The sequence below is a fragment of the Gracilimonas sp. genome, assembly GCF_031581265.1.
Classification (GTDB): Bacteria; Bacteroidota; Rhodothermia; order Balneolales; family Balneolaceae; genus Gracilimonas.
Genome location: NZ_JAVLBQ010000012.1, coordinates 1 through 57,671 on the forward strand (window position 1 = coordinate 1; position 57,671 = coordinate 57,671).

The following is a 57,671-nucleotide window of genomic DNA, read 5'->3' on the forward strand; positions in this document are numbered from 1 at the left end:
TTACACACATAACAATAATTATTAATGCTATATATAGCAATAGCATTACATTTTTTTTCGACTTTTCACACAGGCTGGGGAGGTTGGGAACGAGATTGAACAACGCGCTGTTTGCCGTTTCAAAATTTGTCTGCTAAAAGAAATTCTGAGATTTAAAACCATTACCAGCCAATAAGGCCAAGCCAGTTAAACGCTGGGCCGTTAACCCCTTTTCCTTTGATTACCGAATTGGGTTAGCAGTACTCCCAAAAATACAATAGCAAGGCCCACAATATCCATCAATAAAAGAGTATCGCCGAAAGCCATCCAAGCCATTAACATGGTTACCGGGGGACCAAAATAGAACAAACTGGCCACTCTTGTCGCTAGTATGCGTTCTATCAACAGCCACATCAAAGCATATGCTCCCAGGGATACCGCAAGAATAAGCCAAATCATAGTGTAGATAAATACCGGGGTCCACTCCGTATATAGTTGCTCTGCGTAGATAGCAGGTAGTGCCAGTACTGCCGTTGTTGCCAAACTTTGGTAGAACAGGGTAAGGTCGATTGGCAGTTTCTTTGTTTCAGATTTTAATTCCATGCGCCGCTGTATCAGGCTCGCTATGGTGATTGCAACCACCGATAGCAGGGGAATCAGGTAACCAAAAATAGATTGGTAACTGGTAAAATCGATTCGAAAAATTACGGTCACCAGTACTCCTAAAAAGCCCAACAACAAACCCATCCACTGATAGGTATTCGTTTGTTCTCCGGTTATGAGTCCTGAAAGTGCTCCCGTAGCTAACGGCTGTAGCGCAACGATCAAGGCTACAATACCTGCCGGTACTTTATTATCCAGTGCAAACAATACACAAGTGAGCCAAACACCGTGAGCCAGTACTCCTATAATCATATTGGAAACTGCTGTTTTCCAACCCACCCAAAGAAAACGTTTTCTCAGCAGCAAGTAACCGGCAAGGAGCAATGTTAAAGCCAAATATCGCCAAAATACCAATGTAAAAGGACCGGTAAAGGGAAGACCATATTCTGCTCCAATGAATCCCGAATTCCAAAGGAGAACAAATCCCACTGCTAAAGCAAGCGTGTATTTATTGCTCATTTCTGTTGAAGCACTGTTAATCTTATTAAGTCATTGCCATATGATTACTTTTTCAACACAGGATTGGCATTATTTGTTCTGACCTGGAAATTTATGTTGGAACCAGGTCACTTTCAGGGCTTCTAAGTAGCCGGCATCACAAAAACACAAAGTAGATTATAACAGATAGTATGATTAAAAGGCTGACCCAGATGAAAATAGCGTAGCGACTTAATTCTTCACCTTCTCTTTGTTCAATGAAACTGTGCGGTTTTATTCCCTGAAGTAAAAATGTAAGCACACCTGCCAGGTTGATACAGATAATATAAGTTAGTGTTAATAATCCGGCGCCAAAAGCCAATTCAAACATGCCACTTCCCAGGAGTAAACCGGTAGCCACCATCGGCGGGAGCAAGGCAACTGCTACCATCACCCCAATAACAGCAGCAGAAATGCCCCTGGTAAATGATAAACATCCTGCCACACCGGCTGCGAGTCCCAATGCAATATCTGCATAACTGACTACGGTCCGTGAACTGATTTGTGTGACCTCAGGATTAATATCAATGATAAGTCCCATTAAAATAGAAAGGCTTATACCAAGGGAAAAACCATATAAAATCGATTTTAGAGATCTTTTAAGGAGTGCTTTATCACCAAGGGTAGTTGCAAGGGCCAGCCCAACATTGGGGCCCAAAATAGGGGCAATCACCATGGCGCCTATGACCATGGCTGCGTTATCCCGAATTAAACCATTGGCTGCTACCACACACGAAAGAGCAATTAGCACCAGGTAAACCCAGGAAAAATCAACCACTTTTTTTATCTCTTCATATAGTTCCTCTCTTGAAATTCGATGGACCCGCTCATCGTCTTCTTCCTCATCTTTTGATTGGCTTTTACTCTCTTCGGTTTCTTCATCATCATTTTTGGAAGGAAGGGTAGCTGATATGGGAAGAAGGACTATTCTAAAATCATCTTTTCCTGTAAATTTTGTTTCCAGGTCATTAAGAATTTTTTCGGTGAGTTCTACTTCCGCCAAAAGATTAACGACCGTTTTATTTCCCTCAGATTTATCAACCCAGGAGTCAAGAATATCGTCTTCATTAATGAGGCTTTTAATATCCTCAAAATCTTTGGGAGGTAATATTTTTATAAGTCGTAATGCCATTTGTTTATTTGCTTTATTTGACTCAATAATAATAACATATAATACTCTGCCATTGAAAAAATAAATACGGTGATTGAATTTATTTCCAGTGAGGGCTGCCGTGGTTAGCTCAAGAATTCATTAGAGGAGATTTGGACATTTCATAAAAATGACAATTTTTGGGTCGTCCCGCCGGGACTTTCTTTGTATACGATTATTAACCACGGGCTGAAGCCGCGTGGCTATATTCGCTCATCCCTCCGGGATTTGGATTTTTTGCAATGAGTCCGGATTTGATTGAGTTGAACGTTTATTGTTTACTGCCCAGGGATTAGAACCCTGCACTTTCAGTGCAGAGTAGTTTAGTTGATTTGATGACATGAACCGGTCTCGTAGAGACCACTGAATGTAGCCCCGGATTTTAATCCGGGGTGAATGTTGGGAGAGGATCTAAATCCCGCAGGGATGGCCCGACTTTTTAAATAGTGATGATACCGGAAGTGAAAAATAAATGTAACAACCGAATGATGTTGCCGTAGTTGATTTGGAATAATAACCAAGTCCTTACATCCCAAACATGCAGCAATCTACTTTTCTATCTCAAGTTATAAAAGTTTCATTCCTGGCCTTATTTGCACTTCTTTTAACGGAGAAGGAAACTCTGGCGCAAGTCGATACATCAAGCGAGTTATACCGATCCCTTGCGCAAAAGGACAGCCTGCTATTTGTGGAGGGATTCAACAAGTGCCACATAGAAAAATTTGAGGGATTATTAGCCCCTGATTTGGAGTTTTATCATAATACCGGGGGAATGCAAAATCGTGAAGAATTCTTTGAAGCGTTCTCCAATAATATCTGTTCCGGTTCACCCATAAAGCCGATCAGGACATTGGTGCCGGGAACCCTTGAAGTTTTCCCACTCAATAAAAACGGAGAGTTGTACGGTGCTATTCAAAAAGGAGAGCATGAATTTTATATCCGCAGAGATGAAGTAGAATTGGAAAAGACGGGTGTCGCAAAGTTTACCCATATTTGGCTGTTGGAAGATGAAAAGTGGGTGATAAAGCGGGTGCTAAGTTATGATCATCAGGGAGTGGACTAGACATTTATATTGTGGGGGAACGGAGTATTTGAAATAATACTATAAGCAGGGAAAAATTTTCAAGAAATAGATTGATACAATTATTATTTAGGGTAGGTACTATTTAAAACTTAAACTAAAATGAGTATCAATTATGAAAATTTTGGCATTTGCCGGAAGCCTAAGAACCGGTTCTTTCAATAAATCATTATTAAGAGCATCAAAAGAGCTTGCTCCCGAAGAAATGGAAATACATATTTTTGATCTGGAGGGAATCCCTTTATTTAATGCCGATGTGGAAGAGGAAGGAGATCCGGAGAGAGTTACTGCTTTCAAAGAGTCAATCCGAACTGCGGATGGAATATTAATTGCTTCACCTGAATACAATCATGGAATGACGGGCGTCACTAAAAATGCAATCGATTGGGCTTCAAGATCCGCAAAGGATGCTCCGATTTCAGGAAAACCTGCAGCAGTTTTTGGAGCTTCACCAAGTGTAACGGGTACCGCGAGAAGTCAGGATCAGCTTCGTCAATCACTCAAATCTGTAAATGTGAGGTGTATGCCTCAGCCGGAGTTTCTGCTTTTTCGTGCTCATGAAAAATTTGACAGTCAGGGGAACTTAGAAGATCTTTCGAGTCAAAAATTTCTTAAAAAATTTCTACAAGCTTGTTCCAACTGGGTCAAAAGTTTTGAATAAGGAGGTTCGGTTATGATAAAGACAGTGTTAATAATTCTACTGGGGATCTTTTTCCTCGTTAATGGTATTAACCATTTCTATAACTCGCATTTCGTGCAGGAATATGCTGAAAAACGAGGGCTTTTCGAGCCAAAGGTTATGGTATTTCTTAGTGGATTGCTTTTGGTTTTTGGAGGACTGAGTATGATTACCGGCTATTTTATAATTGAAGGCATGATCGGCCTATGTGTATTTATGGCTATTGCTGCATTCTCCATTCACTCGTTTTGGAAAGAGGACGACCGCGAAGATAAAATGATGGAATTCATGAATTTTGTGAAGAACTGGGCTATTATTTTTGAACTTATTTATTTGACTACTACCGTGGAAAGTAAGTTGGGTTTGTTTTAATGCATATGATGACGAATAGAAAGAAATATTATGCCTGAAAGTAATCAGAGTACATTCCGGGTATTTTCTAATTTCTTGGTGAAAAGAAAATATGAGTTACTGCTACTGGGGTTAGTCCAGCATCTATTCGTTGGGATTTTTGTACTGGATTTTGATTTTTACGTTCGTACCCTTTGGCCGGTAAACATGGTAATTCTGGCAGTGCTCGCCAGCGGTTTATTTCTTGATACGAAACATTGGGTTAATCGATTAAAAATTCCTCTATTTGCATCGGTGATCTTATTTCCAATTGGGTTGCCATTTTTTGGTGAAATTCCGGGTTATTTCATTGCTTTGAGTGTCACCTATATACTGTTTTACCTGGTGCTATTTATACAAGTTTTTCGATATATGATTCGCCCGTCCTATATCAATATAGACCTGATAACGTCGGCTATTTGTGGATTTCTGTTGTTAGTCGAGATCTTTGTATTTGTGGCCTACTTTCTCATCCACCTGGAACCGCAATCATTTGCGAATGTAGATTTAACGAATCCTCCATCTACCTATACTGATTTGGTATATTATTGCTCAATAACCTTAACAACCATTGGATATGGTGATATTAGTCCGATAACCCATCAGGCAAAATTAATCACCTCATTTTTCGGAATTACCGGTCAGTTCTATCAAGTGCTATTAGTGGGAGTTTTAATCAGTAAGTTTACAAATCGCAGTGGGTCAGACGGTTAACCATTTGTCTGCAACAAGTGAGAACGTTGTGTCGTAACGGCTCTATCTTAGAATAAATTATCGGCCCAACAATTGGACTCCACAAATAAAACGATTAGCAAGAAAAAGCAGCTAACAGTCTTTATAGCCACCGTAATTTTTGGGTTTATATTATTTGCCCTTCCAAATGTATTCTTTGGTGTAACGAAAATTAATGGCGGTCTGATTGGGGTGAATTTATTATTTATTGCCGTTTTTCAGCTGATCACGGTTTGTTGGCTGTTATATTTTTCACTTAGATTTTTGGGCAAGGATTTCAAGTATATCGGCTGGTCTTTCGAGTACTGGAAAGCAGATGGATTATTGGGAATTATCATTGGCTTAACCTGGACGGTGTTGCAATTCGGGGTAATCATACCAAACACAGGCGGTGCAGAAAGGACTGATATATCTCAAATGGTTACTATGTTCGATGGTTCCGTAATAGGGACTTTCTCATTTGTTGCCTTAGGAGTGATTGGGGGAGGCATTACGGAAGAGATTTATAACCGGGGATATTTTATAAATGTTTTGAAAGATATGTTCAGCAATCCGAAAGTGGGAATTTGGATAGCGGCCATCTTATCCATTCTCTTTTTTGCCGCAGGACACCTACCGTCCGATGCTTTAGGCTGGTTTGATATTTTAGTTCCGACCATCGCATACACTCTACTATTCTTATACACAAAACGATTAACTGCCTCTATGGTGGCGCATGGGGTTTATAATATGACCGCTATTTTATTTACGTATTATATGTTTTACTAACAGATCATAAATCAGCTATTGATTGAAGAACTTTTTTTGCCCTTTATATTGTTGAAGAACCAAGTTGGTACTATTAATAAAAATGCAATAGTTTGTCTAAGAAGAAAAAAATTTTAGTAACCGGGGTGACGGGTTATGTAGGCGGTAGACTTGTACCGGAACTGCTTAAAAAAGAATATGAGGTTCGTGTGCTTACCCGTGATGCCGAACGTCTTGACGGCCGCAAATGGATTAATGAAGTAGAGGTGGTTGAGGGCGATGTTTTGAAGCCTGAAACTTTGCCCGGAGTACTTGAAAACATTGATGTAGCTTACTACTTAATCCATAGCATGAGCGGAAAAAGCAATGATGATTTTCATAAGCGTGATATGCAGGCTGCACGAAATTTTAGAGAGTCCGCTGAACAGTTTGGAGTTAAGCGCATCATTTATTTAGGCGGACTTGGTAATCAGAGTGATAATCTATCTGAGCATCTTGCCTCCAGGCAAAAAACAGGAGAGGTATTGAGGGAGTCAGATATAGGGGTTACAGAATTCCGTGCAGCTATTGTGGTAGGCTCCGGCAGTAAATCCTTTGAGATGATCCGGTACCTGACGGAAAGAGTGCCCATTATGATTAGCCCAAAGTGGGTGTATAGTAAGGTTCAGCCTATTGCAATTCGGAATGTGTTGCAATACCTGGTTTTAGCAATTGAAAAGCCTGAAACGAAGAATAAGATTATTGAGATCGGGGGAAGCAGCGTCATCACTTATGCAGATATGATGAAAATGTATGCTGAGATTAAAGGACTCAAAAGAATTTTGATTCCGGTTCCGATACTTTCACCTGCGCTCTCCTCACATTGGGTCCATTGGATGACTCCCGTTCCAGCTTCTTTGGCCCGCCCGCTCATCGAAGGACTTAAAAACGATGTATTGGTCCAAAATGATAAAGCGAGGAATTTATTTCCCGAAGTTAACCCCATATCATACAAAAAAGCAGTAGAACTGGCTCTTGCCCGAATTGATACAGATGAAGTTGAGACCACCTGGAATGATGCCCTCATCAGCAGCAAAGGAGATGAGCGTCCGGTGATACTGGAAACCAAGGAAGGCCTAAATATCGAAAGACGTATTCGCAAAGTTGAAGTAGATCAGGAAAAAATTTTTGATGTATTTACGAGTTTGGGCGGTGAAAAGGGGTGGCTTACTTTCAACTGGGCTTGGAAGTTGCGTGGGATTTTAGATCGATTGGTAGGTGGGGTTGGATTTAGAAGGGGAAGAAGGCATCCACAAAATTTACGAATTGGTGACGCTCTGGATTTTTGGAGAGTGGAAGCTATAAAGCCGGGGGAGGTACTCAGGCTTCGGGCAGAAATGAAAGTACCGGGACGGGCATGGCTCGAATTTCAGGCAATAAATGATGAAAAATCTAACCAAACCAAGCTGGTTCAAACAGCATATTTTGCCCCAAAAGGCTTAATGGGTTTATTGTATTGGTATGCATTATATCCAATTCATTCTCTCATCTTTTCATCCATGATCGATCATATTGCAGCTGAAGCTGAGGATAAAGGGTAAAGAGTTTATTCTCTTAAAACGCTCAGTAGAAAAACCAAAATGACTTATTCTGAAAGGATGACATAACGAAACGAAAAATCACTCATTAACCAACAGCAGATACCCCAAGAGTTTTTAATTCAGGGAACTCGTTCAATATCTCCGAACGTACTTTAAGAAAGTTATATTCATACCGATAGGGCCACTCATTGCGGAGATTCCGAAAAAGAATTTTCTTATCCGGCCTGGCAGATAAATCTCTCAATGCTTTGTCGTAGCCAAGAATAGGATGAAGTCGGGTAAGCAATTTCACAAGATCATATTCAATATGAGCTAAATCAACTGTTTTAGTAAGCTTTTCATATTGTGGACAGGCATTTTTGAGGTCAAAATAATCAGCCATTTTATCAAAAATAATCTCAGTGGCTCTAACTTTAGACTGTTCAGAATAACCGGCTATATGAGGTGTGGCAATAAAAGCGTGTTTTGCCACTTTTGTGTTGAAGTCAGGCTCACCTTCCCAAACATCCAACACATAATTTTGGATGCGTCCTTCTACGTAAAACTTCATCAAGGCAATTTCATCTATGACTCCTCCCCGGGCAGCATTTATAATAAGCTGAAATTGGTGTCCTGATAATTTTTCTTCATTCAGCCAGTGGTAAGTGGGGTATTCTCCCTTTTTGTTTAGGGGGACATGAAACGTGAGTATTTCACAATCCAAAACTTCTTCAATGGACGAAGAGTTGAAGGTAGAATCTCTTTGTTCCCTGGGGGGATCATATTCTACGCACTTAATCCCGAAATCCGTCAAAATTTCAACAACAGCAGAACCCGCCTTCCCAACTCCAATCACCCCAACTTTACCAAAAGGCTGATCCGGGTTATGCTCTTCTCGCCATAATAAAAGTGCAGTCATAACATATTCAGCAACAGAGCGGGCATTGCAGCCGTTGGCATCCGCAACATGAATTCCATTTGATTCCAGATAATCGATATCCAGGTGATCAGTCCCCGATGAACCCGTTCCTATAAATTTTAAGGAAGATGGAATATGAGGAAGGGTATCAGCATTTAAATGAGTAACAGTGCGAAGAATAAGGGCATCTATTCCATTTAAATCCGGAATTCCATCCGAGGGATTGTAAAGTGAAAGCTGAACTTGAGGGGGCTTAAGTTCCTTAATCTTGTAAAGATTTTGATCGGCTGCTGCGTGTATCAAAAAATGTAATTTGAATGAGAAAAAAAGTTGTCTAAAGCCTATACTTAGATATGACTACAAAATACAACATAGTATCAATTATACGCAAAAAACGAGATGGCAAAACTCTGGATAATGAGGAAATTCAATACCTCATTAACCAATATACGGCTGATGAAATCCCGGATTATCAAGTCAGTGCCTTTTTAATGGCATCGTACCTGAACGGACTTAATGATGAGGAATCAGCTGCACTAACGGAATCTATGTTGAATTCCGGTCAAATTGTAGACCTGTCACATATTTCAGGTAAAAAAGTGGATAAACATTCAACCGGAGGTGTCGGCGATAAGCTTTCTCTAATCCTTGCCCCAATTGTAGCTGCAGCAGGCGTTCCGGTGCCCATGATTTCCGGTCGGGGTCTTGGCCACACCGGCGGTACGCTCGACAAACTGGAATCCATCCCCGGCTTTAAAGTGGATATGGATTTGGCAAGATATAAAGAAATTATTGAGAATCATGATCTCGTGCTTGCCGGCCAGACGGCTGAAATTGCCCCTGCCGATAAGCGTTTGTACGCACTGCGCGATGTGACCGCTACTGTTGAATCCATTCCGTTAATTGCCGGCAGTATTATGAGTAAAAAACTTGCCGAGGGGATTGATGCCTTGGTGTTAGATGTAAAAGCCGGTTCCGGCGCTTTCATGAAAACAACTGATGATGCTATCGAGTTGGGGGAAGCTCTTGTAGGAATTGGTACTCAGTTTGAGAAGGAAACCATAGCGTATGTCACGAACATGAACCAGCCGCTTGGCTATAAAATTGGAAATTGGCTGGAAGTGGAAGAATGTATTGATGCCATGCACGGTGAGGGTCCTGATGATATTATGGAAATCACCTATTTACTTTCAGGTACTATGATTTATTTAGGAGATAAAGCTGAATCTGTGAAAGCGGGAATAGAGAAAAGTAAAGAAATGATTGAAAGCGGAGCTGCTTTCCAAAAATGGTTGGATATTGTAGAAGAGCAGGGAGGGGATGTGGAAATGATTAAATCTCCTCAAAAATATCCTGAGGCCGAGTATGAATTTGAGATTAAAGCAGAAAAGGATGGATTTGTCTCCGAGATGAATTCATATGAAATTGGAATGGCCTCGGTAGAATTGGGAGCCGGGCGTAAAAAGAAAGAAGATGATGTTGATCCCCAGGCCGGAATTGCCCTTACAAAGAAAATTGGGGATAAAATTTTGAAAGGTGAAACAATTTTGACCGGATATACGAACAAGGCATCAGCAATAGAAGCTGCAAGCGATAAGTTATTCGGTGCAGTTACTATATCAAAAACTAAACCTGAGGAAGTGGAAATGGTTAGTCATACCATTGACAAGGAGGGCAGTAGAGCTTTTGAGCTTTAACTGCTTGAAATACACTAATAATCGGTTAATTTAGTTTGTAGTTTAACAGGGCATTTAAAAATAAAGGAAAGTATTATGTTTCAACGATTTATCCGCGCTATAAAATCTATGTTCGGTGGTTTGGTAAGCTCAATGGAGGATCCAAAACTCATTCTCGAGCAGAATATTCGGGAAATGAATGACCAAATTCCCCAGATGAATGAGAATATCGCTACCGTAAAGGCTAATAAGCTCATGCTCGAAAAAGAGCTGAAGCGCAACGAAAGAGCCGTTCAGGATCTCACCAATAAAGTTAAGTCAGCCATTCAGGCCAACCGCGATGATATTGCTGAAGGATATGCGCTGAAGCTGGAAAAGGCTAAAGAAAATATTGAACATACCAAAGAACAGCTGGAATTTGCTGAACGTGCATACGAAAAAGCATTGAAGGTGAAAAAGGTCTTCATGAAAGAAAAAGATAAAAAGATTCAGGAAGCAAAAGAAGCATTACGGGCCAGCGAAAGATCAGAATGGCAGGCTAAAATTGCAGATACCTTAGAGCAATTTGAAGTAGGGGGCATTGATCAGACCCATGATGAAATGATTAATCGCTTGAATGAGCGTTCAGCCAAAAACGAAGCCCGCATGGAAATTGCCTTAGACAGCATCGATACTGAAACCATGGAAATTGAAGCAAATGCAGAGAAACTGCGGGCCAAATCCCTGGTAGAGCAATTCAAAATGGATATGGGCGAAAAAAGTGGTTCCATCAATATCGACGAGGAAGAACCGGCTAAGGAAAAAGACAGTTCCAAAACTATTGGAAACAAAGAAAAAAGCAGCTCTTAATTAAAGGCTATGAGTACGAAAGGTGAACAGGATCGGGAACGCCTCAAAGAAGAATACAAAGAAAACTATCGGCGTATTAAAGAGGCAAAGGAGCGTCTAAAACGTTCAGAGCAGAAGGGTAAGATTTCACAAGCGGTACAAAATATGAATGCCGAAAATCTGCTGGAGACCATGGACGATTTTCTCGGAAAGGTTCGCGAAAAAGTAACGCATGCAGAAGCCCGCCTGGATGTAGCTTTGGATAATCTTGAAGATGAATCCACTCCGGCAGGCAGTAAAGTTAAAGACGAAGAATTGGATGAAGAGCTCAAGAAACAAAAGGCCAAACAAACCATAAAACAGGTTAAAGCTGAAATGGGCATGCTGTACACTGAAATTGAGAAGCATGCCGATGAGATTAAAACAGAGAAAACTATAGGCAGTAAAAAACCCGCTGATAAACCGGAAGAAAATGACACCCCATCAGAATCCCCATCATGAGTGACGAACTAAATATCAATTATACCCGTGAAGCTTTTATGAACCCTATCAATCTGGGTGTTCTGTTGGTTTCCACACTTACAGCATTTTTTATGACGGGAATGGGGGATTTCCCAAGTTTATTACTTACTACGGTGTTTGGGTTAGAATTGATGTATTTGGGTATTGTCCCAAAGTTGCCGCGATTTCGTAAAAAGCTGGAACTCAAAAAAATTAAAGAACGCCACGCGGCTAACAACGAAAAGGAATTGTTTCAATCGCTGGATAACAATTCCCAAAAACGCTTTCTGGTACTTAAACACCTGGCTAAGTTGGTGCAGGAAAATTTTGAGAAACTACCGTACAGCTCGCAAGGCCTTCTGGATAACATCGGCAAGAAAATTGATGAACTCTTAGGCAACTACCTAACCCTTCTGGATTTGATTAAACGATATGAAGTGTATTTGAACACGTCCCTGGAAAGCAATCTTAAGGAAGAAGTAAAGCGACAGATCGAAGAAATCAAAGAGCTGGAATCGGAGAAGCTGAAGCGCACAAAAGCGCGCCGGGTTGCTATCATGCAAAAGCGCTTGAAGAAATTCAGTATCGCCAAAGAAAAGTATTTAGTCTGTGAAACTCATCTGGAAACTATTGAAGATGCTGTTCGCTACATCTACGAGCAATCTATGACGATGAGTAATCCAGAAGAAATTGGATTCCAACTCGATAATTTACTGACGGAAGTAGAAGAAACTTCACAATTGATTGACGACTTAGATCAGGATATTTTACCGGAGTACGATACGGAATGGGAGAGTGATTTGGATTTTGATTCCATTTCGGATGAACTCTCTGATGATGTTAAATCGGAAATTAAACCTGCTAAAAAAGTTAAAGAATAGATTTATTTATGGCTCAGTCTTACGAAACGCTTCTTCTTGAAGTTGATGAATCAGGTATTTGCACGCTCACCATTAATCGCCCCGATAAACTTAACGCTCTTAACAGCCTGGTTTTAGAAGAACTCGATAATGCCGTTGATGCTATTAAAGAAAATTATAAGATTAAGTCCGTGGTTATTACAGGGGCGGGAGAGAAGGCATTTGTAGCCGGGGCAGATATCAAGGAACTAAGCACACTCGATCCGGTTTCCGGTGAAAAAGTGTCGAAAAGGGGACAAGATGTTTTTCAGAAAATCGAGGACCTTACTATTCCTGTAATTGCTGCGGTAAATGGATATGCCCTTGGTGGCGGATGTGAGCTTGCAATGGCTTGTCATCTGCGAATTGCCTCAAATAAAGCCGCGTTGGGACTTCCGGAAGTGAGTTTAGGTCTTATCCCCGGATATGGAGGAACGCAGCGCCTCACAAAATTAGTGGGAAGGGCAAAAGCACTGGAATTCATTATGACCGGGCGACAGGTAACAGCAGAAGAAGCTTTTGAAGTTGGGTTGGTTAATCAAGTGACAGAACATTCTGCGGTAGATGAAGTCAAATCAATGCTGAATAAAATTATGAAGCAGGGACCGGTTGCCATAAAAAATGCACTACTGGCTGTGAAAGAAGCTGACAGTGCAAATGGTTTCGAAGCAGAAGCGAGATTATTCGGTGAATTATGTGGTACAGCTGATTTCAAAGAAGGAACCGGCGCATTTCTTGAGAAAAGAAAACCCAACTTTTCCGGTAAATAGGAATAAATATAGTATTGAATGAAAGACGAGCCTCCATCAGGTAGCATTTTTAATTTTCTTCTTTTCTGTATGGGAGGAGCCTCATGATTGAGCTTTTCCTGATTGTAATTACCATTTTATTAAGTGGGTTTTTCTCGGGATCCGAAATAGCCTTTGTAACAGCTAATAAGCTAAAGCTGGAAGTGGCCTCCCGAAAAAATAGTTTTCTCGGAAACTCGATTGAGTTCTTTACTCGGAAGCCTGAAACGTTTCTAACTACAACACTGGTAGGCAATAATATCGTAAATGTATTATACGCCACTTTTATGGCTATATTTTTGGTGGAACCTATCATAGAATACTCTCAGGCATGGTTTGGAGTGGTTCCAACAGATTTACAAGTGTTGCTGGTTCAAACCATTATTGCTGCTGTAGTCATCATGTTATTTGGGGAGATTTTACCCAAAGCTATATTCAGGGCACTTGCAGATAATATGATCGCCGTTATTTCTGTTCCACTCAGGATTGCATACTATCTCTTTCGACCACTCATTGAGTTATCAAGAGGTTCATCCAATATCTTGATAAAATTTTTGGTGAAAGGGGCGGAAGTGCCTGAGAACTATTATCGCCGCCAGGATGTAGAAATGATTTTCAAGGAATTAAGAGACAGTGGAGGAAGCGAAGATATTGACGAAGACGATTCTGAGATTCTCCATAACGTGCTCGAGCTGTCCAGCAAAAGAGTGAAGGACTCTATGATTCCGAGGATTGAGATAGAGGCAGTTGAAAAAGACACGCCCATTGAAGAGGTTTTAAATGTGTTTATACAGTCAGGGCACTCTAAGCTCCCGGTCTACAGGGATTCCATTGACGATGTGATAGGTGTAGTTTTTGCACATGACTTTTTTCATGAACCGAAGGCTTTAACAGAAATCATACGTCCGGTTAAACTGGTTCCTTCCAGTAAAAAATCCAATGATTTGCTTACGGAGTTTCGATTATCAAATATGTCGGTAGCCATTGTTTTGGATGAATATGGAGGCAACGCAGGAATGGTCACTATTGAAGATTTACTCGAAGAAGTAGTAGGAGATATTCAAGATGAATATGACGTAGAAGATGAAATCATGAAGCGTCTTTCCGAAAATAATTTCGTAGTTAGCGGTAATGTGGAAATAGAAGAGCTTTGTGATAAATTTGAGGAAATTGAACTTCCGCTGGAACCTTCTGAATATGATACCGTAGCGGGATACATCATCAATCATTTAGGGCGAATACCGAAAGTAAATGAAGAAGTGGTAATTGAGGGCAAAAAATTTATCATTAGCAAAGCCACACCAAGTCGGATTGAAACGGTAAAGCTCATAATTATAGAATAAGCTTTCAGCTGTCAGACTCCAGCTTTTAGTTTATGGCCATCTCGCGGCGAATGTCCGAGATCTAATTTTCAAAACAGTATCTTATTTTAATTCTATAACTAGATTTCTGCCTTCGCAGGAATTATGAATAAAACTGAAAGCTGAAAGCTGAAGTCTGAAGGCTTTGTATTAAACAGCAGTAGGTTTAAATTCCATAAAAAAAATCAATTAGACAACCATGTTCGATCACTATCCAAAATGGTCCCAAGAATTTGCAAGGAAATATCTGAGCAGAACTATTAACCAGTTTATTCTACATGGGAACGTGCATGATTTGGTTCCCCTGGAAGAAGAAAAGGGTACTAAATTTAACCGCCTGAAATCGTTCTTGTCTGAAGAATTTTTCGGAGCAAGAGATTTTGTGATTTTTTATGACAGGGCTTCAGGAATCTATTTTCGGGATAAAGAGTCGCAAGCTGATTTTAACCAAGCCATAGCAGGCCGGGATAGTTTAGTGGGCACCGATTATGCAAATAAAATGCCTAAAGACCCTGTTCGGGTAATGTCGCTTTTGGAACAATACTTCCGTCTTCGCTTGGACCAAAAGAAAAGCGTTGGACTGATTATTGACTATGCAGAAACTATTGTACCCATGAGCGATGCTGCTTCCATTGGGAATGAAGACCGGACTTCAATGGTATATCTTTCGCGTTGGGCTCACGATCCTATGTTTTTAGCGGCAGATTTTACCACCGTGTTGATTACTGAAAACCTGGCTGACCTAAATAAAACCCTGGTTCAAAATCCATATACAACGGATATCAAGATTAATATTCCCGGAGAGCAGGGCCGTCTTGATTTTATCAATTTTGAAACAAAAGATGATACTTGGGAAGAGATATCAACAGTAAAGCCGGAGATTATTGCTCAACAAACGGCAGGACTGAATTTTGTTAACATACGCAGTGTGCTCTCACATGCTCGCGAGAATAAGGAGAAGATTACTTTTGAGGGACTTTCTGAGGCTAAAAAAGAACTAATTGAAGCTGAAGCTTATGGGTTGCTGGAATTTGTGGAAACCCCTTATTCGCTGGATAATGTAGCCGGACATGCCCAAGTAAAAGCCCATCTCCGACAGGCTGTTCAAGCTCTGAAAGCCGGCCGACAAGATGTAATGCCGATGGGATATTTGGTTTGTGGTCCGGTTGGAACGGGTAAGACTTTCATGGTAACCTGTTTTGCCAGTGAAGTTGGAATTCCGATGGTAAAACTCAAAAACTTCCGGAGTCAGTGGCAGGGTGTGACCGAAGGAAACCTCGAGAAAATTCTATCTCTGCTTAAAGCTATGGCTCCTGTAGCTGTTATGATTGATGAAGCCGATGCCTACCTTGGTAATCGTGATGCTAGTGGCGACAGCGGTGTTTCAAGCCGGGTCTTTTCACAGATTGCTACCTTTATGAGTGATACAGCCAATCGAGGACGCATCGTTTGGTTCTTGATGACGGCAAGGCCTGATCTGATGCCGGTGGATCTTAAGAGACAGGGTAGAGCGGAGGAACATTTGGCTTTATTCCCACCCCACACTAAAGAGGAGCGCATTGAACTTTTTGAAGCCATGGCCAATAAAACCGGTTTGAAGATGACTGAAAATTACACTCCAAAAATGATCGAGGATGGAGACAAAACATTTTCAGGTGCAGACATGGAAGCTGCTCTAACCAGGGCTAAATTTCGTGCCGCTGCTCAAGGTAAAAAACAAGTAACCCCGGAAATACTGGATCTTGCTTTGGAAGACTTCTTACCACCAACCTATCCCGAAGAAATTGAGCTTCAGACACTGAGCGCCGTGATTGAGTGTACTTCAAAAGAATTATTACCGGAGCGTTATAGAGATATGGATCGGGATGAAATTCTTTCCACAATCGATGAATTGAAGTTTCGAATTGGTTAAGATTTTTAATCCCCAAAGCTAATTCCAACACCTTTGGCCGTTTGAACTAAAAACTCATTTGGATCAACTAAATTTTGTGCGTCCGTGGCCATTTCCAAAGGAACAGAAGTAATCTCATGATCCAGGAATGAAACCATTCGCCCATCCCATATTCACCTTTGATGGCCATTTCCATTGCTTTAACTCCAAATTGTGTGGCAAGCACGTGGTCATATGCTATGGGGGTACCACCTCGCTGCAGGTGGCCAAGTACCATTTCCCGGATATCATGTTCAAACCCGGCTTCTTTTAGTTGGTCAGAAAGCCGATAGGCCACACCGCCCAATCGGGGATTTCTATAGCCTACTTCGTCACTTTCCCGGGCTACAACTGATCCATCTTTAGGTTTAGCACCTTCAGCAATTACAATGATGGCAAACCCGCGCCCACCTTGGTAGCGCTCATTAAGTCGTTCCAAAACTCTGTCAATACTATAGGGAATCTCAGGAATTAGACATACTTCGGCTCCTCCGCCTAAAGCTGAATGTAGAGCAATCCATCCTGCACCACGTCCCATCACTTCGAGGATCATTAATCGATGATGACTTGCGGCTGTAGTTACCAATTTATCAACGGCATCGGTGGCGATATCAACGGCCGTTTGAAAGCCAAACGTGTAGTCGGTGCAGGCCAAATCATTGTCAATAGTTTTTGGCACTCCAATCACATTCAATCCTTTTTTATATAAATCGTGGCTGATCTTCTGAGAGCCGTCTCCACCGATATTTATAACGACTTCAAATCCTTCTCTTTTCAGGTAATCTATCATTTCATCGGAACGGTCTTCAGTCGTCCAGGCCCCATCTTCTTGCTGAACCGACCAATTAAAAGGACCACCTTTATTAGTTGTTTGAAGTATAGTACCTCCTTTGGCGTGAATCCCGGCTACTTTTTCATCATTCAGGCGGATGATTTCTTTTGGAGAGCGCAAGACTCCATTAAAAGCTTCCAAACTTCCATAAATTTTCCATTTCTTGGTCTGCTGTGCCCGTTTTACAATGGCGCGGATTACAGCATTCAATCCGGGACAATCACCGCCTCCGGTTGTTACAAGTACTTTAGGCATGTTCTTATAATCTTGATTAATGAGTAACCAAAAGTATTACATATCGTGCAATTTGATAAATTTTTCTTTGGTATCTGATGGAAAGGGGAATCTATATGTTTTATCAAAGAAACGATTTATAGGTTAGCTTTTTTGTATTAATGAATTTCAATAAAAATAGTCAGCTATGAACGTATTGATAATAGGAGGAAACGGCCAAATAGGAACCAGGCTCTGCAAAAAATTAAAAGATAGTGAACATGTTCCGGTTGCAATGGTTCGAAAAGAAGAGCAAATAAGTAAATTTCAAAAGAAAGGAATAGCAACGGTATTGGCAGATTTGGAGAGGGATTTCAGTCATGCTTTTAAAGGAATGGATGCCATTGTTTTTACTGCAGGATCTGGAGGTGATACTCCGAAATCACAAACTAAAGTGATAGATCGTGACGGAGCCATAAAGGCAATTGATGAAGCTGAAAATGCAGGTGTATCACGTTTTATAATGGTTAGTGCATTAAAAGCTAATCGCAGTAATGATTTATGGTCGGATGCTATGCAACATTATTATGAAGCCAAAGCCGCGGCCGATGATCATCTTAGAAAATCTGACTTGGATTACACTATTTTAATGCCGGGGCGATTGACCAACGAAGACGGGACTGATAAAGTTGAACTCAAGAAGAAGATAGAAGAGATCGAGGGAAGAACGGTGCCTCGAGATGATGTTGCTTCAGTAATTACTGAGATTATTGATACTCCCTCAACTTTTGGTATGAGCTTAGATTTGTTACAGGGAGATAAGACTATTGAAGAAGCTATTAAAGCTCTCGATACAAAATGAAATAAAAAACCCCGGACCATTTCAAAGATCCAGGGTTATTTTTGGGGTACAAATTAGTAGTTAAGATATGCAACTAACTACCTAACTATTCAACTATAAACTTTCCTTTCATCATGGCGTAGTGGCCCGGAAAACTGCAAATGAAGTCATATGTTCCGGCTTCAGGTGCAGTAAATTCTATGGTTGTTTCCTGCCCACCGCCAATTAAATCAGTTGCTGCAAGTACTTGCTCACTGTCTTCAGGTAAATAACCATTATCAGCAAATTTTGAAGCAGCAGCTCCAAAGGTGTTGATGTCGGTTCCTTGTGCTAAGAGAACCCAGTTATGACCCATTGCAGCTTTAGGTAATTTACCTACATGCTTCAGGGTGAGTACCACAGTTTGACCTGCTTCAGCTTTAATTTCGTCTAAATTGAACTGCATTTTATCATCACCTTCAATGGTGACTTTCAAGGTGTCTTGTGCGACAGCCATGCTCGAAAAAGCGAACATAAAAATCGTGAGTATTGATAATAGAAATCTCATAATGATAGATATTTGATTAGGGTTATAGCGAACCGACCTCGGTTGAATTTCGGACTCGCTTATCTTAAATATTTAATTCGCTTTCAAGATCGGAACCTAATGTGAATTTTTTGTGAAGGAATTGATTGAAATTTCTAATCACTCAACTGTTTCTATTAATCAATAAAAGAGTAACCAATTAGTTCAACTAAATGGTTGAACTTATTAGTTAGATTTATTAAACTGACTCCGTCGCAAAAACAAAAAGACAATATGGCATTAGAAAAAGAAACTGAGGAAAAGATTTTTAGAGTAGCTCAAACAGTATTTCAAAAGCGAGGGTTTGAGGGTGCCAGAATGCAAGAAATTGCAGATGAAGCAGAGATTAATAAATCTATGCTTCACTATTATTTCCGAAGTAAGGATAAATTGTTCCAGGAAGTGTTTCAGGCAGGGGTGAAGAAGATCATGCCGCAACTATTTGGAATACTGAAAGAAGAAGTTCCCCTTCAGCAAAAAGTCCATAACATCGTCAATTTCTATCACGACATGTTTCGGGACAATCAATATCTGCCCTCTTTTGTGATTTATGAGATGAATCAGCATCCTGATCGCTTTAAAGAGTTTATTGGGATGATGAATATTCAGCTTCCATCCATTTTTTCGGAGCAGGTGTCAGCTGAAGTTCAGGCAGGAAGAATTCGTGAAATTTCACCGGAGCAATTTTTGATGAATATCGTGAGCATGTGTATGATGCCCATGCTCGCCAAAACCATGGTTCAAACTATTTTCTCCCTGGATGAACCGGCCTACTTTGAGTTCCTCGAAGAACGCAGAAGCCTCATCCCGGAGATCATTTTAAAAGGGGTGAAACCAACATGAAAACAGTACTTCTGATATTAACTACTTTACTGTGTCCGGCGCTCATATTTGGTCAGGTCATAGACTCTTCACTATCGCTGAACGAAGTGTATCAAAAGGTAGAAGCCAATTACCCGCTGACCAACAAGAAAGAACTGCAACGAAAGATTGCGGCAATAAATGATGAAATTGCCCGGTCCGGATTATTTCCCGAAATACAATTGAATGCCAGCGCCCGCTATCAGTCGGAAGTAACAGAGGTACCTTTTTCGGCTCCGGGCAGCACCGCCCCTCAGCTTAGTCAAGATCATTACAATATCAGCCTGGACCTATCTCAGCCTTTGTATGACGGAGGACTGACTAAAGCTCGCCGAAATCTTGAATCTGCGCAAAGTGAAGTTGAGAATGCCGGGGTGGAAGTATCTATGTGGGAAGTTCAGCAACAGGCAGAACAAGTATTTTTTGGAATCCTGAGTTTGCAGAAAAGAAGGGAGTCAATAGCGGTACTTATTGAGGATTTGAAGGAACAATTATCATCGGTTCAATCCAAAATTGAACATGGGGTGTTGTTGCCGGGGAACGGAAAGGTTTTGGAAGCAGAGCTCTTAAAAGCTCAACAACAAGATGTTCAACTTAAGTTTGAAATACAGGCCGCCTATAATGTTTTGAGTGAATTGACCGGCCATAAAATTGAAGATAGGGTTAAGCTTGAAGTTCCGAATTTTAATGCAACATCAGTGGAAAGGGTCAAAATATCCCGCCCGGAATTAACTGTATTTCGATCACAGCAAGAGAACTTGGAGTTACAGCAAGATGTAATCGCTTCAGACCGATTGCCAAAGATCTCAGCTATAGTCAAAGGGGCCTATGGTCGTCCCGGTTATGATGTATTTAATGATGACCTTCATCCGTTTTGGATGGTGGGAGTACAGGCACAGTGGAGCTTTAGAAGTTGGAATAATGCCGGGAAAAAGCAGGAAGTGCTCGAACTTCAAAAGAAAAAGGTTCAAGCTGATGAAGAGGCATTTTTAACTGGGGTACGATCGGAGTTAAGTAAAAGCGAACGGAGCATTCAATATCTCCGAGAACAACTTACAATGGATGAACAAGTGTTGAAATTAAGGGCAGAAGTAGTTGCTGAAAAAAAAGATCAGCTGGAGGAGGGAGTGATTACTTCAACAGAATACATCACGGAACTGAATGCTGAAGCGCAGGCTCGTATAAACCTTGAATTACGCAAGCTACAGCTCGTACAAAGCCAAATTGAATACGCAACTAAAAAGGGAATATCATGGAATTAAAATCTACCACCATAGTGCTTGGACTTGGATTATTCTTCACTTCTTGCAACCAGGCTGAAATTTCAGATGCCTATGGACAATTTGAAGTAAATGAAGTAAGGGTATCGGCAGAAGCTTCGGGGATTTTGAAAAGCTTTATAATAAAAGAAGGAATGCATCTTTCGGTGGGAGAAGAGGTTGGACTGGTAGATACGACTCAACTTTCACTTCGCAAAAAAGAGCTACAGTCTTCGGTTCAATCCATTCGAACAAATATCGCAAAACTGGATGCACAGGCTGATGTTTTCAGGGAGCAACTCACTACTACAAAAAGGGACTTGGACCGGTATACCAATTTGAAAGAAGACAACGCTGCAACCCAACAGCAAATTGATCAGATCCGTGGACAGTTTAATGTTCTTGAAAAGCAGATTGCATCAGTAGAAGTACAAAAACAGTCGGTGTATGCAGAGCTGGAAACCATGAAAGCACGCATTGCTCAGGTAGAGGATCAAATTCAGAAAGCCCATCTCATTAACCCTGTTAATGGAGTCGTTCTTTCAAGTTTTGTGGAAACGAATGAGTTGGTTTCAGCCGGAAAGCCATTGTATGAAATTGCGGATTTGTCGGAGATGGAACTGCGGGTGTATGTATCCGGTGCGCAACTGCCTCAGGTGAAATTGGGGCAATCGGTAGAAGTACTGATTGACAAGAATGCTGACGAAAATGAACGGTTGAATGGAGAAGTAAGCTGGGTTGCTTCCGAAGCCGAATTCACCCCGCGGATGATTCAAACCAAAGAGGAGAGGGTCACGCAGGTGTATGCAGTAAAAATTCGTGTTCCCAATCCGGACGGGAAATTGAAGATTGGAATGCCGGGTGAAGTGAATTTTTAACAGGAAATGGAGACTTCCAATTTATGTTCCCAAGCAAGAGCTTGTGTACGATTCTTTACTAAAGTAGTAACATGAAAACCTAAACCAAGCACTAGCGCAAGCGTACCGCTTGTGCGGTGTTGAAAATGGCAAGATTTTGGTGCAAGCGTGACGCTTGCACCAGTAGAAAACAGGGCCGTGTTTGAATAAGCAACAAAACCAAGAAATAATTTGAAACCAATCGTAAATATATCATCCATATCCAAAGGTTTTGGGAAGGTGGAGGCCGTAAAGGAAATTTCCTTTGAGGTGAATTCAGGCGAGTTATTTGGATTGATTGGCCCGGACGGGGCGGGAAAGACTACTTTATTCAGAATTATAAATACGCTCCTAATTCCCGATTCAGGAACGGCTACAGTGTTGGGGAAAGATGTGGTGACTGATTACAAAGAAATTCGTCCACAATTGGGCTATATGCCGGGACGGTTTTCATTGTACCAGGATTTAACGGTAGAAGAGAACCTAAACTTTTTGCATCGGTGTTTGGGACTACCATTGAGGAGAACTATGAATTGGTGAAGCCGATTTACAGTCAGTTGGAACCCTTCAAAAATCGCTTGGCCGGGGCGTTATCTGGAGGGATGAAACAGAAGCTTGCTTTGAGCTGTGCGCTGATTCATAAGCCAAAATTGTTGCTGTTGGATGAACCTACAACCGGCGTGGATGCAGTTTCTCGCAAGGAATTTTGGGAGATGCTAAAACAGCTCAAAGCCGAAGGAATCACCATTATTGTCTCAACGCCATATATGGACGAAGCCAATTTATGCGACCGAGTGGCCTTGATTCAGGAAGGAACAATCTTGCAGATAGATACGCCAAAAGCTGTAGTAGAAGATTTTAAAAAACCACTGTTGGGCATTAAAGCAAAAAACAGGTATCAGTTACTTCTGGCACTGAAGTCTTATGCGAAATCGGATTCGGTTCACCCCTTTGGAGAATATGTTCATTACACGGAACAAGGAAAAGATCCTGATATTAAAGCGCTGAAAATTTACTTGGAAGAATGTGGAGTTCAGAACGTAGATATCAAATCCTTAAAGCCGAATATTGAGGACCGTTTTATGGCGCTGATGCATGAGGAAGGGGAGGTTGACCGTGGCTGAGTGGGCAATTCAAACGACAAATTTAACCCGAAAGTTTGGGGATTTTACCGCCGTTGATAACATTTCTTTTGAAGTGGAACAGGGGGAGATATTCGGGTTCTTAGGGGCCAATGGAGCCGGTAAAACTACGGCTATGAAAATGTTGACCGGGTTGTTAATACCTACTTCCGGCGAAGCTACTGTTTCAGGAAGAAATGTGTACACACAGGCGGAATCAATCAAAAAGAATATTGGGTACATGAGCCAAAAATTTTCGCTGTATGATGACCTGACGGTAGAAGAAAATATTCGGTTTTACGGGGGCATTTATGGGATTTCGGGAGAAATATTATTGCAAAAGATAAACGAGATTGTGCAAGCCACGGATCTTTCCGAGGTCCGAAAAACACTGGTCAAATCCCTGCCAATTGGCTGGAAACAGAAGCTGGCTTTTTCTATAGCGATTTTACATCAGCCTAAAATTGTCTTTCTGGATGAACCAACCGGAGGGGTAGATCCGGTGACACGCCGGCAGTTTTGGGAAAAGATTTACGAAGTAGCGGACCAAGGTATTACGGTTTTTGTGACGACTCATTATATGGATGAAGCCGAATATTGTGATCGTATTTCCATCATGGTAGATGGCCGGATTGATGCGCTCGGTTCACCCCAAAAACTTAAGGAAGAATTTGAGGCTCCTTATATTGAAGATGTTTTTATTCAATTGGCACGTTCGGCTGAAAGGGGGGACGGATGAATTCGTTTAGAGGATTTGTGATTAAGGAATTCAAGCAGATTTATAGAGATAAACGCACATTAACGGTGCTTTTCGGGATGCCCGTAATCATGATGGTATTGTTTGGATTTGCTATTCGAAATGAGATAAACAGCGCTCAGATTGGGATATTAGATCTTTCAAAGGATGAAGTTACACGAACCATTACCGAAAAGCTGGAGGCTTCAGAATCATTCCAGGTTAAAGCTTATCTAAGAAGCTACGATGAGGTGGAAAACCTGTTCCGAAAAGGAGATATCAAAGAAATTGTTGTATTTGAACAGGATTTTAAAGAAAAACTGGTTCGGGAGCATACGGCCAATGTGCAGATTATTACGGATGCCACCGACCCGAATTTGGCTAATCTGGTGCAGTCGTATACTGCAAGTATTATTCGCGATTATGTGAAGGAATTGAATACAGAAAACCAGGTGCAACAGGCGGGAATAAATCCCAAAGTTCGAATGATGTATAACCCCGAATTGCGAAGTGTGAATTTATTTGTACCCGGACTGATTGCGGTGATATTAATGCTTGTTTCCACCTTGATGACCTCCATTTCCATCACCCGGGAAAAAGAAATGGGGAATATGGAAATACTGTTGGTGTCGCCCCTGAAACCGCATCACATAATAATAGGCAAGGTTTTACCGTATTTAGTGCTTTCAGTGGTAAATGTTATCACGATTCTACTATTAGCTCGATTTATCTTCAATGTGCCATTTCAAGGTTCACACCTTCTATTTTTTATAGAATCTGGTATATTTATTTTAGCTGCATTAGCGCTTGGGGTATTTATATCTTCAGCCGCCAACAATCAACAGACTGCTATGATGGTTTCACTGGCGGGGTTATTGCTTCCCACCGTTTTACTTTCAGGCTTTATTTTCCCCATCAGCAGTATGCCGGTACCTTTGCAATGGATCTCTCATCTCATCCCCGCAAAATGGTTTCTTATTATTGTGAGAGGGATCATGCTAAAAGGATCTGAGTTCCTTCTCATCTGGAAGGAAACGCTGATTATGGGAGGGATGACGGTGTTCTTTATTACTCTCAGCCTCAAAAAATTTAAGGTGAGGTTGCAATGAATATTATTCGTGTTCTTCTCCGAAAAGAATTTCTCCAAGTCTTTAGAAATAAGGCCATGCTGCCGATCCTTTTTGTGATGCCCATTATTCAGCTATTGGTCCTTTCTTTTGCTGCAACGTATGAGTTAAAAGAAGTAGATTTTGCACTGATTGATAGAGATAATTCAAATTTATCCCGGGAACTGACGGCAAAATTTCAGTCCACCGATTATTTTAAATTGGAGCTGGAAACATATGACCAAAAAGCAGCAATGGGGGCTATGGATGCGGGGAAGGTGAATATGGTCATCAAAATCCCACGTGATTTTGAAATGAATCTAAAAAAAGGAGCTCAGGCTGAAATCCAACTCCTTATTGATGCTGTAGATGGCAGCACGGCGGGACTTATTCAATCTTACAGTGCGTCAATTTTAAATGACCTGAATCTGGAAAAATTGACCGAACTAAGAGTTTTGAGTAACAGTCCTGAAGTGAGGGAGGCAAAAACCATCAATATCATACCTCAAAATTGGTATAACCCGGATTTGGATTACATTACCTACATGGTGCCGGGAATTCTGGTAGTTCTTGTTTCCATGATTGGCTTATTCTTATCGGGGATGAATATTGTGAGAGAGCAGGAAATTGGTACGATTGAGCAGCTCAACGTGACTCCCATTGGGAAATCTCAGTTTATGATTGGCAAGTTACTTCCCTTTTGGATCATCGGGATGGTGGATCTTTTAATTGGCTTAGCTTTAGCTCGCTATGGATTCAATATTTCATTTCTTGGAAGCCTGACTTTGATTTTAGTAGTTGCAGGTATTTATCTCGTAGTCATACAATCGCTTGGACTGCTGATCTCTACCGTCACACATACTCAGCAACAAGCCATGTTTATTGCTTGGTTTATTATGGTCGTATTTATCTTGATGGGTGGTCTTTTTACCCCGATTGAGAGCATGCCGGGCTGGGCTCAAGATCTGACCTTGGCAAACCCAGTGGCATACTTTATTAAAATGATGCGGATGGTACTGCTGAAAGGGGCCGGATGGGCAGAGATTCAGGCTATGGTGTACGGCTTAATAGGAATGGGAGCAGGGTTATTGATTATTTCCACTAAAAGGTATCGAAAAACAAATCATTGATGGCACTTCATTACCCTAAATGTTAAGAGGAAGATGCAAGGTTATTTTTGAGCCTTCATTTACTTTTGATTCAATCTCAAGTTGTCCATCCATTTCTTCAATCAAATGTTTGGCCAGTTGAAATCCAAAACCAAATCCCCGTTCATTATGAGTGCCTTCAGAGCTTTTAGCTCTACCGGAAAATATTTCCTGTATCTTTTCTTCGGACATTCCAACTCCCGTATCAATAATTTCAGCCTTTAAAATAGAAGAGTCTTTAATCAATAGACTTAAATTCACTGTTATATTTCCACCATCGGGAGTAAACTTTATAGCGTTGGTAATTAAGTTTCCGAGGATTTGCAGTAGTCTTTGTCTTGGAAAAACCACTTTGCCAGATTGTGGTTCGGCATTAATTTCAAACTTTAAACCTTTAGTTTTAGCCTGAGGGCGATATAAATTTTCAATTTTTTGCTTGAGCAGAGGTAAAGTTAGTTGGTCATCCGTCTTATGTGAGTCATTTTTTTGATACTCAGATAATATTTCATTGGCTAAATCCAGAATAGATCTTCCACTGTTATTAATCATATTTGCAAATTCAAGGAAATCATTCATGTCATTTTCCTTGGCTTGTTCCTTTAAAATTTCCGAAATGCCTATGATTCCTCCTATGGGTCCCCGTATATCATGGCTAACTTTTCTATTTACTTGCTTAATTTTCTCCAGATTTTCACGGAGCAGGTTCAGCTTGTGTTTATATTCAATATGAGACATTACCTGATTAGCAATAATTCTAAGAAGTTGCTCCTGTTCAGGAGTCAAGTCATTCTGCTTAGTGTCCATAACACACATAGCGCCAATACGATGACCATCATCAGATTTTAAAGGTACCCCATAGTAATAGCGGATATTGGGATCACCGATTACATAAAATTTATCATTAAAGCGCTCATCACTTTGCATATCCTCCACTTCAACGGGAGAATCATCCATAATCACATATTGACAGGCAGTATCTTTTCGAGGGGTATCAAAAGCATCAATATCATAATTTGAAATAGACCACTGTGTATTCGCGTCAAGCAGATTTACCTGGGAAATGGGTGTACCTGTTACATGAGCTGCTAATTTAGTGAGATCATCAATGCTTCCCCGAATTTCAGAATAGTCGATGTTGTACTCTGAGAGCTTAATTAAACGCTCAAATTCATTTTCTGGGATGGGAGGTTTTATTTCAGACATATGAATTACTTAGAGATGTCCCAAATTTCAACTTTGTTTAAAGCAATATATGGAACTGCAATATGATTTAAATGGGTATTGACGCCGATATCAGCAGGACGCCCAGTTGTTTTTATTAAAATATTCTGCAGATTTGAATGATATATCCGTATGGAAGAATCCTGCTGACTTGCTGAAAACAGAACATTTTCTATAAACTCAATACCATCAAAATTTCCACCTTCCAAAGTTGCATATTCAGTTACTTCACCGGAAGAATTAAATTCATAAAAAGTTTGATCTCCACCCCATGGAGCTAATAAAAAATTTCCAGTATTTGGGTTTAAGGTGATACCATTTGGTGCATTTGGAAGATCTTCGAGCAATACAGAAACATCCCCATTCTCCACTTTAAATACAGTGGAGGTACCGGTATCAGTCACATACAAGGCTCCGTTCTCATCTGCAGAAATATCGTTAAGAAAGCCAATCTCAAATTCAGAGAAATCGACGAAATACGTTTGCTCTCCGGTATTTTTATTAAATCCATGAACGCCTAAAACATCGGCAGCCCAAAGGGTTTCGTCTACAATAAACATACCGCGGGGTGCATGAAGAGGGACCTGTTTTGTTCCTGTCATAAATTCAAGTTCCTCTATATTTCCTTCTGCATCAGTTTTCGTGATGAAACCGGTAGAGTCTTGAGTGTTGCCACCTCCGGTGAAATTGGAGATAAAGTATGCCTTTTGATCAGGATCGTAGCGAACAGCTTCCGGGCCTTCCAAGTCGGTAATCGTGTATGCGATATTTGTTGAATCCTGAACGGTAGTCAGGTCAAGTCCGGGTTCATTTTGTGTTGATTCACATCCCCACATAAGAATGGTAAAGAGGCAAACAATAGCAGCTGAATATTTCATAAAGTAAAGATTATTTGATGAACCAGGATATATCACGAACCTCAAAGAGGTCATCTTGATCCCAGTCAGTATTTATGATTATGCCACCAACTAACAGTAATGGCTTTTGTTCAAGGTTCTCAAGGCTTGCCCCAATGATATCTTCAAGCTCACGTTTAATCTGATTATAAACAATTTCTGTGGTTGCAATCACATCATTATCCGCTTTTTTGATTTCTTCGTAGTTCTCAATCAGTACTTTGTTAACTTGTCCTTGCTGGTAGTCATCGTGAGAAACATGCAGTACATTTCCCTTATTGATGTTATCAAGGCCTGCGATAAGCGAACCACAACAGGATGATGGGTGATCTTGTCCTTCGCGATTTACCTTTCCAATAATCCCGTCTTTAGTAATCCCAATATGAGGGCCATAAATAACAACGGCACCACCCGCATCAGGAATGTGGCTAACAAAAGCTCCAAAGCCGGTTTTACCAGCAAATGGTATTCCCGAAATACCTCCCATGATAAAAGGCCCAAATGCTTTAAAGTATTTATCTAATTCATGCAGACTTTGGTTTACTTCATCGCTGCAAATAGATGTAGCCCAAAGAGTATTTGAGCCATTTAAATTTTTATTTGGTAGTTCAGCTTCAACTCGCTGTCTTAAATTTGAGATTGGTTTTGCCTCAGGAAAATAATTTTCAACCATTACTTCATTTTAATTCAAATTTTGCAAAAAGATAAAGAATTAAATGATTCTCTCTAATTTATTAGGACAAATGTATTTATAAAAAAAGCCACTTCCTTAATCAGGGATGTGGCTTTGAGATAGACACGTTATAGATTTGTGTATGTATAATTCTATTCTCCCTGCCCGAGAGAAAAAGCCGGTTCCATATCAAAACTGTAAAGGTTTTCAGTTTTAATAGTATCAATGGTGTATTTCGTTAAACTCTGAAGTAATTTCACAACCTCCATTTGATTAGTCTTTCCTTTGGTAGCTTTAAACCTGCATCTCCAGTGGTCAGTACAAAATGTTTCAGATAGTCCGTTCGGCCAAACCTTTGTTCCTCGGTTTGTAATCATGGTGAGTTCAAAATCATCTCCGGTAGCCTCTTGCAAGCGTTGAGCCAGCAAGGTAGGATTTTCGGGTTCCCAATACACGAAAACATCCACCCCAAGCAGTTCTCTTTTTTGTCTAAGAGAAGGACGGAGTTCAGTACGGCTTAGCTTAAGTTCCGGGATTTGTACTTTTTGATGGTCAATATAATTTACAGCCTCCATGATGGAAGGTTTTTCTCCAAGCCGATTTATTATCTCACTCGAAAATTCATCAGTAGTAACTTTTCTGATACTATTTTCTCCAAACATATCAGAAGTATGAACTCCATCCTCTAAGGTTTTAAGCCAGGCATTTTGAATATTTTCAGCAGGTTTATTTTGGCCAATATGTCTCAACATCATAATAGAAGCTTGAATTAATGCTGAAGGATTGGCAATGTTTTGATTCGCAATATCTGGTGCAGAACCATGAATGGCTTCAAACATAGCGCATTTAGTTCCTATATTTGCAGAGCCAACCATACCGACCGAACCGGATATCTGAGCCGCCACATCAGAAACGATATCACCATATAAATTCGGCATAACAACAATATCAAAATGTTCGGGAGTATCAGCGAGGCGGGCTGTACCAATATCAACAATTAAGTTTTCAGCCTCGATTTCAGGATATTCAGAGGCTATAGTATTAAACACTTCATGAAACAGACCATCCGTAAGCTTCATGATATTATCTTTAGTAAAACAAGTTATCTTACTTCGGCCATGAGATTTTGCATACTCAAATGCATACCGAATAATTCTTTCAGTTCCCGGCAAGGTGATTAATTTTAAGCACTGATATACCTCGAAGGTTTGCCGGTGCTCTATTCCTCCATAAGTATCCTCTTCATTCTCCCTTATAATAGTTACATCCATTTTTGGATGTTTGGTACTTACAAAAGGGGAGTATGCCTTGCAAGGACGAACATTTGCAAAAAGCCCTAATGTTTTTCGTAGTGTGACATTGAGGCTTTTTACGCCTCCACCCTGGGGGGTAGTAATAGGAGCTTTCAGTAGAATTTTATTATTTAAAACGGTATCCCAGTCATCATTTTCAATACCTGATTTTATCCCTCTCTCGTACACCTTCTTACCTACCTCTATAGTTTCATATTTCAGATTGGCACCAGAAGCATCTAAAATTCTTAGGGTAGCGTCCATTATTTCTGGTCCGATGCCGTCACCATGTGCAACAGTAATGGTTTGAGTATTATTCATCATATGCGTTTTGATTTTTTGGTTGCCAAAAAGTTAAATCCTTCTTATCATAAATAATAATTAACAGATTTAATAAAATACATAAACAGATATTTATACATGTCATTTACCCTGCATCAGCTCGATGTATTTGCGGAAGTAGCAAAACAGAAAAGCATGACGAAAGCGGCTGAGAAGCTATTTATGTCGCAACCGGCTGTATCTATTCAGGTAAAGAAATTGCAAGAACATTTTGGGGTAAATCTTTTTGAGATGATTAGTAAAGAGTTGTATTTAACTGAGGCGGGAAAAGAATTATATGAAGCTCAGAAAAATATCAAGAGTGAAGTTGAAAGCCTGGAAATGGCACTTTCGGAAATCAAAGGGATGTTGAGGGGATCTTTGAATGTAGCTGCAGTATCAACTGCAAAATATTTTATGCCATATATTTTAGGAGACTTCCGTTCCAAGTTTGAGAAAATTAAGATGTCATTGAAAGTAACTGACCGCAATGAGGTCAAAGATTTGTTGCGAAAAAATATGTGTGACTTAGCGGTCTTTTCAGAGCTACCTAAAGATTTGGATTTAGAGGCAGTGGAGTTTCTCGATAATCCTTTATTAATGGCCTCAGCAGCGGATCACCCTTTAGCAAAGAAAAAAAATGTAACATTTAAGGATCTGGAAGACCATCCATTCTTGATTCGAGAGCCAGGTTCGGGAACTCGAATAGTTATGCAACGACTCCTTGACGAGCATAAAATTGATCCTGAAATTGTAATGGAACTGGGTACAAATGAAGCTGTAAAACAAGCTATAATGGCAGGTATCGGTATTTCACTTATTTCAAAGTATAGCCTCACGCTGGAAGAGAGTGTTGGAAAAATAGCAGTGCTTGACATAGATAATCTTCCGTATGTAAATAAATGGAAATTGGTATATCCAAAAGGAAAACGCTTGAGTCCGGCTGCTCAGAGTTTTATTGAATTTACTACGAATGAATCATTTAAAGAAATTCTGAAATAACTTCAGATAAACCTTAATCACAAACAACGGGAACAAATCACCCACACCTTACTGCATGGAGACTTTATTAACTAACTTTACATCACCTATAGTTTTAGCCTTTGTATTAGGCATTGTAGCGAAATTAGTCAAAAGTGATCTTGAATTTCCAAGACCCATATACCAGGCTTTATCCATTTATTTATTACTGGCAATAGGTTTAAAAGGGGGAGTTGAGTTGAGTACAACTCCTTTTTCGGAATTTGTGTGGCCTGCAGTGGCAACGCTATTCCTTGGGATATTGACACCATTGATTGCCTATACAGTGCTCAGACATTTGGGCAAATTGGATATCGATAATTCTGCAGGAATTGCTGCTCACTATGGCTCCGTTTCTGCTGTAACTTTTATCGCATCTATAAGTTATGTTGAGACGCTGGGATTATCTTCAGAAGGGTTTATGCCTACTTTAGTAGCATTGCTTGAAGTACCTGGTATCATTGTGGCACTAATGATACCTCAACTTTCAAACTCAGAATCAGGTTCACTCAAAAAAGCATTTCATGAGGTAATTACGGGGAGTAGCATAGTGCTATTGCTTGGAGGTTTGGTAATAGGATTTATTGCCGGACCATTAAAGTTTGAGTCAGTTAAGCCGTTTTTTGTAAGTGGGTTTCAGGGAGCTTTGGTTCTCTTTCTGTTAGAATTAGGGATGATTACAGCCCGACGGCTGGAAGATTTAAAGAAAGTAGGCTTCTTTTTGTTAGGTTTTGGAATAGTAGTTCCTATTATCCATGGTGTTTTAGCAATCGTAATCGGGCTATGGGCTGGTCTGAGTGTGGCTGGTGCATCAGTATTTGCAGCTATGGTTTCAAGTGGTTCATATATTGCAGCACCGGCTGCTGTAAGGATCGCTTTGCCTAAAGCAAGCCCTACCTTATATTTAACAGCATCATTAGGAATTACCTTTCCTTTTAATATTGCATTGGGAATTCCACTTTATTATATAATCGCAGCTTGGTTTGGAGGTTGATATGGATCTTACAGAATTATTTTTAGTCACTATTGTTACAGAAAGAATTTTAAGGGATGAAATCATTGATTTGATAAAAGATCAGGGGTCTAAAGGACACACTATAACAGATACCTTCGGAGAAGGTTCTCGGGGAACTCGAGTAAGTGATTTTGAAGGAAAAAATGTTAAAATCGAAACAGTGGTAAGCAGGGAAGTAGGAAATAAGATTATTGATACAGTATCTGAGGCTTACTTTGAAAACTATGCAGTAATTGTTTATGCCCATCCAGTTAAAGTGGTTCGCGGTGATAAATACATTTAGAAATAAATTTCACCCCAATCTCATAACAGAAACTTTTTATCCGTACCTTTAGGGCTTATTGAAAAATCGTGAGTTCGCGATAAGACTGGAATATCGAAACTTTTCAGGTTTATAGAACCTTGCTGGCCTTTGTAAATCAAGCAGTCGTGCTTGCCTCTTGTCCATAGCTCACCTCAAATTTATTCCGGGCAAGAAGCAGTGCAGCACAAATTTCTATACGGGATTAGAACGACTAAAAAATCTATATGTCAACTTTTAAAGAACTGGGCCTCTCGCCCGAAATATGTCAAGCTGTAGAAGATCTTGGCTTTGAAACCCCAACTGAAGTACAGGAAAGAGCTATTCCTACCATTTTAGCTTCACAAAGAGATCTCGTGGCTTTGGCCCAAACCGGGACCGGAAAAACCGGTGCCTTTGGAATGCCCGTACTCCAACAAGTGGATGCTAACTCAAATAATGTACAAGTATTGGTTCTTTCACCAACACGCGAATTAGCTATTCAAATTGAAAAAGATTTAAAAGCTTTTTCAAAATATCAGAAAGGAATTAAGACACTTGCCGTGTATGGCGGATCGAGTATTTCGACTCAAATACGCGCGCTGAATAAAGGAACTCAGGTTGTTATTGGAACACCGGGCCGTATGTTAGACCTCATCCGAAGAGGAAAGCTGGATGTAACAAATGTTCGTTCACTTATCTTAGATGAAGCTGATGAAATGCTGAACATGGGTTTCCAGGACGACCTGGATGCTATCCTTCACGATACCCCAAAGGAAAAGCAAACACTGCTGTTTTCGGCCACAATGCCGAAGCAGATTTCCAAGATGGCACACAAGTACATGAACAACCCGGAGGAAATTCAGGTGAATGCCCGAAATTCCGGGGCGCTGAATGTAGAACACCACTTTTATATGGTGAATGCCAAAGACCGGTATGATGCCCTCAAGCGTATTGCTGATGTGAATCCTGATATTTATGGTATCATCTTTTGCAGAACTCGCAGAGAGACCGCAGATATTGCTTCAAAACTTTCTAAAGAAGGGTACAATGCCGATTTATTGAATGGTGACCTTTCTCAAAATCAGCGTGATGAAGTGATGAATCGTTTCCGTTCCGGTGCATTACAATTATTGGTTGCTACCGATGTAGCAGCCCGTGGACTGGATGTGGAAAACTTAACTCATGTTATTAACTATAACCTTCCTGATGATTTGGAAGTGTATATTCACCGAAGTGGCCGAACCGGCCGTGCAGGGAATAGCGGAATCTCGGTTTCCATCATTCACACTCGTGAAATGAATAAGATTCGATCATTGGAAAAAATGTCAGGAAAGGATTTCATCAAACAAGATGTACCAAAAGGTGTTGAAGTTTGTGGCGTTCGTATGATGGATATGGTTGAGAAGCTCAGAACCACAGAAGTGAATGAGAAACAGATTGAGAAGTATTTGCCGGAAGTATATGAGCGCCTTGCTGACCTCGGCTGGCAAGATCTGATTAAGCATTTTGTATCCATGGAATTCAACCAAATCCTGGAATATTATGAGCAAGCCGGAGATATTAACGCTTCTGCCGGACGTTCAAATAATAAAAAGAATAACAAGCGAAATTCTTCAAATAAAGGAAATCGTAATTCAGGAAGAGATAGTAATCGTCATGCAGAAGAGGGGTTTACCCGTTACTTCCTGAATGTTGGGAACAGAGACGGTTTAAATCCTGCACGTTTGATGGGTGTTGTAAACGAACAAATGAACGGCAAAAAGCCTGACTTTGGTAAAATTGATATACAGAACAACTTCTCATTTTTTGAAGTTGAAGAAGGATTCGATTCCAAATTATTTGATGCTATGAACGGCACCCAATTTGAAGGCCGGGATATTGCTGTTGAATTAGCCAAACCTGATACCAATGGTTCCTCCTCATCCAACGGTACTTCATCCGGTGGATATAAAGGTAAAGGTGGATCCAAGTCCAAGAAAGGAAAGAGAAAGTCTAAAGGTGAAGAGCCTTTTGCAAAATCCCGAGGCGGACGGATTAAAAAGAAGAGAAGTCCTAAGCAATATGCTTAGGAAATTGATTCCGACGCAGAGCGTGCGGAACCAGATGTTTGAAGTTCGTCTTGGTAATTAAGATTTAAGTTGAAATCAAACAGAAAACCAACTCGCTCTGATGCTCTGCGTCAGAGCGGACAAGAATGTAAGCCCGAAATCAGAAATGATTTTGGGCTTTTTTATGAATTAGTTTTGTCTAAACAGTAGCTTTGAACCATGATTTTAAGGATTAAGAGATTTAGAGGATTAATAAATTTGTAAAATCCCTCAATCAGCTAAATCTGCGATCACAGCTTAGTAGGATTCGGCGCGTCACCATATACTTCTTTAGGATCAAAGACTTTCTCATCTTCTTCAAAATTCAGCTCGCCGTCTTTTTCCTTAAATTCCTCTCCGGTGGGAACACTGCGATAGAAACAAGAACGATACCCAACGTGACAGCTCGCACCATTGCTTTGAACTTCAACCCGAAGCCATACGCAGTCCTGATCGTCATCGATGCGCATTTCTTTCACGGTTTGAACCAATCCGCTCGTGGCACCTTTATGCCATAACGTTTCGCGGCTTCGGCTGTAATACACGGCTTCGCCAATATTGATGGTCTTTTTAAGTGCTTCCTCATTCATGTATCCGTGCATCAGCAGTTCGCCGGATTCATAATCGGTAGTTACCACAGGAATTAAACCATCTTCCTGAAATTTAGGAGCCAGGTCGGTTCCTTCTTCAACTTGTTCTACGGTAAGTCTTTGCTTGAATTTGATATCGCTCATTATTCTAAGTTAGTGTGTCTAATAGTATTTGTAGTAACCTCGCAGCGTTCGATAGATCCTGCGAGCGTTGCGGTTGAACGCTACGATCCCGAATATTCGGGAGCACGCTCATAGGTTCGCCCTAAAATTTTCTTTTGCCACTAAAACACGAAAGCACAAAATTTAATGTTTTAGAGATTTAGTGGTGTTAATTGGTTCCGACGCAGAGCGTGCGGAACCAGCTATTTGATTTTATTAAATATGTTAACTCGCTGCTGACGCTCTGCGTCGGAGCGGAAAAGATATTGAATCGAAAAATCGTCAGACGGACTTGGAGCTGTCAGACGAAGAATCTATTTCAACATTCTTTTTGGGAACCGGATCGTCTCCTTCGCCTCCCCAAGGGTGGCAACTGCCAATTCGTTTGATTCCCAACCAAAAGCCTTTCAAAGGCCCCCATTCTTCTACCGCTTCAATCATGTAGCGGGAACAGGTGGGTTGATACCGGCAACTTTTTCCCAGCCAGGGCGAAATGGCCACTTGATAAAATTTCACTAAGGTAACGATCAAAAAACTGAATATGTCCCTCAGCCATTTCATTACTCAATTTCAAAGGTCGTGCCTTCTTTTCCGTCCATAAGCTGAACCCCCAGCTCTTTTAGGTCATCGCGGATCTTATCCGAAAGCTCAAAGTTTTTATTATTTCGGGCATCCTTGCGAATTTCAATCAATAATTCGATCAGGCCTTTGGTCAGTTCCTCATTTCCACCACCTTCATGCGGCCAGATTCCCAATACGCCATCCACAAAATCATGAAGAAATTCTTTGATTTCTTCAATGTTTAATGGAGTATCGTTATCGTTAATTCGTTTTCTAATTTCTTTTAACTGTTCAAACAGAATGCCAATGGCCTGAGCTGAATTGAAGTCATCATTCATGACTTCTTCAATCTTGTGTTTCAACCCATCCAAGTCATATTCAGTACCGGAACCGGCTTCGCTATTCTCAATCGTTGTGATCATAGAATGCAGATTCTTTAGCCCGGTTTCGGCTCCACTTAAAGCATCTTCTGAAAAATCGGTAGTACTTCGGTAATGGGACTGTAACAGGAAAAATCGAATCACTTCCGGTGGCCAAGCTCTTGTGAGCAGCTTATGACCTCCGGTAAAAAACTCATGCAGGTTTATCGCGTTTCCAAGCGATTTTCCCATTTTCTGACCTTCAAGCGTCACCATATTATTGTGCAGCCAGTATTTAACAAATTGTATGTTGTGGGCGCATTCGGCTTGGGCAATTTCACACTCGTGATGCGGAAACTGGTTTTCCAATCCGCCGCCGTGAATATCAAAACTCTCCCCCAAATATTTGGTACTCATGGTAGAACACTCAATATGCCATCCCGGATAACCAACGCCCCAGGGTGAATCCCATTTCATAATGTGGCTGTCATCAGCTTTTTTCCATAGGGCAAAATCTTCTGGACTTCGTTTGTCGGATGCGGTTTCTACCCGGGTTCCTGATTCGGCATCTTCCGTTTTACGTCCACTCAATTTTCCATATTCAGGATCAGAAGACACGTCAAAATAGACGTTGCCATTCACTTCATAGGCATGGCCATTTTCAATCAATTTCTTGACCATGGCAATCTGCTCAGGGATGTGTCCTGTGGCACGCGGTGAAATGTCCGGTCGGAGTACATTCAGCGCATCCATATCCCGGAAGTAGGTATATGTGTACTTTTCGGCAATCTCCATCGGCTGCACTTTCTCGATGCGTGCCTGCTTGCTGAGTTTGTCTTCTCCTTCCTCGGCGTCATCCACTAAATGTCCCACATCCGTTATGTTTTGCACATAGCGAACCTTGTAATCCAAATAACGCAGATAGCGTAGAATCACATCAAAAGAAACATAACTTTTGGCATGACCAAGATGCGCATCACCATAAACAGTTGGCCCACACACGTACATACCAACGTGCGGTGGATTCAGCGGCTCAAACGGATCTTTTTTGCGGGAAAGGGTATTATAAACGTGCAGTTTTTTGGATGTATCAGCCACAGCTATCAGTCGATCTGAGTGTTGGTTTTTATGTAGTCGATAAATTTTTGCTGGGTGTCTTCATTTTTGAAAGCACCGCGATATTCAGCTGTTATAGTAGTGCTGCTATGATCTTTAATTCCCCGTGTAGAAACACATAAATGCTTGCTGTCGATAAATACGGCTACATCTTCCGTTTCTAAGGCAGCCTGAAGCTCATCAGCAATCTGAAGCGTCAAACGTTCCTGAACCTGGGGACGGCGCGAATAATAATCCACAATTCGATTAATCTTGGATAAACCAATCACCTTTTTGCCGGCCGGGATGTAAGCTACATGAGCTTTCCCAATAAATGGAAGGAAATGGTGCTCACAAAAGGAAGTTACCTGAATGTTTTTTTCGATGAGCATACCGTTGTATTCGTAGCTATTGCTAAACTGTCGGGCAACAGGCTTGTTCTTGGGATTCAGTCCCTCAAAAATTTCTTTTACATACATTTTAGCAACGCGGTAGGGAGTACCTTTCAGGCTATCATCTTCCAGATCGAGCCCCAGTGTTTTCATGATCTCACCAAAATGCTCTTGAATGATCTCAATTTTTTCGGCATCCGTTTTTTCAAATGCATCATCTCTGAGCGGAGTCTGTGCTGAGGTAGCTACGTGGTCTTCGCCGATCTCCTCGGCCGTGATATTTTCTAAATCCAATGTTTTCAATTTATCTGATTGTATATTCATGGAGAACAGGATTTCTCCCGGGCTTCCAAAACAGAACCCTAAAGTTAAGGGTTCCATGCATTAATTGACAGTAGCCGAAATGCTTTCGAATATTGAATATTGATCACAAGAATAGTAAATATCGAAGTGTTGGGCTGTCGGTTTCAAATTATTCAATTGGGATTTTAGTTGTGTTCGGGGGATATTATTCAGTGAGCAGTAGATGGGCAACCTCGAAGCGTCCGATAGGTCCTGCGAGCGTTATGGTTTTGCCCATTTACCGAACGCTGCGAGGTCTTTTAGACGCTCGCAGGTTCTCCAATAGAAATCATCAATCCAAAAATCATCAATCAGAACATGATAAAGCACGTTGTAATGTGGAAATTGAAAGAGGTAGCAGAAGGCAAGACCAAAGCCGAGAATGCCGAAACCATGAAAAAGCTGTTGGAGGATCTGCCTTCAAAAATTGATGAGTTGAAATCAGCTGAAGTAGGCATCAATATGTTAGAGGGGGACGATGAGGCCATTTGTGATGTAGTGTTAACGGTGAGTTGTGATTCGAAAGAAGACTTAGAAGCATATGGCGGGCATCCGGATCATCGGAAAGTGGTTTCGTTTATCAAGAAAGTGGTGAGTGAGCGCAGGGTTGTGGATTATGTTCAGTAAGCAGTAAGCAGGAAACAGTAAAATTATGTGTGAGTCGGAACCGATTGAAGTGCCAATTGATGGAGTTTTAGATCTTCATTTATTTAATCCAAAGGAAGTGGGAGATCTGATTCCGGATTATATAGATGCATGTTTGAGAAAGGAGATCTATTCCATTCGAATCATTCATGGAAAAGGGAAGGGCGTTTTGCGGAGAACTGTACATAGCTTGCTGGATCGGAATCCGCATGTGGAGTCTTATTCACTGGCCAGTGACAGAAGTGGCTGGGGTGCCACAATTGTGGAATTGAAAAAGTAAATAGGATATCACTTAGAACAAGAGAAACCATAATTCTATTTCGGATATTTAATAGCAACTGGAACTGTCAACTGAAGCCTGAAATTCCTATCCTTTCTATTCTAAAGAAATCAGGTCTTTTTAAAATCATACTTAATGCAAAAAAGAAAGCTAAAACAGCAGTTTGAAGATCAATGTACTCGTTTGGGTGAAATTGTCAACAAACTTGAAGATACGAGTACTCAATTTTCCTATTTAAGGGGAGGATACTTTGTAGCCTCTGTTGCCATTTTATATTTAATTGCCCAATCGGGGAGCGACGGCATCTTTTTTACGTCTATGTTAGCCTTAATCGGAGGATTCATATACCTGATAGCCCGCCATAAAAGAATAACTGATCACAGAGATGAACTGGTTTTTCTGAAAAATGTAAAGCAACAGCACATTGCCCGTATTAACCTGGACTGGGATCAACTGCCGGAATATAAATTTGATCGAGATCTAAAAGATCATCCTTTTGCTGAGGATTTACATATTTCAGGACATTATTCGCTCCATCACTTAATGGATACCGGTATATATGAAGGTAGTTCAGAACGACTGCTGGACTGGTTGCTTTCAGAAGAACCTGAAGCCGAGAGTATAAAAAGGAGGCACCATTTGGTAAATGAACTGATTCCATTGTCCGGGTTTAGAGATCGGTTACAGGTATTGGCTTTTATGAGTCAGAAGGAGATCTCAGATAAAGACTGGAGCATGCACCGTTTGTTAAAATGGATGAGGAAACCCAAAGAGGTGGAATTTTTAATGTCTTTACTTATTCTGTCCGCACTTTCGATTTCAAATATCGTTTTGCTGATAACAGCGATTGCGGGAATTACAGGACCTTGGGTAATCATCACTTTTTTAAGCTATTTGGGATATTACAATTTCAATAGCCACAAAATATCTGAATTATTTGAGGCCGGATATCAGATTGATAAGCAGATGAGTCGGTTTGGAAAGATTTTGTTGTATATCGAACAGTTCAAATTTGAATCGGGAAGTGTGCTTTCATCATTTTTAAAAGATTTGCAGAACGAAGACGAGTCGCCCTCCAAATACCTCAAAAAAGCCTCTCGGTTGGCAGGCGCGGCTTCTCTTCAAACCAATCAGGTGTTATGGCCATTGGTAAACATGGTAATTCCCTGGGATATGTTCTTTTCAATGAAAATGGAAAAGCTGAAAAAGGAACTTGCTCCAAAACTCACAAAATGGCTGGATGTTTTTTATGAACTGGAAGCATTGAACTCCATTGCTACTTTCGCTTTTCTCAATCCAGATTATACATTTCCCAAATTTGATGTATCAGAAGAAAATTTACTGGAAGCTAATGATTTGGGACATCCGCTCATCCCTTTTGAGGAAAAAGTGACTAACGATTTCAGCGTGGAAGAGGGGAAAGATCTTTTTCTCATTACAGGTTCAAATATGGCGGGGAAGAGTACTTTTTTGAGAACTGTGGGAATTAACCTTGTTATGGCCTTTTCAGGGGCTCCGGTTAATGCTTCTTCAATGAAGACTGAGCTTTTCAGGATTTTTACCAGTATTAATGTAAAGGATTCCTTAGAGGGAGGCTTATCTCATTTTTATGCTGAAGTTAGACGTCTTAAGCGGTTGCTGGAAGAGCTTAACCGTGATCATGAATTACCACTTTTCTTTTTTGTAGATGAAATATTTAAGGGAACCAATAACAGAGAACGGTTCCAGGGAAGTACAGCTTTTCTCAAAAATGTAGCCGGTAAAAATGGCATCGGGATGATCTCAACTCATGATTTAGAGTTGGCTTCACTTGAAGTAGAAATACCTCAACTTAGCAATTGGCATTTTGCTGAAACAATAGAGGGCGGAAAGATGAGTTTCGAGTACAAAATAAAACCGGGTCCCTGTCCCACGACCAATGCTTTAAAGATCATGGAAATGGAAGGCCTTCCAATAGAATAGGTGGTACTTTTTGGCTTAAGAAATGCACTTCTGCCATTTTTAGAATCTTCATGTTTTCTTCACATTTTGACCTTCAATAAGAGCTTATAAATTCTTACTAAATAATATCTTGTAAGAGATAAAATTTAATTTCCTTTCTTCATTATTTCTTCATGTTGTATGGAGATCTTGGTAGCGAATTCAAGAAACAAGAATTCAATAAAACAAAAACCAATGAGGTCGATATGTATAGAATTATAATCACACTAATCTTGTCGCTAAGCACGGTGATGCTTTATGGGCAAAATTATACCACCGTAACCAATGAAAGCGAAGTTATAATAGACGGAACTTCGAATGTTCATGACTGGGAATCTCAAGCTGAGGAATTCTCCGGTACAGCAACTATAGAAATTGATGGGGACACCCTAATTTCTTCCATTTCTAATTTAGAATTCAACGTTGTTGTTGATGGTATTAAGAGTGGTAAGGGTGGTATGGATGATAAAACTTATGATGCCTTAAATAAGAAAAAGTATCCAAATATTACATTTGTACTTTCAGAAGTCACTTCAATAAATGACAGCTCTCTTGTCGCAACCGGTGATCTAACTATTTCCGGAGTAACGAAATCTATACAGATGAATGTTGACTATGAGATACTCCCGGACGGTTCAATTCTATTTGAAGGTACACAAAACATAAATATGAAGGATTATGACGTCGATCCACCAAGAGCCATGTTCGGAGCTATTAGAGCCGGCGAGGAAGTTGACGTAATCTTCAATGCAAAATTTGCTCAATAATTTTATACAACCAATTTAAATAACTAACCAACAACCAAATAAATAATAAGACCATGAAATCTTTAGCCAAATATTTCACAACCGCACTCTTAGTCTTAGTAGTTGGCGCTTTTAGCTTCAACACACAAGCTCAGGAGCGAAACGATATTCAATACTATACACCTCCTACACAGGCAGGATTGAATGTATTTGAAAGCCCATTTACAACTAACAAAACCTTTGATGGTGTTCAAGTACGTATTGGCGGTTCCAATACACTTCAGTTCCAAGGGTTAAGGCACGATAATGATGCAGGTAACCTTGCTGATTTAGAGTCAAACTTTAACTTGGCAACTTCTAACCTTGACTTCGATGTTGCACTTGCACCTGGTATGAGAATGCACCTGCGTACATATCTATCCTCACAGCACCACGCTGAAGCTTGGGTAAAGGGAGGCTATCTGCAAATAGACAGCTTTGACTTTATCGAAGAAGGATTCTTAGCAGGACTATCTGATCACGTACGTATCAAAGTAGGTCACATGGAAAATAACTATGGTGATAACCATTTTAGAAGAAGCGATAACGGTGCCGCTATGATGAATCCATTTGTTGGAAATTATATCATGGATTCGTTCACTACTGAGGTAGGTGGTGAAGTTTATGTCTACTCAGGTGATGTATTTGGAATGGTAGGTCTTACTAATGGTAAACTCAACCAAAGTACTGTAGAAGGAGCTATTAAAGCCAAACCTTCTATCCTTGCTAAATTGGGATATGACAGCCAGGTAAATGAAGATTTAAGAGTTCGGTTAACAGGTTCACTTTTTAACGTATCTCAAAATTCATCTATCTACTTGTACTCAGGTGACCGTGCTGGTTCACGCTATTATAACGTAATTCAGCCAGGCAATTTCCGTTCAGGTCGTTTTGCTCCAACATTCACTCCTCCAAGAGGTGCAGCACCTGCAGCCGGTGAAATGACTTCCATTATGATTAACCCATTTGTGAAGTTCCAGGGATTAGAGTTCTACGGAGTAATTGAGACTATATCAGGTCAAATTAAAACTGAAAGCTCAAGCCGTTCCTTCACACAATTAGGTGGAGAACTACTCTATCGCTTTGGTGCAGATGAAGATTTCTACGTAGGAACTCGTTACAATACAGTTTCCGGAGAAACTATTAATGATGGAGACATTGACATCAAACGATTCAACATCGGTGGTGGCTGGTTTATGACTGAGAACGTTATGACCAAGTTAGAATATGTAACACAATCTTATGATGGTTTCAGCGGCGACTATGCCGGTGCAGAATTTAGCGGAATCATGTTAGAAGCTGTGATTAGCTTCTAATATACCGACCTCATAGGAAAGGGGCGCGCTGTGAAAGGCTCGCCTCTTTTTATGTGTGAAAGATTTTTTGAGCCGGGCAGTGAAATTGAATGTTCACTGTCCGGTTTTTTTATGTTTAGTTGTTGTGAATCGAAAGTTTGAACCCTAACTGGGAAGATCTTGCTAAGGATTGGTTTTCATAGTCACCCTGAGCAGGAAATGAGTTGGAATAGGGAGTGTTGTATTATGCGAAGGGTCTCAAATTCTGCTATGGCAGGTAGCATTACACTTTGAGATCCCTCGTGTTGCACTTGGTTCCCCTCCATGACCCGGCATGCTCGGGATGACAAGTCTAGAATATATCCCCCAAGTTGTCACCAAGAGCGGGAAAAGAGTTTGGGTGGGCTGGTGATATAACGCGATGGGTCTCAATGGTTGAATTGGCATCCTAAGTAGGACATTGAGATCCCTCGTGTTCTACCGGGTTGCCCCTACTGCTTAACGAGCACATCGGGATGACAACTTTCTGGGTTATATCAACTTCTTCACCCTCAATTGTCAACGAATTATCTAATATCTACAAGAGTGATAATTATGGTTTTTTAAATAGAACTCAGGGTATTAGTAAACAGGTAAGTTTTTTAAGTACCAAATTAAGCGGTCAGGGTTTTGAAAATCCTGAATTATTGATTTCTCCTAATCACAAGATCAAATTGTATGTCGAGCTCATCCTGTACTTTAATTAGCCCAAACATAGGGGAGGGTGGTTCAAGGCCAAAATCAGTCATTCTAAGAATTTTGTTACCGCCAACTGTAAAACTTTCTTCTCTGCTCGAAAAGGTATTTAGGGTAACAGTGTAATGTCTTTCTTCTCCCGCAATTCTAATGGTTATCTTCGCCTCTTTTGGTATAAGGCTTGTTGAATCTGAGACTACGAGTTCATTTAGAATAATCTCAATAAAAGGATATTCTTCATATTTGAGTGTACTTCTAAAATCTTTGTTGATGGCCCGTTTACCACAATCAAACTGATCAATTTGGAGATTAAGCTGCACTCCGTCCACTAATACGGTATCTCCCGATACACGATAAAAATAGTTTAAAGAATCTTGATGTAATTCATGTTCCGATTGGCACTGAAATTCATTTACATTTGATTTTCCTTTAATGCTTAACTTGCTTTCATCGGTAATGGTAGCTTTTCCATCTTGCGCGTAAGCATGAAACGGTAAAGCACACAAAGCCTGTATAAAAAGTATTGGCAGAAATTTTATCATACGTATAGTTTTTGGCGGATGGTAGCGCCTCAGTTTAAATATTTGATGAATAAACATTACTAATGATACAAGAATTATTACAAGCAGCAACAGAAATTGCAAAAAAAGGTGGAGAACATACCCTAAAGTATTTCAAAGAAGATGTGGACATTATTGCTAAATCTGATGACTCTCCTGTAACAATCGCAGACAGAGAAACAGAACAAGTAATGCGAGAAGAAATATCAAAAAGATATCCAACTCACGGTATTGTTGGTGAAGAATTTGACTCCGTTAATGAAGAAAGTAATGTACAATGGATTTTAGATCCTATTGATGGAACAAAATCGTTTATTCATGGGGTTCCTTTTTATACAACGCTTATAGGGATTTTAGTTGACAATGAACCCAAAGTTGGGATTATTTACGCACCAGCACTCGAAGAATTATGTGCTGCTGCCGTTGGACATGGCGCAACCTTGAACGGAAAGCCGTGTAAGGTTCGAGAAACCGAAAATTTAAAGGATTCAACGTTTCTTGTTACTGAAATTAACAGGTTTAGAATGATGGGACAGCAGGAACTTTTCCAGGAATTATTGGATAAAACAAAAATTCACAGAACCTGGGGCGATGCTTACGGCCATATGATGGTGGCCACCGGTCGGGCCGACCTGATGTACGACCCCGAACTAAATATTTGGGATGCCGCGGCGTTGTTACCCGTAGTTCAGGAAGCCGGAGGAATATTCTGTGATGTTCATGGCAATCGAACTATCCATTCCGGGAACGGCTATTCCACAAGTAAACAACTTTTTCCACAAGTAAAATCAATATTTGAAGCACATTTCAAGCAATGAAAAAAGGATTACTAACATTTTTACTGGCACTATTAACTACAACCGTATTTGCGCAAGAAAATCTGGCAGACTGGGAGTACCAACCGTATCCGGATTTGCCGTTTACCATACAAAATGTGGAACTGGATTTAACCATTGACAAATCAACTCCACTGATAAGTGGATCGGGAATATTTAATATCGTTTCGCGCCGATCGGATCTCACTCAAATTGTTTTTAATACATCTGATCTTGAAATCCGGTCAATTTCCAGTAATGAAAACGAAATGGATTATCGGGTCTCCTCTGATTCTCTCATAATTATGTTAGCAGATACATTAAAAACGGGGGAAAGTCTTCCTATAATGATCACTTGGGATAGTTCGTCACCTTATGGAATTCATCGGGATGTGTACGGCAATTTATGGACGTCCCTGAATCCGAAATCTCGCTATCACTGGATTCCCATCCCCGATCATCCCGAAGTCACTGCCAAATTTCAAGCTTCAGTAACCATTCCTGCTGACCATGAATTAGTTTTTAATGGGGTGAAAATGGGAGATGAAGTAGTTTCTACTGAAAACAAGACCGTTAGCTGGGAAACAACTGAACCGATTTCAGTTTCCGGGATTAGCATGGCTTTAGGTAAATTTGAGGAAGTAACTGCTCGGTCAGGTGTTAAACAGATATCATTTTTTGCATCGGAGAATTCATTAATGCCGGAGGTTAGGGATGGGCTACTAAGCATAGCTGTTTCAATACTAAAAAATTACGAGCAAAGGTTAAATTTCGAATACCCTTTTGAGTCTTTAAATATTGTGGTATTGCCTGACCATCATTGGGAAGAAATTCAGTCGGGGGCAGGAATTATATACCTCTATCAGAATTTAGGCCCGCTTGGAACACAGCTTAAACGCGGTATTGCTGAGCAGTGGTTTGGAAATTATCATCGCTACTTAAATGCACCGGATAACAGATATGAGTTTCTAAAAGTACTTCTTACAGATCCTTCAACCACTGAACAACTTAAAAATCCTGATGAGCTGCAATCGGTGTTTAGGTGGAATCTGTGGAAAAAAGGTATCCCAAATTTAGAAAATGAATATCTGAGAACGACCATAGAAAATTCATTACCTGATTTGGTGAAAATCTTTGAAGGGGTAACCGGATGGATGGAATATGCCGATTATTGGTATGATGAAACCGGGATTTATTGGGATGTATTGCCGGAAGTTCAAATTCTGGATGCTGAAGAAGAAACTACTTCAGAAGGATATACATATAATGTAGAGTATCTCTATGATGAGATGAATTCCACCCTGACCTTGGTTTTTGAAGCAGAAGGAGAACCGATAGAATCTTTGGTAGGGGTAGAAGTCACCGAGTTTAGTTTCACCGATACGGTACGTTCCGAAATTGCTTTTACCGGTATGCGTGATTCGGTTTCCGTCGATATCTTAACCGGGATTGATTACCTGACGTTAAACCCTGTAACAGATCTTGTATTAAGCTTGAATGAAAATAAGCCCTTCATGTTCTGGATTCGTCAGCTAAGCAGTTCCGTTCCTGAAGACCAAATTCAAGCTGCAAAAGAACTGCAAAACTATACACAGAATCCGGATTTACAGTTGGCTCTGCGAGATGTACTTCAGCAAGAAGAAAATCCTGATGTTAGGGCGGCTTTACTCGAAACATTATCTGAAATTACCGGGGATGCCTCAGGTACGGAGGAAACGTTCTTGGCTAACCTTAATTCGGATGATTTATCTATTCGATTGTCAGGTTTGAAAGCACTCGCAAATTATGAAGACAATGAAAGCGTAAAATATGCAGTGCGCAATGTTTTATTGAGGGCAGAAAAGGATACGTTGTTTAATACTGCTCTGAAAACATATCAACAAATAACGGGAGCAAGAGACTTAGTTTCATTGGCAGAGCAATTAGGATCACAAAATGAAGAACATGAAAGAGCGATTCAGGTTTTAAAAGTATCGAGCCCTCTGGATAGCACCAGACAATCTATAACTGTTGCCGACCGGTACGCTTTGGGGGAGTATCCATTTTCCATTCAAAGAGATGCACTGCAACTGCTTTTAGCCCATGAACAAAATGAAGATTATTGGCTGCAAACCCTGCCTATGTTTTTTGAAGATCGGGATGCACGGGTGAGATATCATGCCCTTAATGCAATTGAGTACATCAATGAAAATGAGGCCCAAGAATTACTTCAAGAGCGATTAAAAGAAGAGTTAGATCCAAGAGTGTCAGGTAAAATCAGACAACTAATGGACTAACCGATATTTGTTTGGAGGAATTTGTTATACTCACTCTATCAACCAATTAATCCAAATAAACATGAAAAAGTTTTTTACGGTCCTATTTCTGCTACTGACTCCAATGTTGATGTACGCACAAACCACCAATGAGAAAGAAGTTCTGAACGATTTACTGAATGAATTTCTTGAGGGTGCTTCCTACAATGATCCCGAAACACATGACCGATTTTGGGCTGAAGATTTAATCTACACTGGTTCTGCCGGAACCCGAACTACCAAGGCTGATATCATGAGCGGTATGCCTGATTCTGTAGATCGGAGTGTTGAACCTGCTTCAAAATACCATGCCGAAGATGTTCAAATTCAATTGTATGGGGATGCGGCAGTAGTGGCATTTAAGTTAGTTTCGGTGACTGAAAGCAATCCTTCAAACCAACGAATGGAGTTTTATAATACAGGAACATTTGTGAAAAGGGATGGAGATTGGAAAGCTGTAGCATGGCAGGCTACCAGGATACCGGAATAAAAGATGTGCTGATATAAAAAAACTCTCTCCAACTTTTCGCGGGAGAGAGTTTTGAGTCTTATCATACTGAATAATTCCTTAATCAGGAATTTCAATGCTTCGTCTTAATCTTTCCCATTCATCCTGAATAATCTCTAATTCTTTTGACAGATATTCAAAACGTTCATAAGCTTGATTCCCTGGCCTCTGATCTGATGAAAGAGTCATGCGATACAGATACCCAAGCTGATCAATAAGCATGGGAGGCATATAGCTCCCCTCATCAGAGCTTTCCAAACGATTATAGAGATCGTTGAGTCGTTGCATTTCTTGTGAAGTCTTTTCATCCTCATTAGATGTTAGGTGATTACGCAAGGTGTCCATTTGGGCAACCATCCGCTCTGCGATACCAAGAGCATCTCTGACTTCCAGATTATACTCCAATTGAGCCTGCATATCTTCGATAGTTACTCCTATCTGTTCAACCCGAGGATCAATCTTGAGTTCAAGATCCCGAGTTTCAGAATCTTCACCTACCGTTAAGCGTACTTGATAAGAACCGGGAACAGCCATAGGGCCCGTAGCTCCAAAGAAATTTTGGCCGTCCTCTGCAGGAATAGTGTTTGAAGGATATCTCAAATCCCAGGTAAAACGATTATGCCCTTCCTGAATGTTAAAATCGTCAGGCTCCCCATATGAAGTGTTTGCATTTGGCATCATATCGTTCTGTTCAGTTGATACTTCTTCGTCATCATTTTCATCATCTACAGTTCCTATAAAACGGCGGACTATAGTACCATTCTCATCTAAGATATCCAGCGTAAGCTGTTCTTTAGGTATCTCAGAAATATAAAAGTCGATCATTGCTCCGGCTTCAGGGTATTGAGGTGCGCCTCCATAGAATCCACCGCCATAATAACGCATACGGTAAGCATCTCGAGGAGAAAAAAGGTGCTTGTCTTTATTGGATAACTGTTCATCCAATTGATAAAGTGGAGTCAGGTTATCGAGAATCCAAAAGCCGCGTCCCATCGTGGAAAGAACCAGGTCTTTATTTTTAACTTTTACATCGGTTATAGGAGAGACCGGCAGACCCAGCTCAAGTTGTTTCCAGTTTTCACCATCATCCAAAGAAAAGAACAATCCAAAATCGGTTCCGGCATAGAGTAACCCTTCACGATTCGGATCTTCCCAAACACTGCGGGCAGGATAGTCGTCAGGAATTCCATTTAGGCCATCGGAGAGTAAACTCCAGTTTTGGCCATAATCATCTGTTTTGTATATATAGGGGTGAAAGTCACCAAGCAATCGGCGTTGCACAGCTACGTAAGCAGTCCCGGGATTATGATAAGATGGAGCAATGCCGTCCACTCGTCCGTTTGGTGGTAAGGTTCCCGGGGTAATGTTTGTCCAGCTATCTCCGCCATTACGAGTAACATAGATCACTCCATCATTGGCGCCGGTCCAAATTACATCCGGGTCATGATAGGAAACTTCAATTTTATAGATAGTACTGAAATGTTCCTCACCGGTAATATCTCGTGTTATCGGTCCGCCTGAGGCTACCTGGAATTTGTCTTTAAAGGCAGTTAGATCAGGACTAATGGTTTCCCATGTAATCCCGCCGTCTGAGGTTCTGTGCACGTACTGTGAGCCATTATAAACTACACTTGAATCATGAGGCGAAACTTCTATGGGAGCCACACGCTGGAACCGGAACTGAAGTTTACTTGGATTTCTTCCATACATATATTCCGCTCCAACATAGTAATTGCGCTGCTGACCGGTTATAGTACTATAGGTTCCAAATCGGCCTTTACAATTGGCAAAAACGGTTGTGGGGTTGTTAATTTGCGGAACCGCAGGACCAGTTTCACAACCACCGGCCATATGCCATAGTCCCTGATTATTTTCCGCACTTTCGGCCGGCGGTAAGCTCGGTACTGAAATGGTTGTATTATCTTGCTGTCCTGCATAAAGCCAGTATGGAAACTGATCATCTATATCTACCTGGTAGAGTTCAGCGGTGGGCTGGTTATACTGTGTCGACCATGTTTTACCTCCGTCAAGAGTTACCGTAGCACCACCGTCATTGCCCTGAACCTGGATGTCAGGCATATCCGGATTGATCCATAAGTCGTGAACGTCAGCATGAGTTACGGGACGTCGTTCAAAGTTTTCGCCTCCATCTGTTGAAACCCAATACCTGACGTTACCTACATACACAATATCAGGATCTTTTGGATGGGCAGTGATATTAGTGAAATAGAAGGGACGACTCATCAGTCCGCCATGATCACTGGTTTGGGTCCAGCTTTCGCCTCGGTCGTCAGAGCGATAAAGCCCCTGTTTGTTTCCCGGCGCTTCAACCAATAAATAAATTCGATCGGGGTTGGCAGGAGTGACACCAATATCCATTTTACCGGTTAATCCTGTTGGGAGGCCATTTTCAAGTTTCGTCCAGCTATCACCGCCATCGGTTGATTTATAAATTCCATTCTCAACTTCAGCACCACTGATTATCGTCCATGGCTTGCGTTCTGCTCTCCACATGGTGGCATAAATTTCATTGGGGTTTTCAGGGTTAAATTCCAGGTCAACGGCCCCGGTAGAATCTGAAGCGAATAAAATATTTTCCCAGGTTTCACCCCCGTCTTCTGATCTAAACACGCCTCTTTGGTCATTTTTTTTGAACGGATGTCCAAGTGCGGCTACATACACCAAATCAGGATTTTCAGGATGGGCCTTAATGGCGCCAATCTGTCCACCTTCTTCCAATCCTAAATTCGTCCATGTTTCACCCGTGTCGGTCGATTTATACACTCCACGACCTGTGGTTACATTAGCTCGAATCCCTTCACTCCCGGTGCCCACATAGATAATAGACGTATCAGATTCAGGAATTTCTATTGCACCAATGGACGTACTCTTAAAGCCTTTGCCATCCGTAAGGTTTTCCCAGCTATCCCCATAGTTGGTTGTTCGCCAAACGCCACCGCCCCCGGCGGCACCCATATAAAACGTATAGGGATGATCCCGATGACCTTCAACTGCTGTCACACGTCCGCCCCGGGTGGGGCCTACCGTGCGAAATTGGAGGTCATGGTAGAAAGCGGTGTCGATTTGAGAAGTTGGAAAAGTTGATTGTCGGGCTTCAGCAGGAGAGGAAAGAGAAAGTATAAGTGCTAAAGAAAATAGGAACGTAAAAGTGATATATTGCCGATTATGCATATGTAGTTAGTTAAATGACCCTTGTTTAGAATGATGAACCATAGGTAACAATTTCATTCCTTTTTTAAAAATGTGGAAAGAAGGAGGGAGGAGAATTGATGAATTTTAACAGAAGTTTAGGAAGTGCTGCCGGAGTATTTATAAAAATACTAAAAAGATAAATCCAGAAAAGTATCATAAGCGGGACGTTTATTCCCTAAGCTGTCTTTTAAGCTGACACTTCCAAAATTAATCCATTTATTGCAGGAGCTGCAGGTATTACGCATCTCATTCATGAAAAGCCAATTCAGACCAATCACATTAACACCATTGACTACATCACCTAATTTTTGAATGTATGAAGTTTGAAATTCTTCTCCCATCCTCCAGCTTCTGGTTTCATCTAAAGAAGCATCTCCGGGCCAGCCGGTTTCTGTTATAAAAATTGGGGTATTATCGGCTGCATCTCGTTGTAAAAGAGGGGATAGATAGGAGTTTGAAATAGCCTGGGGAGTATCTTCTGATAGATAAGGATACATGGTTAAGCCAATGACGTCCAAAGTATTTGGATCGAATTGATCTATGGCTCCCCATTGGGGTTCATTCCAGCCAACGTTTTTGCCTATACCTGCTACATGTTCAAAGTTGAAAATGGTGCCTACTTTTGTTTCAGTACCGGTGCTTTTAATTTCGCTGTAGGCTTCTCCATAAAATTCTACCCAGTTGGTATAATCATCAGGGAAATTATCGTAGTAAAAATTAACTTCATTACCAATAAACACATAGGGAGGTTCATAAGTGGTTACATACTCTACCAACATGTTTATGAAGGCTTCTCTTGATACTTCATTCGTCCAGTTATTAACTCCCAAGTCAGGATGCCTTAATGAAACAAAGTCTCCTTCAATCCAACCAAAACCAGATACAGGAGTAAAGCAGTTTGAATTTGTTGCCTTCATTAGTGAGAGATGGGCTTCAGGAATTTCTTCTGAACGTTCTTCACTGTCGCGCCAAAGAGTATTCATGAAAACGGAGAAATCACCTATTTGATCAATTTCAGAATAAAAGTCGTCGGTATTCTCATACGTTTCAGGAAACCCAAGAGGAGAATAGGCAACACCTTTAACTGTAGAGGGCATTTCGGGGCAAGACAGTTCTGGCTCGGTACTGTTTTTATTATCCTTGCTGCAGCTGAACGTCAGAAATAAACAAGCTGCTATCACAACCCAAACGTTCAATTTTACAGTGGTATGTAAGGATGAATAAACCAAATCAGTAAATAAATTTTATTTTTTCTTTTGCTCCTCGAGGTCTTTAAGTGATAAACCTTCCATGAGGGCTTCATAATTTGAGATATCTTTGGGTAAGATAACACTGTTTTCATCCCTTCCAAGTCCGGACAGCGTCTCAATGTATTTTTCAGACAATTGGAGTTTCATAGCTTCTGCTCCTTTGGGTTGAGATAGTGCATCGGCCACTTCTTCGATAGATTTGGCGGTAGCCTCGGCAATGGATAGGATTTCTTCGGCGTAACCCTCAGCTTCGTTTATACGTCGCTGCATTTCAGCCTCTGAGATGTTAATAATTTCAGCCCTAATCCCTTCGCCATCATTAATTTTAGAACCTTTAACTCCTTCTGATTTTGCGATGATAGCCCGGCGATCTCGTTCGGCCGTCATTTGTCGCTCCATTGCTTTTTGTACGGTTCGTGGTGTGACGATATTCTTTATCTCATAGCGGTGGACTTTAATACCCCAAACCTGTTCCACTTCGCTAAGTACTTTTACCACTTCACGGCTCATAGCAGCTCGTTCCTCAAAAGTTTGATCCAGATCCATGTTTCCAAGGACAGATCGAGTGGTAGTTTGTGCAAGTTGTACGGCCGCATATCTGTAGTTAGTGACTCCATAACTGGCATTAACCGGATCTACTACACTTAGATAGATGACCCCGTCTACCTCAACTTTTACGTTATCTTTGGTGAAGCACTCCTGAGGCTCCACCTCAATGGTTTCTTCCCGCAGATCTTGTTTGTACACTACTTTGTCTATGAATGGGATAAGAGCATGAAATCCGGGACCCAGTGTCTTGTGGTAGTTCCCAAGCCGTTCTACAATAAAGGCGAATTGATTGGGTACCAACCGCAGCGAACGGATGAAATGATACATTACGTAAATGGAGAAGAGTCCTAAGAGTACTTTACTGATGGTTTCAATGATTTCCATGGTCTGTCTCCTTAATTATTAGTTTTTGTTGTTGATGCGTCTTTGGTATGATCACTGATTTGGCTTACTCCCTCAAAAAAGGTCTTCAGGTTAGCTGTTTCAGTAGGAAGTACGGATACCTTGGATTTCTCAATGATATTCCCGAATTGTTTGATATACTGTTCTACTAATTTTGTTTTTACAGCCAGCTCGCCGCCGGGACGTTCAATGGCTTCTGCTATTCTACGTATGCCTGTGGCTGTAGCTGTGGCAATGAGCTCAATTTCCTTTGCCCGTCCTTTGGCTTCATTAATTCGCTTTTGTCGGTTGGCTTCAGATACCAAAACCTGGCTTTTCTGTTCCCCTTCAGATTCATAAATACGAGCTTGTCGGTGTCCCTCTGAATTGGTTATTTCGGCCCTTTTCTCCCTTTCAGCTTCCATTTGCCGCTCCATGGTATCTACGATCTCATTAGATGGATTGATATTTTTTAATTCATATCGCATCACTTTAATGCCCCAGGGGTCGGCAGCTTTGTCAATCTCACGGACAATGTTTTCATTCATCTTATCTCGTTCCGAAAAGGTATCATCCAGGGTCATTTTACCGATTTCGGACCGCATGGTAGTTTGTGCCAAGTTTACTGCAGCCGCCTGATAGTTCGAAATTCCGTAGCTGGCTTTATGAGAATCCATTACTTTAAGGTAAACGAGTCCATCCACAGCTACTTCAATATTATCTTTGGTGATGCAAGTCTGGCTGGGGACGTCAATAACCTGTTCCCTCATTTCCTGACTGTAAGCCGGCCGGTCAACAAAGGGAATTAAGAAATGGAAACCCGGTTTAAGGGTCTTTTTATATTTTCCGAGCCGTTCCTGTATAACTTCTTCGCGAAATTCAACAATTTGGAACAGCCGGGTAAGTATAAAATATGAAAGTACGATGATGACAAGTAGAGTAGTCCACAACATATCAGTTTACTCCTAATTTAATTCTTTAAGTTGATTACCTGTTAATGGGGTATCGAGTTCATCCACCGGTTCTACAATCCATGTGGTGTTATCACGGTATTTTATACGAACCTGAGCACCGGCGGGAATTTCCCCTTCCAGCGAACGCGCTTGCCATGAAATGCCCTGAAAGCGTATGCGCCCTTCATTATCAAACTCATTGATCGGCTCTGTAACCTCCACAATTTGATCCATGGCTTCAAAATCTTCATCCGCCAGTTTAGAGTAGGATTCACCCTTAAAGTATTTATTGATGAAAGGACGAATGGCAATGGTTAGCGCAGTTGACGTAAGCAGCCACACTAAAGTTGCGGTAAAGGGATCTTCAAGAAAGCCAAAATATCGTAGTACCCCAACTCCCAAACCACTGACTCCCAGTAGAAAAGCAATGCCTCCGGGGAGTACAGCTTCAAGCAGCATCAGTAGGATACCGCCAATTAAAAAAATCCAGGTTAAAATTTCCCCATCCATAGGCAGATAGTTTTGTTTTTTGTTTGTATATAGATAGTGATTTGACTGCAAAAAATCTCATTTGATTTGTATTTATTTTTAAATCCTGTAAATACAAATTACTGTAATAGAGGTCAGGCTATACCCCCGAAAAAATATCTTCTTAATGAACGGTTTATTGGGATGAAGACTTATATTCAATCATGAGTAAAAGCGAGATAAAAGAAAACAAATCCATTAAATCACTTTGGCTGACGCTGAAAGAGATTTTTGCGCTTAGTAAACCCTATCGTCTGAGATTTTATTTGGCAACGGTGGCCGCTATACTTGCATCTGCTGTTTGGTTGACGGTTCCTCTCGGGCTACGTGAATTACTGGATGCCGTGTTTGATTCCGGTAACAATGAATTACTGAATCTCTTAGCTATCGGACTATTTGGATTATTTGTGTTGCAGGCAGCCTTCTCATTTTTTGGAAACTACCACTTGGAGTGGGTAGGAGAGCGGGTAATAACTGATTTAAGGAAAACGGTGTACGAACATTTACACCGACTTGGATTTAAATTTTTTGCAGAGCGAAGATTGGGGGAAATTACATCCCGGCTCACTAATGATGTCGGCTCTATCCGTACAGCATTGACGGACTCACTTCCCCAATTACTCACCATCACCTTTTCGCTGATAGGCTCGGTTTCATTGATGGTGGTGCTAAACTGGCGATTAAGCATGGTGATTTTTGTAACGGTTCCTTTTGTAACCATAGTGACAAGGTATTTTGGGCAAAAGATTCGCCACCTTTCCAAAGACATTCAGGATGAATTGGCTGATTCTACCGCTGTTGCTGAAGATGCCCTCGGGGCTGTTCGCTTGGTAAAAGCTTTTGTACGCGAAGACTATGAGGTAGGACGATATCAACAAGCCGTCGAAAAGCTTTTCACAACAGCACGCAAAAAAGTTGTACTTACTCAGTTGTTTTGGTCAGGCGTAAGTATCATGTTTATGAGTACGCTGGTTATCATTTTTTGGTATGGAGGGAAAGAGGTTCTTGCAGATAGACTAACCGCGGGTGATTTGGTTGCTTTCATTATTTATGCTTTAAATATCTCCCGATCCATCAGTCAAACTTCCCGACTATACACTGCAGTTAATACCGCTGCAGGAGCATCTGAACGAATTTTTGAACTGCTGGAAGAAACTCCGGAAATAGAAAATAATCCGGATGCAGAATTCTTGAAATCAGTAAATGGAGAAGTTGTAGTGGAAGGCCTTTGGTTTAGCTATGAAGGGGAAAAAGACGTGTTAAAGGGAGTTTCGTTCAGTGTTGAGGCCGGGAAAACGGTGGCTCTCGTAGGACCAAGTGGGGCAGGTAAGACCACGCTGTTAAATTTGCTCCCTCGTTTTTACGACCCTCAAAAGGGAGCCATCTACGTAGATGGAAAAAATATTCAGGATATAAAATTTAAATCGCTGAGAAGTCACATTTCAATTGTTCCACAGGAAGTTCACTTATTTGGAACAACCATTCGGGAAAACATTATGTATGGAAAATTAGACGCAACTGGTGAGGAAATTATTCAGGCCGCAAAAGATGCCAATGCCCATGATTTTATACTTCAAACAGAACATGGCTACGATTCAATGATTGGGGAGAAAGGAGTTAAGCTTAGTGGTGGTCAAAGGCAGAGATTAGCCATAGCGCGGGCTATTCTTAAAGATCCGGCAATATTGCTGTTAGATGAAGCTACTTCATCACTTGATTCAGAATCAGAAGTTCAGGTGCAAGAAGCATTGACCAGGCTCATGGAAAATCGAACCACTTTCGTCATTGCCCATCGTTTATCAACCGTTCAACATGCTGACGAGATTTTAGTGATGGATGAGGGAAGAATTGTTGAGCAGGGTACCCATGCTGCATTGGTTGATCAAAGTGGACTTTATAGTCACTTATATAACCTTCAGTTTAGAGAGGGTGAGAGTTTTCAAAAAATAACTTAAGCTGAAATAGTTAATTATCTGCATTAAATGTCGAAATAATATCGGGGTAGCTCATTTCTTCAAGAAGATTATTACTATTTAATTGGTTTAAGAATTCGACTGTAACTCCTGAATTGTAAAAAGCTACAATGGCAGAATAACTAAAATCGGAAAGATATCCATATCCATTAAGTTGATCTAAATATTCGATACTTACACCGGAATTATAAAAACTGACAATGGCTGGATAAGAGAAACTTTCAGCCAAACCAAATTGCCTCAAATTGTTTAAATATTCATTGGTTACTCCGGAATTATAAAAGCTGACTATAGCCGGATAAGAATAAGTTTGGATGAAACCGGCTTGTCTTAAACCACTTAAATATTCCATCGGAACATCAGAATTATAGAAGCTTATAATTGCCGGATATGAAAATTCACGCAAAAACTCTGTATCACGTAATTGGTCGAGATAATCTATGGTAACTCCACCACTGTAATATCCAATAACTTCTGGGTAGGAAAAATCCTGATACCCGGCATTAATTAAATCGTCCAAATACTCAATTGGCACGTCTGCTTGATACATAGCCTGCAAAGCAGTGTTGGAAAAATAATTACCAAGCCCTGCTTCGTTGGCAGTACTCAAAAATTCTACATAGTCGGAAGAGTTTTCCGCAAATTCAGGAGGCAAGGGAGGAGCTTCAGGGGCATTAAGAG

The 57,671-nt window shown here is 40.8% G+C and carries 53 protein-coding genes and 2 pseudogenes (1 of these 55 running past the window's edge); 34 read left to right on the forward strand and 21 right to left on the reverse strand.

The window, feature by feature from the left end:
- Nucleotides 1-201 precede the first annotated feature (201 nt).
- Complete coding sequence (locus RI561_RS06205; protein ID WP_395079363.1) at nucleotides 202-1,101, reverse strand: DMT family transporter; 900 nt, start codon at nucleotides 1,099-1,101, stop codon at nucleotides 202-204.
- Between the two features lie 136 nt (nucleotides 1,102-1,237).
- Nucleotides 1,238-2,251, reverse strand: coding sequence for a TIGR00341 family protein (locus tag RI561_RS06210; RefSeq protein ID WP_395079364.1), 1,014 nt, complete (start codon nucleotides 2,249-2,251; stop codon nucleotides 1,238-1,240).
- A gap of 556 nt (nucleotides 2,252-2,807) precedes the next feature.
- On the opposite strand from RI561_RS06210, the gene RI561_RS06215 reads away from it, so the two are divergent.
- The 6 genes from RI561_RS06215 (at nucleotide 2,808) to RI561_RS06240 (ending at nucleotide 7,478) form a co-directional block, all read left to right on the forward strand.
- Entirely contained in the window at nucleotides 2,808-3,332 is a 525-nt protein-coding gene (locus RI561_RS06215; protein ID WP_395079365.1) for a nuclear transport factor 2 family protein, read from the forward strand.
- 133 nt (nucleotides 3,333-3,465) lie between these two features.
- Nucleotides 3,466-4,011: an NADPH-dependent FMN reductase gene (locus tag RI561_RS06220; RefSeq protein WP_395079366.1), complete on the forward strand. Its 546-nt coding sequence runs from the start codon at nucleotides 3,466-3,468 to the stop codon at nucleotides 4,009-4,011.
- Between the two features lie 12 nt (nucleotides 4,012-4,023).
- Complete coding sequence (locus RI561_RS06225; RefSeq protein ID WP_395079367.1) at nucleotides 4,024-4,401, forward strand: DoxX family protein; 378 nt, start codon at nucleotides 4,024-4,026, stop codon at nucleotides 4,399-4,401.
- A gap of 30 nt (nucleotides 4,402-4,431) precedes the next feature.
- Nucleotides 4,432-5,133, forward strand: coding sequence for a potassium channel family protein (locus RI561_RS06230; RefSeq protein ID WP_395079368.1), 702 nt, complete (start codon nucleotides 4,432-4,434; stop codon nucleotides 5,131-5,133).
- A gap of 72 nt (nucleotides 5,134-5,205) precedes the next feature.
- Entirely contained in the window at nucleotides 5,206-5,919 is a 714-nt protein-coding gene (locus RI561_RS06235) for a CPBP family intramembrane glutamic endopeptidase (protein ID WP_395079369.1), read from the forward strand.
- A 92-nt stretch (nucleotides 5,920-6,011) separates the two neighbouring features.
- Complete coding sequence (locus RI561_RS06240; protein WP_395079370.1) at nucleotides 6,012-7,478, forward strand: SDR family oxidoreductase; 1,467 nt, start codon at nucleotides 6,012-6,014, stop codon at nucleotides 7,476-7,478.
- A gap of 85 nt (nucleotides 7,479-7,563) precedes the next feature.
- Here the strand turns inward: RI561_RS06240 and RI561_RS06245 are convergent, their stop codons facing one another.
- The gene (locus tag RI561_RS06245; protein ID WP_395079371.1) at nucleotides 7,564-8,679 is read right to left on the reverse strand and encodes a 4-phosphoerythronate dehydrogenase; all 1,116 of its coding nucleotides are present in this window, start codon (nucleotides 8,677-8,679) and stop codon (nucleotides 7,564-7,566) included.
- Between the two features lie 50 nt (nucleotides 8,680-8,729).
- Between RI561_RS06245 and RI561_RS06250 the strand changes: the two genes are divergently transcribed.
- The 7 genes from RI561_RS06250 (at nucleotide 8,730) to RI561_RS06280 (ending at nucleotide 16,341) form a co-directional block, all read left to right on the forward strand.
- Nucleotides 8,730-10,073 carry a thymidine phosphorylase gene (locus RI561_RS06250; RefSeq protein WP_395079372.1) on the forward strand — a complete coding sequence of 448 codons (1,344 nt, stop codon included), beginning with the start codon at nucleotides 8,730-8,732 and terminating at the stop codon, nucleotides 10,071-10,073.
- A 75-nt stretch (nucleotides 10,074-10,148) separates the two neighbouring features.
- Nucleotides 10,149-10,901, forward strand: coding sequence for a PspA/IM30 family protein (locus RI561_RS06255; protein ID WP_395079373.1), 753 nt, complete (start codon nucleotides 10,149-10,151; stop codon nucleotides 10,899-10,901).
- Between the two features lie 9 nt (nucleotides 10,902-10,910).
- On the forward strand, nucleotides 10,911-11,381 hold the full coding sequence (locus RI561_RS06260; protein WP_395079374.1) for a hypothetical protein: 471 nt from the start codon (nucleotides 10,911-10,913) through the stop codon (nucleotides 11,379-11,381).
- Nucleotides 11,378-12,262, forward strand: a complete 885-nt coding sequence (locus RI561_RS06265; protein WP_395079375.1) for a hypothetical protein — start codon at nucleotides 11,378-11,380, stop codon at nucleotides 12,260-12,262. The genes RI561_RS06260 and RI561_RS06265 overlap by 4 nt, the downstream gene beginning before the upstream one ends.
- Before the next feature lie 8 nt (nucleotides 12,263-12,270).
- Nucleotides 12,271-13,050 carry an enoyl-CoA hydratase/isomerase family protein gene (locus tag RI561_RS06270; RefSeq protein ID WP_395079376.1) on the forward strand — a complete coding sequence of 260 codons (780 nt, stop codon included), beginning with the start codon at nucleotides 12,271-12,273 and terminating at the stop codon, nucleotides 13,048-13,050.
- An 83-nt stretch (nucleotides 13,051-13,133) separates the two neighbouring features.
- Nucleotides 13,134-14,411 (forward strand): hemolysin family protein, encoded by a 1,278-nt coding sequence (locus tag RI561_RS06275; RefSeq protein WP_395079377.1) that lies wholly within the window; start codon nucleotides 13,134-13,136, stop codon nucleotides 14,409-14,411.
- A gap of 217 nt (nucleotides 14,412-14,628) precedes the next feature.
- Nucleotides 14,629-16,341 (forward strand): ATP-binding protein, encoded by a 1,713-nt coding sequence (locus RI561_RS06280; protein ID WP_395079378.1) that lies wholly within the window; start codon nucleotides 14,629-14,631, stop codon nucleotides 16,339-16,341.
- A gap of 5 nt (nucleotides 16,342-16,346) precedes the next feature.
- On the opposite strand, the pseudogene RI561_RS06285 reads toward RI561_RS06280, so the two are convergent.
- Nucleotides 16,347-17,446 (reverse strand): annotated as a pseudogene (locus tag RI561_RS06285) (6-phosphofructokinase).
- A 166-nt stretch (nucleotides 17,447-17,612) separates the two neighbouring features.
- Here RI561_RS06285 and RI561_RS06290 point away from each other — a divergent pair.
- Nucleotides 17,613-18,266 (forward strand): SDR family oxidoreductase, encoded by a 654-nt coding sequence (locus tag RI561_RS06290; protein WP_395079379.1) that lies wholly within the window; start codon nucleotides 17,613-17,615, stop codon nucleotides 18,264-18,266.
- Between the two features lie 85 nt (nucleotides 18,267-18,351).
- On the opposite strand, the gene azu is transcribed toward RI561_RS06290, so the two are convergent.
- Entirely contained in the window at nucleotides 18,352-18,792 is a 441-nt protein-coding gene (gene azu / locus RI561_RS06295; protein ID WP_395079380.1) for an azurin, read from the reverse strand.
- A 252-nt stretch (nucleotides 18,793-19,044) separates the two neighbouring features.
- Between azu and RI561_RS06300 the strand changes: the two genes are divergently transcribed.
- The 3 genes from RI561_RS06300 to RI561_RS06310 are packed head-to-tail and all read left to right on the forward strand — an operon-like array spanning nucleotide 19,045 to nucleotide 21,808.
- Nucleotides 19,045-19,653: a TetR/AcrR family transcriptional regulator gene (locus RI561_RS06300; RefSeq protein WP_395079381.1), complete on the forward strand. Its 609-nt coding sequence runs from the start codon at nucleotides 19,045-19,047 to the stop codon at nucleotides 19,651-19,653.
- The gene (locus RI561_RS06305; protein WP_395079382.1) at nucleotides 19,650-20,933 is read left to right on the forward strand and encodes a TolC family protein; all 1,284 of its coding nucleotides are present in this window, start codon (nucleotides 19,650-19,652) and stop codon (nucleotides 20,931-20,933) included. Before RI561_RS06300 ends, RI561_RS06305 begins: the two co-directional genes overlap by 4 nt.
- Nucleotides 20,924-21,808, forward strand: coding sequence for an HlyD family secretion protein (locus RI561_RS06310; RefSeq protein ID WP_395079383.1), 885 nt, complete (start codon nucleotides 20,924-20,926; stop codon nucleotides 21,806-21,808). Before RI561_RS06305 ends, RI561_RS06310 begins: the two co-directional genes overlap by 10 nt.
- Here the strand turns inward: RI561_RS06310 and RI561_RS06315 are convergent.
- Nucleotides 21,805-22,047: a hypothetical protein gene (locus RI561_RS06315; RefSeq protein ID WP_395079384.1), complete on the reverse strand. Its 243-nt coding sequence runs from the start codon at nucleotides 22,045-22,047 to the stop codon at nucleotides 21,805-21,807. The genes RI561_RS06310 and RI561_RS06315 overlap by 4 nt on opposite strands.
- Here RI561_RS06315 and RI561_RS06320 point away from each other — a divergent pair.
- From RI561_RS06320 to RI561_RS06335, 4 genes and pseudogenes are all read left to right on the forward strand, one after another.
- Nucleotides 22,019-22,698: pseudogene (locus RI561_RS06320) on the forward strand (ABC transporter ATP-binding protein); the annotation flags it as partial. The gene RI561_RS06315 and the pseudogene RI561_RS06320 overlap by 29 nt on opposite strands.
- Before the next feature lie 223 nt (nucleotides 22,699-22,921).
- Nucleotides 22,922-23,686 (forward strand): ABC transporter ATP-binding protein, encoded by a 765-nt coding sequence (locus RI561_RS06325; RefSeq protein ID WP_395079385.1) that lies wholly within the window; start codon nucleotides 22,922-22,924, stop codon nucleotides 23,684-23,686.
- Nucleotides 23,683-24,792 (forward strand): ABC transporter permease, encoded by a 1,110-nt coding sequence (locus RI561_RS06330; RefSeq protein WP_395079386.1) that lies wholly within the window; start codon nucleotides 23,683-23,685, stop codon nucleotides 24,790-24,792. The genes RI561_RS06325 and RI561_RS06330 overlap by 4 nt, the downstream gene beginning before the upstream one ends.
- Nucleotides 24,789-25,919 carry an ABC transporter permease gene (locus RI561_RS06335; protein ID WP_395079387.1) on the forward strand — a complete coding sequence of 377 codons (1,131 nt, stop codon included), beginning with the start codon at nucleotides 24,789-24,791 and terminating at the stop codon, nucleotides 25,917-25,919. Before RI561_RS06330 ends, RI561_RS06335 begins: the two co-directional genes overlap by 4 nt.
- A 15-nt stretch (nucleotides 25,920-25,934) precedes the next feature.
- Here the strand turns inward: RI561_RS06335 and RI561_RS06340 are convergent, their stop codons facing one another.
- From RI561_RS06340 to RI561_RS06355, 4 genes are all read right to left on the reverse strand, one after another.
- Entirely contained in the window at nucleotides 25,935-27,140 is a 1,206-nt protein-coding gene (locus tag RI561_RS06340) for a GAF domain-containing sensor histidine kinase (RefSeq protein WP_395079388.1), read from the reverse strand.
- Between the two features lie 5 nt (nucleotides 27,141-27,145).
- Entirely contained in the window at nucleotides 27,146-28,036 is an 891-nt protein-coding gene (locus RI561_RS06345) for an SMP-30/gluconolactonase/LRE family protein (protein ID WP_395079389.1), read from the reverse strand.
- A gap of 10 nt (nucleotides 28,037-28,046) precedes the next feature.
- Nucleotides 28,047-28,727: a hypothetical protein gene (locus RI561_RS06350; protein WP_395079390.1), complete on the reverse strand. Its 681-nt coding sequence runs from the start codon at nucleotides 28,725-28,727 to the stop codon at nucleotides 28,047-28,049.
- Nucleotides 28,728-28,879: 152 nt separating this feature from the next.
- Nucleotides 28,880-30,340, reverse strand: a complete 1,461-nt coding sequence (locus RI561_RS06355) for an NADP-dependent isocitrate dehydrogenase (RefSeq protein ID WP_395079425.1) — start codon at nucleotides 30,338-30,340, stop codon at nucleotides 28,880-28,882.
- A 99-nt stretch (nucleotides 30,341-30,439) separates the two neighbouring features.
- Here RI561_RS06355 and RI561_RS06360 point away from each other — a divergent pair, with 99 nt between their 5' ends.
- The 4 genes from RI561_RS06360 to RI561_RS06375 all read left to right on the forward strand — a co-directional run bounded on the left by RI561_RS06360 (nucleotide 30,440) and on the right by RI561_RS06375 (nucleotide 34,727).
- Nucleotides 30,440-31,342: a LysR family transcriptional regulator gene (locus RI561_RS06360; protein ID WP_395079391.1), complete on the forward strand. Its 903-nt coding sequence runs from the start codon at nucleotides 30,440-30,442 to the stop codon at nucleotides 31,340-31,342.
- A 55-nt stretch (nucleotides 31,343-31,397) separates the two neighbouring features.
- Entirely contained in the window at nucleotides 31,398-32,354 is a 957-nt protein-coding gene (locus tag RI561_RS06365; protein ID WP_395079392.1) for a sodium-dependent bicarbonate transport family permease, read from the forward strand.
- Between the two features lies 1 nt (nucleotide 32,355).
- Nucleotides 32,356-32,658, forward strand: coding sequence for a P-II family nitrogen regulator (locus RI561_RS06370; RefSeq protein WP_395079393.1), 303 nt, complete (start codon nucleotides 32,356-32,358; stop codon nucleotides 32,656-32,658).
- Between the two features lie 245 nt (nucleotides 32,659-32,903).
- Nucleotides 32,904-34,727: a DEAD/DEAH box helicase gene (locus RI561_RS06375; RefSeq protein WP_395079394.1), complete on the forward strand. Its 1,824-nt coding sequence runs from the start codon at nucleotides 32,904-32,906 to the stop codon at nucleotides 34,725-34,727.
- Between the two features lie 269 nt (nucleotides 34,728-34,996).
- Here RI561_RS06375 and hisI read toward each other — a convergent pair whose 3' ends face one another.
- The 4 genes from hisI to folE all read right to left on the reverse strand — a co-directional run bounded on the left by hisI (nucleotide 34,997) and on the right by folE (nucleotide 38,228).
- Nucleotides 34,997-35,479, reverse strand: a complete 483-nt coding sequence (gene hisI, locus RI561_RS06380; protein ID WP_395079395.1) for a phosphoribosyl-AMP cyclohydrolase — start codon at nucleotides 35,477-35,479, stop codon at nucleotides 34,997-34,999.
- Nucleotides 35,480-35,779: 300 nt separating this feature from the next.
- Complete coding sequence (yidD, locus tag RI561_RS06385; protein ID WP_395079396.1) at nucleotides 35,780-36,058, reverse strand: membrane protein insertion efficiency factor YidD; 279 nt, start codon at nucleotides 36,056-36,058, stop codon at nucleotides 35,780-35,782.
- Nucleotides 36,058-37,515, reverse strand: coding sequence for a cysteine--tRNA ligase (gene cysS / locus RI561_RS06390; protein WP_395079397.1), 1,458 nt, complete (start codon nucleotides 37,513-37,515; stop codon nucleotides 36,058-36,060). Before cysS ends, yidD begins: the two co-directional genes overlap by 1 nt.
- Before the next feature lie 5 nt (nucleotides 37,516-37,520).
- The gene (gene folE, locus RI561_RS06395; protein ID WP_395079398.1) at nucleotides 37,521-38,228 is read right to left on the reverse strand and encodes a GTP cyclohydrolase I FolE; all 708 of its coding nucleotides are present in this window, start codon (nucleotides 38,226-38,228) and stop codon (nucleotides 37,521-37,523) included.
- A 336-nt stretch (nucleotides 38,229-38,564) separates the two neighbouring features.
- Between folE and RI561_RS06400 the strand changes: the two genes are divergently transcribed.
- The 5 genes from RI561_RS06400 (at nucleotide 38,565) to RI561_RS06420 (ending at nucleotide 43,252) form a co-directional block, all read left to right on the forward strand.
- Nucleotides 38,565-38,873, forward strand: coding sequence for a Dabb family protein (locus tag RI561_RS06400; protein WP_395079399.1), 309 nt, complete (start codon nucleotides 38,565-38,567; stop codon nucleotides 38,871-38,873).
- A gap of 25 nt (nucleotides 38,874-38,898) precedes the next feature.
- Nucleotides 38,899-39,171: a Smr/MutS family protein gene (locus RI561_RS06405; protein ID WP_395079400.1), complete on the forward strand. Its 273-nt coding sequence runs from the start codon at nucleotides 38,899-38,901 to the stop codon at nucleotides 39,169-39,171.
- 135 nt (nucleotides 39,172-39,306) lie between these two features.
- A complete protein-coding gene (locus tag RI561_RS06410; RefSeq protein ID WP_395079401.1) occupies nucleotides 39,307-41,133 on the forward strand; it encodes a MutS family DNA mismatch repair protein in 1,827 nt (608 codons plus the stop codon).
- Nucleotides 41,134-41,357: 224 nt separating this feature from the next.
- Nucleotides 41,358-41,918, forward strand: a complete 561-nt coding sequence (locus RI561_RS06415; protein ID WP_395079402.1) for a YceI family protein — start codon at nucleotides 41,358-41,360, stop codon at nucleotides 41,916-41,918.
- 53 nt (nucleotides 41,919-41,971) lie between these two features.
- Nucleotides 41,972-43,252 carry a hypothetical protein gene (locus RI561_RS06420; RefSeq protein WP_395079403.1) on the forward strand — a complete coding sequence of 427 codons (1,281 nt, stop codon included), beginning with the start codon at nucleotides 41,972-41,974 and terminating at the stop codon, nucleotides 43,250-43,252.
- Between the two features lie 662 nt (nucleotides 43,253-43,914).
- Here RI561_RS06420 and RI561_RS06425 read toward each other — a convergent pair.
- Nucleotides 43,915-44,508: a hypothetical protein gene (locus tag RI561_RS06425; RefSeq protein WP_395079404.1), complete on the reverse strand. Its 594-nt coding sequence runs from the start codon at nucleotides 44,506-44,508 to the stop codon at nucleotides 43,915-43,917.
- A gap of 62 nt (nucleotides 44,509-44,570) precedes the next feature.
- Here RI561_RS06425 and RI561_RS06430 point away from each other — a divergent pair, with 62 nt between their 5' ends.
- The 3 genes from RI561_RS06430 to RI561_RS06440 all read left to right on the forward strand — a co-directional run bounded on the left by RI561_RS06430 (nucleotide 44,571) and on the right by RI561_RS06440 (nucleotide 48,125).
- Nucleotides 44,571-45,344 (forward strand): inositol monophosphatase family protein, encoded by a 774-nt coding sequence (locus RI561_RS06430; protein ID WP_395079405.1) that lies wholly within the window; start codon nucleotides 44,571-44,573, stop codon nucleotides 45,342-45,344.
- Entirely contained in the window at nucleotides 45,341-47,617 is a 2,277-nt protein-coding gene (locus RI561_RS06435; RefSeq protein ID WP_395079406.1) for a hypothetical protein, read from the forward strand. Before RI561_RS06430 ends, RI561_RS06435 begins: the two co-directional genes overlap by 4 nt.
- A gap of 61 nt (nucleotides 47,618-47,678) precedes the next feature.
- Entirely contained in the window at nucleotides 47,679-48,125 is a 447-nt protein-coding gene (locus RI561_RS06440) for a nuclear transport factor 2 family protein (protein ID WP_395079407.1), read from the forward strand.
- A 78-nt stretch (nucleotides 48,126-48,203) separates the two neighbouring features.
- Here RI561_RS06440 and RI561_RS06445 read toward each other — a convergent pair whose 3' ends face one another.
- From RI561_RS06445 to RI561_RS06465, 5 genes are all read right to left on the reverse strand, one after another.
- A complete protein-coding gene (locus RI561_RS06445) occupies nucleotides 48,204-51,335 on the reverse strand; it encodes a WD40/YVTN/BNR-like repeat-containing protein (RefSeq protein WP_395079408.1) in 3,132 nt (1,043 codons plus the stop codon).
- 149 nt (nucleotides 51,336-51,484) lie between these two features.
- Nucleotides 51,485-52,453, reverse strand: a complete 969-nt coding sequence (locus RI561_RS06450; protein ID WP_395079409.1) for a hypothetical protein — start codon at nucleotides 52,451-52,453, stop codon at nucleotides 51,485-51,487.
- 147 nt (nucleotides 52,454-52,600) lie between these two features.
- The gene (locus RI561_RS06455; RefSeq protein ID WP_395079410.1) at nucleotides 52,601-53,539 is read right to left on the reverse strand and encodes an SPFH domain-containing protein; all 939 of its coding nucleotides are present in this window, start codon (nucleotides 53,537-53,539) and stop codon (nucleotides 52,601-52,603) included.
- 11 nt (nucleotides 53,540-53,550) lie between these two features.
- Entirely contained in the window at nucleotides 53,551-54,489 is a 939-nt protein-coding gene (locus RI561_RS06460) for an SPFH domain-containing protein (RefSeq protein WP_395079411.1), read from the reverse strand.
- Nucleotides 54,490-54,501: 12 nt separating this feature from the next.
- Entirely contained in the window at nucleotides 54,502-54,999 is a 498-nt protein-coding gene (locus RI561_RS06465; protein WP_395079412.1) for an NfeD family protein, read from the reverse strand.
- A gap of 182 nt (nucleotides 55,000-55,181) precedes the next feature.
- Between RI561_RS06465 and RI561_RS06470 the strand changes: the two genes are divergently transcribed.
- A complete protein-coding gene (locus RI561_RS06470; protein WP_395079413.1) occupies nucleotides 55,182-56,972 on the forward strand; it encodes an ABC transporter ATP-binding protein in 1,791 nt (596 codons plus the stop codon).
- Nucleotides 56,973-56,982: 10 nt separating this feature from the next.
- Here the strand turns inward: RI561_RS06470 and RI561_RS06475 are convergent, their stop codons facing one another.
- Nucleotides 56,983-57,671 carry the 3' portion of a hypothetical protein gene (locus RI561_RS06475; protein ID WP_395079414.1) on the reverse strand. It continues 121 nt past the right edge of the window, so only the last 689 of its 810 coding nucleotides appear in the window; its start codon lies off the right edge, out of view; the stop codon is at nucleotides 56,983-56,985.

Coding starts and splice junctions, on each gene's coding strand:
- RI561_RS06205 (WP_395079363.1), bottom strand. CDS start 1,101: ATGAGCAATAAATACACGCTTGCTTTAGCAGTGGGATTTGTTCTCCTT.
- RI561_RS06210 (WP_395079364.1), bottom strand. CDS start 2,251: ATGGCATTACGACTTATAAAAATATTACCTCCCAAAGATTTTGAGGAT.
- RI561_RS06215 (WP_395079365.1), top strand. CDS start 2,808: ATGCAGCAATCTACTTTTCTATCTCAAGTTATAAAAGTTTCATTCCTG.
- RI561_RS06220 (WP_395079366.1), top strand. CDS start 3,466: ATGAAAATTTTGGCATTTGCCGGAAGCCTAAGAACCGGTTCTTTCAAT.
- RI561_RS06225 (WP_395079367.1), top strand. CDS start 4,024: ATGATAAAGACAGTGTTAATAATTCTACTGGGGATCTTTTTCCTCGTT.
- RI561_RS06230 (WP_395079368.1), top strand. CDS start 4,432: ATGCCTGAAAGTAATCAGAGTACATTCCGGGTATTTTCTAATTTCTTG.
- RI561_RS06250 (WP_395079372.1), top strand. CDS start 8,730: ATGACTACAAAATACAACATAGTATCAATTATACGCAAAAAACGAGAT.
- RI561_RS06255 (WP_395079373.1), top strand. CDS start 10,149: ATGTTTCAACGATTTATCCGCGCTATAAAATCTATGTTCGGTGGTTTG.
- RI561_RS06260 (WP_395079374.1), top strand. CDS start 10,911: ATGAGTACGAAAGGTGAACAGGATCGGGAACGCCTCAAAGAAGAATAC.
- RI561_RS06265 (WP_395079375.1), top strand. CDS start 11,378: ATGAGTGACGAACTAAATATCAATTATACCCGTGAAGCTTTTATGAAC.
- RI561_RS06270 (WP_395079376.1), top strand. CDS start 12,271: ATGGCTCAGTCTTACGAAACGCTTCTTCTTGAAGTTGATGAATCAGGT.
- RI561_RS06275 (WP_395079377.1), top strand. CDS start 13,134: ATGATTGAGCTTTTCCTGATTGTAATTACCATTTTATTAAGTGGGTTT.
- RI561_RS06280 (WP_395079378.1), top strand. CDS start 14,629: ATGTTCGATCACTATCCAAAATGGTCCCAAGAATTTGCAAGGAAATAT.
- RI561_RS06290 (WP_395079379.1), top strand. CDS start 17,613: ATGAACGTATTGATAATAGGAGGAAACGGCCAAATAGGAACCAGGCTC.
- azu (WP_395079380.1), bottom strand. CDS start 18,792: ATGAGATTTCTATTATCAATACTCACGATTTTTATGTTCGCTTTTTCG.
- RI561_RS06300 (WP_395079381.1), top strand. CDS start 19,045: ATGGCATTAGAAAAAGAAACTGAGGAAAAGATTTTTAGAGTAGCTCAA.
- RI561_RS06305 (WP_395079382.1), top strand. CDS start 19,650: ATGAAAACAGTACTTCTGATATTAACTACTTTACTGTGTCCGGCGCTC.
- RI561_RS06310 (WP_395079383.1), top strand. CDS start 20,924: ATGGAATTAAAATCTACCACCATAGTGCTTGGACTTGGATTATTCTTC.
- RI561_RS06315 (WP_395079384.1), bottom strand. CDS start 22,047: ATGGATGATATATTTACGATTGGTTTCAAATTATTTCTTGGTTTTGTT.
- RI561_RS06325 (WP_395079385.1), top strand. CDS start 22,922: ATGAGGAAGGGGAGGTTGACCGTGGCTGAGTGGGCAATTCAAACGACA.
- RI561_RS06330 (WP_395079386.1), top strand. CDS start 23,683: ATGAATTCGTTTAGAGGATTTGTGATTAAGGAATTCAAGCAGATTTAT.
- RI561_RS06335 (WP_395079387.1), top strand. CDS start 24,789: ATGAATATTATTCGTGTTCTTCTCCGAAAAGAATTTCTCCAAGTCTTT.
- RI561_RS06340 (WP_395079388.1), bottom strand. CDS start 27,140: ATGTCTGAAATAAAACCTCCCATCCCAGAAAATGAATTTGAGCGTTTA.
- RI561_RS06345 (WP_395079389.1), bottom strand. CDS start 28,036: ATGAAATATTCAGCTGCTATTGTTTGCCTCTTTACCATTCTTATGTGG.
- RI561_RS06350 (WP_395079390.1), bottom strand. CDS start 28,727: ATGGTTGAAAATTATTTTCCTGAGGCAAAACCAATCTCAAATTTAAGA.
- RI561_RS06355 (WP_395079425.1), bottom strand. CDS start 30,340: ATGAATAATACTCAAACCATTACTGTTGCACATGGTGACGGCATCGGA.
- RI561_RS06360 (WP_395079391.1), top strand. CDS start 30,440: ATGTCATTTACCCTGCATCAGCTCGATGTATTTGCGGAAGTAGCAAAA.
- RI561_RS06365 (WP_395079392.1), top strand. CDS start 31,398: ATGGAGACTTTATTAACTAACTTTACATCACCTATAGTTTTAGCCTTT.
- RI561_RS06370 (WP_395079393.1), top strand. CDS start 32,356: ATGGATCTTACAGAATTATTTTTAGTCACTATTGTTACAGAAAGAATT.
- RI561_RS06375 (WP_395079394.1), top strand. CDS start 32,904: ATGTCAACTTTTAAAGAACTGGGCCTCTCGCCCGAAATATGTCAAGCT.
- hisI (WP_395079395.1), bottom strand. CDS start 35,479: ATGAGCGATATCAAATTCAAGCAAAGACTTACCGTAGAACAAGTTGAA.
- yidD (WP_395079396.1), bottom strand. CDS start 36,058: ATGAAATGGCTGAGGGACATATTCAGTTTTTTGATCGTTACCTTAGTG.
- folE (WP_395079398.1), bottom strand. CDS start 38,228: ATGAATATACAATCAGATAAATTGAAAACATTGGATTTAGAAAATATC.
- RI561_RS06400 (WP_395079399.1), top strand. CDS start 38,565: ATGATAAAGCACGTTGTAATGTGGAAATTGAAAGAGGTAGCAGAAGGC.
- RI561_RS06405 (WP_395079400.1), top strand. CDS start 38,899: ATGTGTGAGTCGGAACCGATTGAAGTGCCAATTGATGGAGTTTTAGAT.
- RI561_RS06410 (WP_395079401.1), top strand. CDS start 39,307: ATGCAAAAAAGAAAGCTAAAACAGCAGTTTGAAGATCAATGTACTCGT.
- RI561_RS06415 (WP_395079402.1), top strand. CDS start 41,358: ATGTATAGAATTATAATCACACTAATCTTGTCGCTAAGCACGGTGATG.
- RI561_RS06420 (WP_395079403.1), top strand. CDS start 41,972: ATGAAATCTTTAGCCAAATATTTCACAACCGCACTCTTAGTCTTAGTA.
- RI561_RS06425 (WP_395079404.1), bottom strand. CDS start 44,508: ATGATAAAATTTCTGCCAATACTTTTTATACAGGCTTTGTGTGCTTTA.
- RI561_RS06430 (WP_395079405.1), top strand. CDS start 44,571: ATGATACAAGAATTATTACAAGCAGCAACAGAAATTGCAAAAAAAGGT.
- RI561_RS06435 (WP_395079406.1), top strand. CDS start 45,341: ATGAAAAAAGGATTACTAACATTTTTACTGGCACTATTAACTACAACC.
- RI561_RS06440 (WP_395079407.1), top strand. CDS start 47,679: ATGAAAAAGTTTTTTACGGTCCTATTTCTGCTACTGACTCCAATGTTG.
- RI561_RS06445 (WP_395079408.1), bottom strand. CDS start 51,335: ATGCATAATCGGCAATATATCACTTTTACGTTCCTATTTTCTTTAGCA.
- RI561_RS06450 (WP_395079409.1), bottom strand. CDS start 52,453: ATGCCCTCTACAGTTAAAGGTGTTGCCTATTCTCCTCTTGGGTTTCCT.
- RI561_RS06455 (WP_395079410.1), bottom strand. CDS start 53,539: ATGGAAATCATTGAAACCATCAGTAAAGTACTCTTAGGACTCTTCTCC.
- RI561_RS06460 (WP_395079411.1), bottom strand. CDS start 54,489: ATGTTGTGGACTACTCTACTTGTCATCATCGTACTTTCATATTTTATA.
- RI561_RS06465 (WP_395079412.1), bottom strand. CDS start 54,999: ATGGATGGGGAAATTTTAACCTGGATTTTTTTAATTGGCGGTATCCTA.
- RI561_RS06470 (WP_395079413.1), top strand. CDS start 55,182: ATGAGTAAAAGCGAGATAAAAGAAAACAAATCCATTAAATCACTTTGG.